This is a genomic window from Mucilaginibacter metallidurans (assembly GCF_003286435.2).
GTDB classification, from domain to species: domain Bacteria; phylum Bacteroidota; class Bacteroidia; order Sphingobacteriales; family Sphingobacteriaceae; genus Mucilaginibacter; species Mucilaginibacter gossypii.
Genome location: NZ_CP043449.1, coordinates 4,027,262 through 4,084,932, shown reverse-complemented (window position 1 = coordinate 4,084,932; position 57,671 = coordinate 4,027,262). Strand labels below are relative to the sequence as shown.

The window sequence follows — 57,671 nt, the reverse complement described above, 5'->3', positions numbered from 1 at the left end:
AAGGTACCGACTCATCGCAATTTGAAATTAACCCGGTTTTAAAAACCTCTGATAATAAAATTTTAGCTGTTGACGCTAAGGTAAACCTTGACGATAACGCGCTTTACCGTCATCCGGATTACGCTGCAATGCGTGATACCGATGAGGAAGATCCAACCGAGGTTGAAGCCAGCAAATCAAACCTTAACTATGTTAAGCTTGATGGTAACGTAGGCTGTATGGTTAATGGCGCCGGCTTAGCTATGGCTACTATGGACATCATTAAAATTGCCGGGGGCGAGCCTGCCAACTTCCTTGACGTAGGCGGTACGGCCAACGCGCAAACTGTAAAAGCTGGTTTCAATATCATTCTTTCAGATCCTAACGTAAAAGCCATCCTGATCAACATCTTCGGTGGTATCGTTCGTTGCGACCGTGTTGCGCAAGGTGTAATTGATGCTTACAAAGAGATCGGTAATATCCCGGTGCCAATTATTGTTCGTTTACAGGGCACAAACGCTGCCGAAGCAAAAGAACTGATCGATAACTCAGGTTTGAAAGTTTACTCGGCAATATTGCTGAAAGAAGCTGCAGACCGTGTTAAAGAGGTTTTAGCGCTTTAATTCTTTTTAGAGATTAGAGGCTGGTAATTAGAGATTAATTGCCAGCCTATAGATAAAAAAAGGAGGCTATATCACACATTGATACAGCCTCATTTTTTATAGGGTAACATGTCCCCTAAAAGACTACAAGTCACTTAAGAGGTCAAGTTTTTTGGCGTTATATTCTTCCTGCGAAATAAGGCCATTATCAAACAAGGTTTTTAGTTTTTTTAGTTTTTCGGTAAGCTCATCAGGCTTTGGTGCGGCAGGCGGAGGTGTTTCCTGTACAACAGGAGTGGGGGCCGCGACTGGTGTGGGTGGTGTTACCGGTGCGGCAGGCGCTGTATAGCCATTTGGTTGAGAAAACGGCTGAGGCGATGCCGGTGATACAAAAGCGCGGGCAGGCGAATTTTCCAGCTGGATAGCACCTGATTCGGCACGTTTTTGTTCCAGGTCGCGCTGACGGCGAGCTTCACGCTCAACTTCCTTACGTTCCTGGGCATACTGGTATAATTTACGGCCCTGAACTTTAGGCAAGTAATCAACAGCCATTTCGGCGCCACCGGTGGTTTTTACGCTGAAAATGGAGCCGATAATTTCTTCCTTGGTATATACGTCAACGATATCTTTCCAAACAAAATCAACAAACTTGATAGATAGCCCCAGGTTAGCCGGGGTAAAAAACAGCACACGTTTGTTGGTAATAGCTATACAATCAGGAAAAAGATTTACCAGCGGCTTTTTCTGAACGGCAATGTAGATAACCTCTTCGCCTGAAGAAAGCAGATCAACAAGGCGTGAATAAACCTTTTCAACTGTTTTAGGGTCCTGTTCCTCGTTTAAAAATTTCTCAATCATATTTTTAGCATTTATGATGCGCGCAAAAATAACAATTATACCTGTTAAAGAGTCAAGAATCAAATGTTAAGAATCAAGTTTTCCTGAAACGTGATTCCTGGCATCTTGATTCTCAAATGGTATTAAGCAATCAACAAATTACATCCGCGGATGTCTGACTGGTCAAACCGGCCCAATACTTCAAAAGAGCCATCAGGGTAAATCCTGCCCAAATCCTGCGTAGCAATAAACGCGCAGGAGTTGATATTGGCCAGGTCAATAACGCTGATGCCGCCTGTTTTACCAGTTTGTAACGTACTGAGCGGATCGTTAGTATCCCGGATGATGATCTTCATCCATGGCGGGCAATTGAAAATGCCGTCGCCTTTGGAGTAAGCTTGTGACAGCAGCTCCGTCATTCCATATTCCGAGTGGATCTGCTTTACACCAAAGCCTTTGCCCAAAATGGCGTGCAGCTCCTCGCGAATCATTTCCTTACGACGGCCTTTCATGCCGCCGGTTTCCATTACAACCAGTTCAGGGAAGTTGACCTGGTAGTTTTCAATAAAATCGAGCAGACCGAAAGTAACACCTATTAAAAGCGTAGGTTTCCTGGCATCCTGCTGTTTTTTAAGTTGATGAAACAGCTCATCATGATTATACAAAAAGAAACCGCTATCCGGGTGATTTGATTGTTTAATCAGGTCATCAACCATGTAAATGAGCGACGAACCTTCGCGCTCCAGGTACGACGGGAGCAGAGCCAGTATAGTGAAATCCCTGATATCACCATAAAAAATATTGAATGCACGCCGAAAGCTTTCCTCATACCAGGTTATATCGGTAACCCGGTGACTGCTGGTGATCATCCCGGTGGTACCTGAACTGGTAAAGGTTACCTCAACGGGCGCATCGGTACTTAATATAGTATGTGACTTAAAAAATTCGATAGGTAAAAATGGGATCTGACTGTAAGATGTAATTGATGCGGTGTCAATTTTCAATCCTTCAATAAACTGGCTGTAAACCGGGTTATGCTGTGCCTGGTAGTTGAAAACCTGCAAGGCAGCGTCGTTAAATTGCTCTTCGGTGCTGATAGAAAATATTTCCTGTTTACCTGGTTTGTCCATTGAGGGCAAAGATAAGGAAAACCAAGATTTGAACCATGATTTGCCTGATTATGGGATTTACATGATATCAGGACGTGACACAGGACTAAAGAAAAAAAGTGTAAACTTTTTTCAGGACGAGACAGACGTGACAATCAAGGTAATCCTTCAATCCTATAAATCAAGGTTCATTCGGATAAACTTCGCAAGTTTCGGGTTGAAAGGCTTTGTTTATCGCGCGAACTTTGATCTATCTAAAAAATAATAATCATGAATACATTTAAAATTGTACCGCTATCAAAATCATTCGTCGAAAAAGTAAGGACAACCATGACCGACGAGTTTGGAAGCGAAGTGGTTGAACAACTGGCTACCGGGCTTGGGCCATGCCGGGTTTCACTTAAGCCCTTTGAACGTAACGTTGATAAACGCCTGTTGCTAAAACATTCGCCTTTTGAAATCGAAAATGCCTATAACCAGCCGGGACCTATTTTTATTCACGCTGAAGATGTGGAGGAATACAGCGACATTTATCGTTTCCCGCCGGAGATTAAGGTTAATAAAAAGAGTTTCCCGCTATCGCTCATAGGTTACAGCAAATTGCAGCAAATGGTTCTAACCCGGCTTGTTGGTGATGCCGATGTTGATGAACTGATTAGCGAAATATTTGCCGAGAATGATAATGTTGAATATTTGCATGCCAGAAATGCCCAGGCATGTTGTTTTATATGCAAAATTGAGCGTGTTTGACTTTCCTATTACATAAAATTAAAAAACAAGTACGTGTTTTGGGGGTTAGTTAAGTATTGAATATATAATTAATAATATTAATCATCCATCCCCATGAAAACATTAAAATTCTTGAGACTCCCGGTATTGTTAGGTCTCTTTTTTGTAATGATATCGGCAAAACCGGCCGATGACAGCAAGCAGACAGAACGCATCCATAATTCGTCAAATGTGTTGAAAGAGTTTGCCAAGATGAAGGAAAGCATCCCGCATCAGCTATTGGAAGAATACGAAGGCATTGTTATCATTCCCAAACTCATCAATGCCGGATTTGGCATTGGCGGTAAACGTGGTAAAGGCGTAGCCATGGTGAAACTGGATAATGGCAAATGGAGTGATCCGGTATTTGTTACCTTAACAGGCGGTAGCTTTGGCTTACAAATCGGCGTACAATCCGTTGATCTGGTGCTGGTGTTCCGCCATAAAGGTGTATTAACCAAAGTCAAAAATGGCGATTTTACTATTGGTGGCGATATTTCCGCAGCAGCCGGTCCTGTTGGCCGCAGTTCGACTGCAAGTACCGATTATAAGCTGCAGGCCGAGGTTTACTCATACTCACGCAGCCGTGGTTTGTTTGCCGGGATAACCATCAATGGCTCAAACCTTGGCATCGATAAGGATTCAAATGCTGCTTATTATGGAGCCAAAGCCACCTCGCAGGATATTTTTGCGCAGGCAAGCAGCAATACCGAGGCGGTTAAAACATTAAAAGAAACATTGGCCGCGTTTTAAAAACAATGCGGTGATAAACAAAAATACCCGGAACCTAGCCGGGTATTTTTGTTTTAATGCTTTTGAAATGCCCGTTTAAGCAGTAGTCCGGACAGTGCCGACATTCCACCCACTAAGCCTCCTAAAATGCCGGTTACAGCTAATATATAACCCCAGCCAGGCAGATGAAATAAGTGGGCTATCCTTGTAGCCATGATATGGTCATTGGGTATGCTTTTAAAGAGAGCCAGTACTATCCACACCATCAAAACCGCTATAAAGGCTTGCCAGAAAGAACTTTTTGCTGTTGTGCCAATAAAAAGAGCCGTTAAAAATGATATGACTGCGACTATCCACCAGGGTAAAAAATATCCGCTGGCAAATGAAAGTATAAGTATGATGAAGAACAACATGGTGCTATTATTTACCCGTTAATGTATAAGTTGATTTAATGCGTGGTGACTGTTCACTTACCGATTGCATGAAAAGCAGTTCTTTTAACTTTCCCTCATTCCAGGTTTTGAACATATCATTATAGAAAAAACTACCGGGATTACCTGATTCGCCGCCGGGAAAAATACCGTAACCTTTTACTTTGGGACCCATTTGCACCACCATACGCCATGATGGGCCATGCCCGTCATGAAGGGCATTAACTGTTGATGCTGTGCCACCCGATTCAAAATTACCCGAACCAAAAGCCGTTTGACGTGAAAGGCTCGCTATCTCCATTTTTTTAAATTTACCCCATTGCCAGTTTGCTCCGGGTTTACCACATCTGTCGGTAATTTCCTTTACCGCAGCTGCAAAAGCTTTATTAACGATATCTGCTGCGGTTTCCTTTGCTGGTGTGCGGATGTCATCAAACCATTTGGAAGTTGGCTCATTAAGCAGTAGCTTTTCTGTGCGATCTACAGAAGGAAAATTGTTTTGCAGGGTTTTATCTGCAAAATCATCCCCCCACACAGCATTGTACAATTGCGACCACCAATTGGTAAACACAGTAGCACCTATTGAATTCGGTGCAAAATTTTTGTCCCACATATTGATTTGATCATAAGCGCTAAGTTGTGTAGCATTAAGTTTAGTTGGGTCGATATATTTAAGCAGGGTTGGTAAAATGTTCTGTGCCCGGATACTGTATACATCTGTTTGGAGTTTACGCATACTATCAACGGTGGCATTAGTCATAACGGCAAGTCTGTCATTAATACGTTTACCGCGTTCATAGGGCGCAAATGACCAGTTGATATAATAAGGATAAGAAGGATCTGTTGATGATTGATTGGCCGAGCTTACAAACCCACGAGCAGGATTTTTAATGGTGGGATCCTGCTCAAATGGTACCCAACCATGCCAGTCGTCGGCAGGGTCGGTCCCATCTAAAATAAATTTCCCCTGGTCTTTGTATTTAAGCGGGTATTTACCGTTTGGGGTTATGGCGATATCGTCTTTACTGGCAAAAACAAAATTTGAAGCAGGGGCGCTGAAAAAGGTAAGCGCCTTGCGGTAATCGTCATAGTTTTTGCCTGTATTAAGCAGGTACATAGCCATCAGTTCATTGGATTGTTCGTGTGCTATCCACCTTAAAGAGTGTCCAACCGGAACAAAATCAGGGCCATCGGCTTTTTGAGTATTGTTTTGATACACAACCGGGCCGTGGTGAGTATAAACTACTGTGTCATAAACCGGTTTTTGACCGAGTACTTCAATTTTTTCAATACGACGGGTAGTTTTATTCCATTTGTTATTGTACCAGTATTCCTCCATTTTGGTATCCCTGAATTTTTCCTGGTACCAGTCCAATACGTCGGCATCAACATTGGTAATACCCCAGCTAATGTTATTGTTAAAACCTAAAATAACACAGGGCGCACCCGGTAATGATACACCATAAACATTCATACCCGGCGCGGAAAGCTGTACCTGGTACCAGATAGAAGGTAGTGTGAGGTTAAGATGCGGGTCATTAGCTAAAATAGGATACCCGCTTGCTGTTTTACTGCCCGCTACCGCCCAGTTATTGCTGCCGATACCTTCAACACGGGGTTTAGTATTTGTACTATCTGCCATACCGGCTAAAAAATTAGCAGATGGTTTGGGAATGGGCAATGTTTTAAAATAATCCCATTTTGTCCCTGTAGGGATGATGGGGTCTTCGTGCATAGGATAATCGGGAAAAAGATCATTTGTAACGGCCGGGCCAAATTTGCGCAGGATATTGGTCATGGCAAATTCGTTTGAGCCGCCGGCCAATGTTTCCGACATCAGCTTAAGCAAAAAGGCGCAGTTGATAGGTTTCCAGTCTTCGGGGGCATAGTTCAGGAGTTTAAACTCTATGGGGTAACTCCTCGGGCTTAGCTGATGGATATAACTGTTGATGCCATCGGTATACGCCAGGATCATGTTGCGCACCACGGGATCGACCATCATTGCCTTTATTGTTTTTTCGGCGCCGTAAACCATTCCCATGCGGCGGTGATAGCGATCAATATCCAGCACTTTGGGGCCAATAACTTCAGCCAGCCTGCCTGCTGCCTGCCGGGTTTGGATATCCATTTGCCAAAGACGGTCGGTTGCGGTCATGTATCCCTGGGCAAAGTACAGGTCGTGCTCGTTCTGTGCGAAAATGTGCGGGATATGATTTTCATCAAATTTAATGGTAACCTTACCCTGTAAGCCTTTAAGTTTCAGGTCGAGCGTTGGCAGAATGTGCTTGCTTTCAGCATTTTGCCAAAAACCATCGGCCGGGCTCAGGAATTTTCCTAACGGTGGAACGACGCTTATTTTAGTTTGCAGTGCCCAGATGAGCAGTAATGTGAAAAAGATGGATATGAATGCTTTAGTAAACTTCATTGTTTGGGTGATGATGCCCCTAAAGTTAACCATTTAGGCTGCATATTCAAGTCTTGGCTTATGCTTGCGGTAATGTTTTTTAGGTTTAGGAGTTTGAAGTGAGTCTGTCTTAGGTTGTTTCTTTTCCCGGCGAAAATCCCAGGGTGGGGTAGGGTTGGCATCCTGCCATAAACCAAGTTTATCTTCACGGGCCTGTTGTTCCAGAGCAGCCAGTTCGGTGTTTTTGGAATAGGCTTTATACTGCCAGGCGTAGCCGTTTTTCACCAGCGCATAATTTATATTAGTGCCATCGATAAGTACCACCTGCGCAACGGTACGGCCATAGCGGTCATGTTCGTTACCAATTAATTTTACCTCTTTACCAAAACACAGATCAGAAGTGAATTTTTTAGCTGCCTGTCCAAACGCCTGCGATTTTTCAGGGCAGTCAATTTCGGCAAGCCTTACGGTAACCTGCTGGTTATCGCCGGTAAGCAAACCCAAAGTATCACCGTCTTTTATCTTCACAACTTTATAAACACCGGCATCGGATTGTTTGGTATTATTGGGATTACAACCGGCAATTATAAGTAATACGAGGACGAGGAGGGCAGAGTACTTTTTAAATATCATATATTAATGTGCGGATTTCAGATATGCAAATATGGGTATCTGAAACAGGATTAAAGGGTTTATCGGATTTGACAGTAAGAAGATTAACCCGGATTAAATGAAAAGCATTAAAGGATTTGACCGGCAAAAATCCCGGAATCCGAAATCTTCTCAAATCTCGGTTCTATTTCGCATGCAGGCTCAACGCGTTTCCGTCAGGATCCTTAACAGTGGCAAAGCGGCCCCATGGGGTTGTGTCAACATTGCCTACTTCAAGGCCTTTGGCTTTAAGGTCTGCTATATCTTTATCCAGGTCGTCGGTTTTAATTACAAGGCCGCGTACACTACCCGCCGGCATTTCCGCGAACCAGTTTACGAGGGTGATGGAAGCAGGTGAGCCGGGAAATGCCATCTGGATCCAGGTTTGTTTTTCAAAGTTAGCTTCAACTAATATTTCAAAACCAATTTTCAGGTAGAACGCTTTGGCTGCCTGCTGGTCGGTTACGGGGATGGAGATAATTTCAATTGCTTTCATATATTTAGCTTTGTTTGATGCTAACGGGTTGGCTTAGCCCTGCATTGATTTTCAAATTTATCTTTTAAAATACACAATTGAAACAAATTACCATCGGCACCATGTCGATGTATGTGTATCGAATCCGACGGGCGCACTGTAATAAAGCCCTTTCAATCTTGTAAATCCAATTAAATCCCGGTTCAGATAAAATTGGAACATTAAAGCATTAACTTTGCTGATTATTAATATAGTCTTAATAATTGCCATTATGAGCAAATTTACCATACCTGATAAAGTGTTGTACGTATGCGTAGGCAGCAAATGCGGAAAACGAGGCGGTAAGGACATGTACAAGATCGCAAAATCGTACATTAAACATCATCACGGGCCCGAAGAGTTGGAGGTAATTGAAACCGAATGCACCGACAGGTGTAAATATGCCCCTGTGTGCAGTATCCAGCCCGGCAACACCTGGTTGAAAGAATATCACCCTAAAGAGGTGTTGAAGTTGATGGATCTGATTGAGTGATGTCTTCCAATGGTGCCGTATCATAAGCCCCGGCTTTGTAGGGTCTGGACAGCGCTATTAAAATTCACTAACTTTGCGCCGAATCAAATTACATTACCGGGCCCATGGAAAATTCAACGATTCCCCGTATGCCATTGGAAACGTTCGCAACGGATAACTACCAGCAACCACTACTCAACGTAGAGCATTACCCGGTTGATTCGCAATACTTTGTCATTCAAAACCGGGACACTTACCCGATTAAGGATTATATACCGCCGCACCGTCGTAAATTTTACAAGATCTTCCATATGACCCGGGGCACCGGAGTTTTGACCATCGGCCTTCACCGCTACGAAATGGGGCGGAATGAGATCGCTTTTCTCCACCCCGACGAGATCATGTCCTGGCAAACCACTTCAGCAGAGACTGGCGGACATTTCTGCCTGATTCATCCCAATTACTTCGGGCTCGAAGCCGACCATGTGCTTCAGTTGTTCCGGCAGTTCCCGAACTTTGAGACTGATAAGGCGGTGATCCAACTGACCGACGAACAGTCGGCCACGATCAACGGTTATTTCGAAACCATGCATCGGGAAGACCGCGGTAACAGCGACGATAAAAAGCAGGCAATTTTATTACAGTTGCAGATGCTGTTGCTCGAAAGCCGGCGCGCTGGCAAGAACCTGATGCGCACGAAGGCTTCGGAAGGTTATAGCTATATCTACCGTTTCTTATCCTTACTGGAATCATCCTTTCAGATACAGGAACGTGACTCTTAAGTTAAGCTTAAAACGGCGGCTGAATTTGCAGACCAACTGCATGTGCACCCCAATTATCTGAATTCCCTTGTTCGTAATCAGACAGGAAAAACCCTGCGGGAACACATACAGGATCGTCTGATCCATGAGGCCAAATCCTTACTCGTGCAAACCGACTGGGGTATCAATGAGATCAGCGATGGTCTGGGCTTCTCCGGCCAGGCCGCCTTTACCTCCTTATTCAAGAAAAAGGCCCTTGTTTCTCCTTCAGAATTCCGCAGAAATGCGGCTGTTTCCACTCATATTTGAAACTCACAAATATTCCTGTGATTCGAATAAGTCCCTTCAAGTCCTTCCTGCGCAATTTTGTACCATACAATTAATGATCAAGAAAATGAAAACACAGAAAGTATGGTTCGTTACAGGAGCCTCAAAAGGATTAGGTTTAAGTTTAGTAAAACGGTTGTTAACTCAAGGCTACAAGGTAGCGGCTACTTCAAGAGAGGCAGAAGCCTTACGTACCGAGGTGGGCTACAGCGGCGATGATTTTCTTCCGCTGCAGGTGAACCTGACCGACAATACCAGTGTAGCTGAAGTAATTACCGCGATAGTTGCCAAATTCGGCACGATCGATGTAGTTGTGAATAACGCCGGTTACGGGCAGCTCGGCACATTGGAGGAACTAACCGACGACGAAGCCCGCAAAAACTTTGACGTTAACGTATTCGGTTCGCTGAATGTAATTCGTAACGTAATGCCGATATTCCGCGCCAGGAAATCAGGTGCGTTCTTTAATATCTCTTCAATAGCCGGTTTCCTGGGCACTTTCCCCGGATGGGGTATATACAACGCCACCAAATTTGCGGTTGCCGGCTTTACCGAAGCGCTTTCGGCTGAAGCAAAATCACTGGGTGTAACTGCCACCATCGTTTATCCCGGCTATTTCAAGACCAATTTTCTGCTGCAAGGCTCATTGCGCACCGCAGCAAAGCCGATCAATGACTATAAAGAAGCCCGCGACCTAGAAGTGATCCACAACGAACAGGTCATCGGCAACCAGCCCGGTGACCCTGAAAATGCGGCTTTAGCCTTCATCGAGGTGGCTGAAATGCAAGAGCGTCCGCTGCACTTATTCCTGGGTTCAGATTCATTGGGTATGGCGCAAAACAAGATCGAAGCCATTCAGAAAGACCTGGCTGCTTTCGAGAGTATCAGCAAATCGACCGATTTTAGAAAATAAGCTCTTTTTCGACCTTATAAAAAACCGGCCAGCAATGGCCGGTTTTTTGGTGTTTGCAGGGTAATGCCGAAGGTATCATATGAAAAGGAAAGAGCCACCAAAACAAAAAAGATCGCATCATTTGATTTACGATACAGCCTCCTTAAAATAAGATGTTAAAACAAATGCCTTTCGTTTATCGAAAGGCATTTCGTGTGGAAACCTCTCCCTCTGGAGCGGGCAGGGTGAGGCTTAAGCCTCACTATCATATTTTATCTGACCAACGTGCTTGTCAATCTGCCATCTGCCGGTACCCTCTTCGCCGATAACTTCGAATAGTTCGAGGGCGCGGCGGGCTTTATATTCTTCTTCGCGTTGTTCTTTCAGGAACCAGTTTAGGAACTCCATAGTAACAAAATCCTGTTCTTTCATGCAGCGCGCATATATGTTTTTGATAGCGTTGGTAACGCTAATTTCCTGGTCGAGGGCGTCTTCAAACACTTCGCGGAATGAATTATATTCCTGTTTAATGCCGGTTACCTCAGGTGATACAGCATTGCCGCCCATATCAAGGATATATTTATAAAATTTTAGCTGGTGTTGACGTTCTTCTTCGGCTTGTTTGAAAAAATATTCTGACGAAAAATCATAACCGTTGCGATTGCACCATGATGCCATGGCCAAATATGCTGACGAAGAAAATGCTTCTTTTTTAACTTGCTGATTTAAAAGCGCTTCGATATCTGATGATATCAGGCTTTTTATGCGGAGTAGGTCTTTCATGGTCTTGATAAATTAATGTTATATGTCTTATCGCAGGATAATTATATACAATAATAATGCTGTAAAGGCATATTAGTTTAATTTAAAGACAATATGAAATTAATCTAAATTGTGTTGATAATTAGTCTAATTACAGTGAGTTGCTGTAAAGGCGGTCATGGATAATGTGGTTGAGTTCCAGCATTACAAAAGTACCTTCTAAAAGATCTTTCAGGCTGATGATCTGAGCCAGTGAAAGTACATAACAATGATCGCAGGCGCAGATGAAAATGATCTCCACGTCGGGATCAGTAGTGGTGTTCAGCAGTTTTTGCTCAATGTCGATAGCATAAACCGCTTTGCGTAATTTTAAGAAATTGCGATGATCAAACCGGGCAACCTTACCGGCGAAATCGATATACCAGCAACGCTCCGCATCGCATTGGTAAACGACACCTGTTTTGGTGCTGAAAACGTCGGTCCATAAAGTTAGTTCGGTGGTCCCAATCATATAATGGTTGCAAATATTGGTATTATTTGTAATCAATCCAAATAAATACAAGAAAAATTTTAACAAATTTGGAGAGGTTTGAGGTAGTAAGAGCTTTAGTTGTATGCGACAAACATTGACCCGCTCAATCGCCGCGGGGCGGCTGCTGCTTTTGTCTTGACACAAAAGTAACCAAGAAGTCAAGTCGGCAGACAGGCTTCTTCGCCGTACTGACCAATCCGCCTTCCTCTCCTTGGCCTTTGCCCTGCAAATCGGTCAGAACCACGGGCTGCAATTATTTTGCCCAGGCCGCGCACACCTCAATGTCAGCAAAAACTTGCTATGCCCCTGCAACCGCACAGGCCACCATTGTTCTGTCGGCTTTCACCCGAAGCTTACCGGCAGACGGAGGAAGATAGGGAGAGTTAGGAAGCAAGACAATGAGAGTCAGGATGAAAGACAAAAGAGAAGAGCTTAATAAGGGAAAAGGCTGTTATAATCTCCCAAACAAAAGTGCGCCGGCCCGACAAAAAAGCGGGCCGGGGAGTATGGCCTGTGGGTGGAAGCATTTTTTTGTCTTGATTTTTTGGTTACTTTTTCATCAAGGAAAAAGTGACTGGCCCCGCCCGGCCAAGAGGGCGACGATGTAAGTTATAAAACCATAAAATTTGTTATCTGCCAATGGGGTACAACGGTAATTAACTTATCTGTAACTTTTTCATACAAGCAATTAATTTTATTATAAATTTGGAACGTGGTTACGGGTTTATCCGAAATCAAACCAATTATCCTTTTATCATTTTTTATATGAGAAAAACCTTACTATCCGCCTTATGCTGCTTGCTGGCTGCTTTGGGTGTAGAGGCACAAACGCCTGCACTTGAGCGTGTTGAGCCCATGTCCTGGTGGGTTGGCATGAGTAATCCCAACCTCCAACTGGTTGTGCATGGCAACAATATTGCCGCCCGTAATGTAGTGCTTGCTTACCCCGGTGTAAAGCTTAAAGCAGTTCATAAAGTTGAAAATCCGAATTATTTATTGATTGATCTGAAAATTTTTTCATCGGCTATTCCGGGAACGTTCCCGATAAAATTTAAGAAAGCAGGCGAAAAAGACCTTACGTATAGTTATACACTTAACAAACGCGACAGATCTGCAGGCAGGGCGCAGGGCGTTACCAGTAAAGATCTGATCTATCTCATTATGCCTGACAGGTTTAGCAATGGCGATGTTGCCAACGACTCATTTGATAACCTACGTGAGCGAGGCATCCACCGCGATTCGATGTTCAGCCGCCATGGGGGTGACCTTCAGGGGATCATGAACCATTTGGATTACCTGAAAAATTTAGGAGTAACTGCAATCTGGCTTACACCCGAAATTGAGAATGACGAGCCAAGCGCTTCGTATCACGGGTATGCCGTTACTGATTATTATAAGATAGATCCACGGTACGGCACTAATGACCTTTACAAAAAGTTTGTGGAAAAATGCCACAGCATGGGGCTTAAGGTTATTAAAGACCTTGTACATAACCATGCCGGTACCGAAGGTTACCTTATACAGGATATGCCAATGAAAAGCTGGGTACACCAATGGCCAGCGTACACCAAATCAAACTTCAGGGATGCGGCTGTGATGGATCCGCACGCCTCGCCAATGGACCGCAAACTGATGCAGGACGGCTGGTTTGACCACCGCATGGCCGATTTAAACCAAAATAATGTTTACGTACAAAACTACCTTACCCAAAACCACATCTGGTGGGTGGAGTATGCGGGTATCGACGGTTTCAGGCTGGATACTTATCCTTATAATGAACCTGTTTATATGGCCAAATGGGCAAAAGATGTAAAAGCCGAATTTCCGAAGCTTTCCATATTTGGCGAAACGCTGGTATGGTCTGCCGCTAACCAGGCATTTTTTACGCAGGGCAATACGGTTAACCGGGGTTTTGATACCCAGCTACCGGGCGTAACCGATGCTGTTTTAAAAGATGCAATTTATGAAGCTATTAATGGTAACGATGGCTGGACAGACGGTGTTGGTCGCTTGTATTCGGTAGTAGCTCAGGACTTTCTATACCAGGATGCCACCCGCAATACCATATTTATGGATAACCACGATATGAGCCGTTTACTATCAATGGTAGGGGAGGATATTACCAAATACAAATCGGCTATGGCTATGCTGCTGACCATGAGGGGCGTGCCGCAAATGTATTATGGCGATGAGATCCTGATGAAAAACTACTCGAACCCCGATGGTCTGGTACGCGAGGACTTCCCGGGCGGCTGGGCCGGCGATAAGGAAAATAAATTTACTGCCGAAGGCCGCAGTAAAAAAGAGAATGACGCTTTTAATTATGTGAGTAAGCTGGCTAATTACCGCAAAAGCACTACTGCTCTGCAAATAGGTAAAATGATGCAGTTTGTGCCCGAAAAAGGTATTTATGTTTATTTTAGGTATGATGCCCAAAAAACGGTAATGATCATGTTCAACAGCAGCGATAAGGAACAGGAAACTACTACAGCACGGTATTTTGAGCGTATTGGCGATGCCAAAAAAGCAAGGAATATACTAACGGATGAAATGATTGGACTGGATAAAGTCACTATACCGGGCAAAACAACTTTAGTGTTAGAATTAATACCCGGTGTTACCCATTAAAATAATATCTTAGGGAACTAATTCCCTGTGTTTTACCAAAAAAATGAATACAATAAAAGCCTGTATTTTTGACCTCGACGGTGTAATAGTCGATACCGCCGTTTACCATTATAAAGCCTGGAAAAGGCTGGCCAATTCGCTTGGCTTTGATTTTACCGAACATCAGAACGAACAGCTGAAGGGCGTAAGCCGTGTACGTTCGCTGCAATTGATCCTGGGCTGGGGCGGCGTTACCAAAACAGAAGCCGAACAGGAGCAGTTGGCTACTCAAAAAAACAACTGGTATATGGAAATGGTAAACCAGATGAAACCCGAAGAGATCCTGCCTGGTGCCAAAGAGTTTTTAACAACCTGCCGTGCGGTAGGTCTTAAAACCGCGCTGGGTTCCGCCAGTAAAAACTCAATGACCATATTGGAGAAAATTGGTATCACCGATATGTTTGATGCGGTGATTGATGGTAACAAAGTAAGTAAAGCCAAACCAGATCCCGAAGTATTTTTGGCGGGTGCACAGGCCCTGGGCGTTTTACCTGAAGAATGCGTGGTTTTTGAAGATGCCATTGCGGGCGTTGAGGCCGCCGTTGCCGGTGATATGAAAGTGGTAGGCATCGGCTCATCCGATGTACTTAAAGGCGCCAACCTGGTTATTAGAGGTTTGGACGAAATGACTTTAGATAAATTGTATAAACTATAGCTCCGGCCAACCCTCCCCTAAAGGGAGAGGGCTTTAAAACGGGCGTTATTAATTAAACTATTAACTATTAAATTCAAGTCTCACCCTTTAGGGAGAGATTTAGAGGGGGCAAATGAAAAACTATATAAAAGCTGATGAGTGGAAGATAATTGAAGAAGGCTTCGATCCTCATTACAATAAAATTTCTGAAAGTATCTTCAGCTTAGGTAATGGCCGCATGGGCCAGCGCGCCAATTTTGAAGAAGCTTACAGCGGCGATACCCTGCAAGGCAACTACGTAGCCGGGGTTTACTATCCTGATAAAACCCGTGTAGGCTGGTGGAAGAATGGTTATCCCGAGTATTTTGCTAAGGTGCTCAATGCCGCCAACTGGGTTGGTATTGATGTGGTAATTGACGGCGAGCAACTTGACCTTGCTAAATGCGAAGTATTCAGTTTCCGCCGGGAACTAAACATGAAAGAAGGTTACCTGAAGCGCGATTTTAGTGCTAAAACAGCATCGGGTAAAGAAGTAAAAGTGGAGGCTATTCGCTTTTGCAGCATGGCCGATGATGAAACATGTGCTATTAAATATACCCTTACGCCGTTAAATTTTAGTGGGGCCATCACCTTAACGCCTTCAATTGATGGAGATGTGGTGAACAAAGATTCCAACTATGATGAAAAGTTTTGGGACGAAGTAAGCAAGGCAACACAAACCGATGGCGGTTACATCGTAATGCGCACCAAAAAAACAGGCTTTGAGGTTGCTACAGGTATGAAGTTTAGTATCCTTCAAAATGCTGAAGTTATTGAATTAGCTACCGAAGCCATCAAAAAGGAAAAATATGTAGCTTCTAAAATTGATCTGCAGGCAAAACAGGGCGAAAGTATTACCATTATCAAATATGCTGCTAACCTTTCATCGCAAAACTACAAACCCGAAGAGTTGGTTGAGCAGTTAAATGCTACATTAAATCGTATCAGCGCCAAAGGTTTTGAAACCATGCTGGCCGAACAAGTTGCTGCCTGGGCCGAAAAATGGAAACACAATGATATCATTATTGATGGCGATGTATCTGCACAACAGGCTATCCGTTTTAATATTTACCAGCTTAACCAAACCTATACCGGTGAGGATGATCGCCTGAATATTGGCCCCAAAGGTTTTACAGGAGAAAAATACGGAGGCTCTACCTATTGGGATACTGAGGCGTACTGTGTGCCTTTTTATCTCTCAACTGCACCACAAAAGGTTACCCGTAATTTGCTGCTTTACCGCTATAAACAATTGGGTAAAGCCATTGAAAACGCGCAATTATTAGGATTTAAAAATGGCGCTGCCCTATATCCAATGGTTACCATGGATGGCACCGAATGCCATAACGAATGGGAGATCACTTTTGAGGAGATCCACCGTAATGGGGCTATTGCTTTTGCTATTTATAACTATGTGCGTTATACCGGCGACGAAGCTTATTTAGGCGATTATGGTTTTGAGGTATTGTTAGGCATAGCCAGGTTTTGGTCGCAAAGGGTTAACTGGTCGGATGATAAGCAGCAGTACGTAATGCTGGGCGTAACCGGGCCAAACGAATACGAGAACAATGTAAACAATAACTGGTACACCAGTACTATTGCAACCTGGTGTATGCAATATACTGTTGATGTTGCTGATAAAATAAAAGCAGCTGATCCGGAAAAATATGCAGCGTTGGTAAGCAAGCTGAACCTGGATGAGGAGACCGAATTTGGCCGTTTCAACGATATCATCCAAAAGATGTATTACCCATACGACGAGAAACGCCAGGTGTTTTTACAACAGGACGGCTACCTGGATAAAGAGCAGATCCTGGTAAAAGATCTGCCCGCGTCAGAGCGTCCTATCAATCAAAAATGGAGCTGGGACAGGATCTTGCGTTCATGCTACATTAAACAGGCTGACGTACTGCAGGGAATTTACTTTTTTGAAGATCAGTACGATATAGATACTATTCGCCGCAACTTTGATTTTTACGAGCCGCGTACTGTACATGAATCATCATTATCACCATGCGTGCATGCTATTTTGGCTGCCAAACTCGGCGATGAAGCCCGTGCTTATGAGTTTTACCTGCGCACGGCTCGCTTAGATCTGGATGATTACAACAACGATACTGATGATGGCTGTCATATCACCTCAATGGCTGGCACCTGGATGGCTGTTGTTGAAGGTTTTGGCGGGATGCGTGTAAGGGATGGCAACCTGGTATTTCAGCCGTTCATTCCCAAAAAATGGTCGTCATTTTCGTTCCACATAGGTTTTCGCGGTGCCTTGCTGAATATTAAAGTGAGCAAAGAAGGTGTGCAGATCAAAAACGCTTCGGATGTGGAAACAACAGTGCTGGTTTATGGTAAAGAGCAATTGGTGAAAGCCAATGATGAACTACTGGTTGAAGCGTAATGAAAGGCAATAAGATTTTTACCTGTTTTATTGCTGCAACAATGTTGCCCGTTATTACGTTGGCACAGGTAAAACCACATCATACAAAAAAACGCATGGAACAAACTACCAACCATAAGCTCATCATATACCAGTTATTGCCCCGCCTGTTTGGCAATACCAACACACTTAATAAAACCAATGGATCTATTGAGGAAAACGGTGTAGGCAAGCTGAACGATATCAACGATAAGGCCCTGCAGGAGATAAAGAAAATGGGCTTTACCTATGTTTGGTACACGGGCGTAATTGAGCACGCTACCATGACTGATTATTCGCAATATGGTATTAAAGCCGATGATCCGGATATAGTGAAGGGCAGGGCAGGTTCACCTTATGCAATTAAAGATTATTACGATATCGATCCCGACCTGGCAGTTGATGTTAAAAACCGTATCGGCGAGTACGAAGCGCTTATCAAACGCAGCCACAACAATGGTTTAAAAGTATTGATGGATTTGGTTCCAAACCACGTAGCCCGTACCTATGGTTCGGACGTTAAACCGGCCGGGGTACGTGATTTTGGTGAGGATGATGAAAAGAGCAAGGCTTTTAGTCCAACTAACGATTTTTACTATATGCCTGGCCAGCCTTTTGTTGTGCCGTCGGGCTATAATCCCGGAGGTGATGAATTCAAAAGTCTGATGAAGGATGGTCATTTTGATGAAAACCCAGCCAAAGCAACCGGTAACGATGTTTTCAGCGCTGCACCCTCAATTAATGATTGGTTCGAGACTATAAAGCTAAACTACGGGGTTGACTATATGGATCATCGCCGTGGTCATTTTGATCCGATTCCGCCGCTTTGGAACAAGGTTTATGATATTCTGCATTACTGGAGCGAAAAAGGTGTGGATGGTTTCCGTTGCGACATGGTTGAGATGGTGCCGATTGAGTTTTGGGGTTGGGTAATCCCTAAGCTTAAAGCTAGGCATCCTGGGATTATTTTCGTTGGCGAAGCTTACGACAAAGGCAAATACAGCGATTATATTAATAAAGGAAAGTTTGATTATCTGTACGATAAGGTAGGCCTGTATGATGCTATCAAACGCCTTACCCGCGATGAGCACAATTCATCAACCTGGGAAATCAACGCTGTTTGGAACCACGATAGCAAAGGCATTGACGAGCACATGCTCCGGTTTATGGAAAACCACGATGAGCAGCGCATCGCTTCAAATGATTTCGCAGGTAACCCATGGTTAGCCGTACCTGGCATGATCGTAACAGCCACTTTAAACACCGGCCCTGTAATGGTTTACTTTGGGCAGGAAGTAGGAGAGCCGGCTATCGGTAATGAAGGGTTTAGTGGTAACGATGGCCGCACTTCCATATTTGATTACTGGGGTGTTCCGCAGCATCAAAAATGGGTTAATAACCACAAGTACGATGGCGCGAAATTATCGGCAGATCAACAAAAGCTTCGTGGCTTTTACTACAACCTGCTTACTGCAGTGCACAATAGTGAAGCTCTTAAATCGGGCGCTTTCTATGAGCTGATGATAGCTAATGAACATCAGCCGGGCTTTGATACCCGTTTGTATATCTACGCCCGCTATACCAATAATCAACGTATATTAGTAATAACCAATTTTAACCGGAGTGAGCGTAAACTAACCGTAAAGCTTCCGGAAGACCTGTTAACAAAATTAAACCAAAGCGGCCATAAACAATTCACCGACCTGCTGAGCGGCGCTAAATTCGATACCGATGATATACGTAATGGTGTTGAAGTAAGCCTACCCGCCATGGGCGGATTGTTGCTGGAGTTTTGATCAGAATTTACTGAATTTTAAAATTGACAGAATGCCTATCATGTTGTGAAAATACCATGGTGTTCCGTGCAGAGGCCTATCTCCCTGAGCTTGTCGACGGGTCGCGTGCAAAGGCCCTGCCCACCATGCTTCGACAGGCCCAGCATGACACCCTGATATTCTGAAAATCCTAAAATTCTGAGAATTCTGATTCTGACATTATAAAACCAATTATGAGTAAACCAACCATCGCGCAAAAGCCACGGTTAAGCTTTTGGCAGATCTTTAACATGAGCTTCGGCTTTTTGGGCATCCAGTTTGGTTTTGCCTTACAAACTGGTAACGCCAGCCGCATCCTCCAAACCTTTGGTGCAGATGTGGAGCATTTGTCGTGGTTTTGGCTGGCCGCGCCTATAACAGGTATGGTTGTTCAGCCTATCATAGGTCATTACAGCGACAGGACCTGGAACCGTCTTGGTCGCCGCCGCCCTTACTTTTTAACAGGCGCTATTTTATCGGGTTTGGCATTATTCTTTATGCCCAACTCATCTATGTTGGCAGCGCTGATCCCGCCGATAGTAGTAGGCGCGGGTATGCTCATGATTATGGATGCCTCGTTTAACGTAGCTATGGAACCCTTCAGAGCTTTGGTGGCTGATAACCTGCCCGATAGTCAGCATACTACCGGTTTTTCTATGCAAACCTGTTTGATAGGTGTAGGCGCTGTAATTGGTTCATGGTTACCTTATGTTTTTGCCGAATGGTTCGGAATAGCCAAAACAGCCGATCAGGGCATTGTGCCTAATAATGTGCTGTATTCATTTTACATTGGTGCTGCGGTTTTAATAGGCGCTATTTTATGGACTGTAGTCCGCACTAAAGAATATCCTCCCGAAGTTTATGCTACCTTTCATGAAAAGGACGAAACAGTATCTGGGCATAATGGTGGTTTGTTGGAGATCTTCTCCGATCTGGTAAACATGCCTAAAACCATGAAACAGCTGGGATTGGTACAGTTCTTTTCCTGGTTTGCACTTTTCTCTATGTGGGTATTTACCACCCCGGCAGTTGTTGATCATGTTTACCACATCCCGGCAGGGGACACTTCTTCGGCAGCCTATAATGATGCCGCCAACTGGGTAAATGTATTGTTTGGTGTATATAATTTAGTATCGGCAGTGTATGCTTTGTTATTACCCCGCATAGTTAAAAAACTGAGCCGAAAAAAAGCGCATGCGTTTTCATTAACTATGGGCGGTTTAGGGTTAATCTCCGTATTCTTTATTCCTGATCCCCGTCTGCTGATCTTGTCAATGATTGGTGTCGGTTTGGCTTGGGGTAGTATCCTTGCTATGCCATATGCTATTCTATCAAGCTCAATACCAGCTAAAAAGATAGGCGTATACATGGGTATTTTTAATTTCTTTATCACTTTTCCGCAAATAGTTAATGGCATTATTGGTGGTCCGATAGTGAAGTATGCATACAGCGGTCATGCCATTTATGCTTTGGTAATGGCCGGTATTTTTATGTTCCTGGGGGCGATAGCCGTTCTTTTTGTTCAGGATGGTAAGAAAATTCAAATAATTGAAGCTGCAAATTGAATAAAAATTAAGGATTTGGCACGGTTAATGGTTTTTCGTTAATTCAATTATTGTATATTGCGTAGTAAGTACACTTTATACATCTTTGCAGAAGCCACTAATTTGTTTGAATGGAAAGTAATACCCCAAATCCGGAGTTGATAACCAGTAAGTTAATTGAAGCAGAAAACTTACTTGAAGAAGAAGAGGAATTTCACCACCTTAATAACCCTGCCGATGGTATTAAGCCGGTTGTAAAAAAATATCTCGGTGTACCCAATCATGCCGATCAGGTGGGGAATAAGTTCTACTTTACTGATGGCGATGCTAAAGTTGAAGTAATAGTTGTTACCGACGAGATTATCCGTGTAAGGCTTGCGCCGCATAGCGTTTTTTTAGATGATTTTTCATATGGGGTACCTAAGCTGCCCACCAAGGCGGCAGGTTTCACTTTGCATGAAGATGATAATGAATTTCGGGTATCTACTTATAAAGTGAATTGCCATATCCGCAAAAAGGATTTCTTTATCTCTTTCTCAGATAGCAGTAACCATGTAACCAGCATCGATGCAGTGCCAATGCATTGGGAAGAGAACGTGCAGGCTGGCGGTTATTATGTGTTTTGCACCAAAACCTGCGCACCCGACGAAAGCTTCTTTGGCTTAGGCGATAAACCAACCGAATTTAACCTACGCGGCAAAAGGCTAAAAAACTGGAACACTGATGCCTACTCATTTCAGTGGAACCAGGACCCTTTGTACCGCAGTATCCCTTTTTACATAAGCGTAAACGAGGGTATAGCACACGGTATCTTTTTTGATAATACATTTAAAGCGCAATTTGACTTTGGCGCCGAAGACAGGACTAAAACAAGTTTTTGGGCTGATGGCGGCGAACTGCAATATTACTATATCCACGGGCCGCACATGATGGACGTGGTAAAAAGCTATCACACCTTAACCGGTACACACCCTATGCCACCGCTTTGGGCGCTGGGTTACCATCAATGCCGCTGGAGCTATTATCCTGAAGCTAAGGTTAGGAAGATAGCTAAAGGTTTCCGCGAAAACCAGATCCCATGTGATGGCATCTACCTGGATATCGATTATATGGATGGTTACCGCTGCTTTACCTGGAACCGTAAGTATTTCCCTGATCCTAAAAAAATGATCAGTGAGCTTGCGGCTGATGGCTTTAAAACCGTGGTAATTATTGACCCGGGGATCCGTGTGGATGACAACTACGAGGTATTCAGAGAGGGTAAGGAGAAGCGATATTTCTGCCGCCGAAGCGATGATTACTTTATGGAGGGCCACGTATGGCCGGGCCGTTGTCAGTTTCCAGATTTTACCAATCCTGAAGTACGCGAATGGTGGGGCGGTTTGTTTGACGAATTGGTTCAAATGGGCGTTGCCGGTGTTTGGAACGATATGAATGAGCCTGCTGTATTTGGTGCCGGTACCTTCCCTGATGATGTGCGTCACCAGTACGATGGTTACCGTGGATCACACCGTAAGGCACATAATATTTATGGCATGCAGATGGTGCGCTCAACCTACGAAGGCTTGCGCAAGATCATGAAAAACAAACGTCCTTTTACCATTACAAGGGCAGGTTACTCGGGTGTACAACGCTTTTCATCGGTGTGGACTGGTGATAACGTAGCCTCATGGGAACATCTTAAGCTGGGTAATATCCAGTGTCAGCGTTTGTCGATATCGGGTATACCGTTTTGTGGTACCGACATTGGCGGTTTTAGTGGTGAACCCGATGGTGAACTGTTTACCCGCTGGATTCAGATGGGTACCTTTTCGCCATTTATGCGTGCACACTCGGCGGGTGATACCAAAGAGCGTGAACCGTGGAGTTTTGGCGAGCCATTCACGGCAATCAACCGTAAGTTTATTGAACTGCGTTACCGCCTGATCCCTTATCTGTACTCAACTTTCTGGGAGCATCACCGCTATGGTTTCCCTATTTTGAGGCCGATAGTGATGCATGAGCAAGACACACAGCTAAACCATTTCCGCCAGGATGAGTTTACTTATGGCGATAAGATATTGGTTTGCCCGGTAATGGAGCCAGGCCAGATCAAGCGTAATGTGTACCTGCCAAAAGGAAAATGGTACAACTTCTGGACTTACGAGGTTGTTGACGGCGGCCAGGAAGTATCAGTAGATACCCCGCTTGAGACTATGCCGGTATTTATAAAAGCCGGTTCGGTGATACCTGAATATCCGGTGATGCAATACGTTGGCCACAAAGAGATTGAAGAAGTAAAGCTGAATATTTACTATACCGATTATGAGGTAAATTCATTCCTGTTTGAAGATTACGGCGAAACCTTTGCTTACGAGCAGGATATTTACCTGGAGAAAAAGTTTGTGGTAAATGGCAGCAGCAAAAATTTAACCATTGATCAGAGCCTGGAAGGTTTGTATACCCCACGCTATGACGGCTATCATTTTAACCTGATAGGTTTGCCGTTTACGCCATCAAAAATAAAAGTAGATGGCAAAGAGGTAAAAGAATTTCAACTAAATGATGATAAAACGGTAGAGTTTAAATACAGTAAAAACTTTAAACATATTGAAATAAGCAAATAGTATTTATATAGCCAAACTACCTCTTCGTAACGCCAGTGCGAGGTATGAAGCAATCGCAAACCATACAGGTCTAACCTGTTAAGATAGATGGATTGCTTAGTACTAAAGCGTTAACGTTTTTTATTTCAAACTTTATTGTTTATTTCCTCCGCGCACCATCGAAAGATAAGAAGTAAAAGCTAACTTTACAGGGAGTTTGCATAAGCATTATGTCAATAAAGCGCTTCGGACGTTATGATGATTTTTCTGTAAGTTGTTCATAAATTAATTAAGTTGTTTTTGAGCATTAGGTAGGTTTTTAATTTCTATTTTGAATTGAATTTTCTTGTCCTTGGATCTGTTCATCCTGCTGAACCTTGCTTTAGTCATACCCTACCTGTTTTGGTGCAATTTTAAAATATCAGTTGTTTTTAGCTTACTGTAACAGCTAATTGCCGTCATGAAGATACTAACTTTACATGACACGGTTTTGCCAGTCCGAAAGGCTGGACCTTACTAATACCTTTAAGTTTTGTGATGCGTGTTCTGTTGTTAAGGATATATAATTGACTAATATATAGCCTGATATGATAAACAGAGGGTGCTAAATACCCTTTAATAACTATCGTCGTAGTGCTTATCTTTATTTTCTGTCATATAAAAATCTATAATCTAAATGTCTTGATTAAAAGTATATTACGATTTTTTATAGAAATAAGTCTGCTATTTATTATTACTAAGTATTACCTTTGAGAAAAATATTAAACTTATACCTTATTGTTTTATGAAAAAAAATCTATTCATTATCTCTTTGATGATGATGCTGTGGTCTTGCAGCAAAAATGCACAATTAGTTCCCGATCAAACAAAAACGTCTCCTGGAAAGTTGACGGCACATGCTGCTGGAGACCAGGCATGGGATGTTTTAGGTTTTGGCTATGATGTAACAGGTGAATATGGGAATTCGGTTTCCACAACATTTCCAATTATTGACGTTGCGAAGCTTTATGCAGCAGATCCTACCAGGGTAGTTAAGAATGTAAGTACAAGTAGGAATTCGACATTTTCATATGGGGATAACGTACAGCATTACTCAAGCGACCTGTCTGCACATTTAAATGCAACTGTTGGCTTTTCTTTATTCAAAGCAAGTATCACTTCTGCTTATTCTGATGTATCCTCTTTTAATTCAAAGTATATTTATGGCAGCTATAATCTTTTATTACAACAGCGTGAGCTAAAGTTTAATGCGCCGACTGTTATACTCCAACAATACTTAACATCAAATTTTAAAACCGATATAGGTATCCTTACTCCAGAACAATTAGTTCGTCAATACGGTGCCTTCTTTTTGACGGATATTATGTTGGGGGCTAAACTACAGATAACCTACCGTTCGCAAACATCAAGTTCTGATAGAAAGACAGCCGCATCCGCAGGTTTAGATCAAAGTTTAGGCAGTTTGTTTTCAATCAATGCTGGCATTAACTCACAGCATTCACAAAGCAGCAGTAACTTTAATCAATATGTGCACTATGTAACTCATGGTGGAGACCCCACTGTTGGAATAACTCCAAATACTATCGTATTTGATCAAAATACCCCACCTATTGATTTTGGAGCCTGGCAAAGTACTACCAATGCGCAAAACGCAGTGCTTATTGATATCCCGAGTTCTGGTTTAATTGGTATTTACGATTTAATTGCCGATCCGGTAAAATCAAAAGCAGTTAAGGATTATATTAATAATGTATTCTTGCCAGGTAATCAAGTACAGGCTGTATTTGATAAAGCACCTCTTTACCGATGCTTTAGTACTGCCAATCAAGATTACATGATTTTAACAAATCCAAGCGAAGTATCTAATTTACCAAGCTGGAAGGTTGAAGGCGTTTTAGGGAATGTTTATACCGATAATACTAAGGGGGGGCTAGTGCCTGTTTTAAGATGGTATCAATACCAGGCAGGATATCACTTTTTTACTTGTAACGTGAATGAGATCCCTTCTCAGGCTAACCAAGAAGGTACGCAGGGATATATCAATCCTACTCAAGTACCGGGGTCAAAACCTTTGTATCGTTATCGCAATAGTAGAGGAGCACACTGTTATTCTGTAGATGTAAATGAACTTGGGCCTAAAAATGGATGGACATTGGACGGTATTATGGGATATATTGAATAATTCATAAAGTATTTTTAAAGGCGTGGTCATTTGACGCGCCTTTTTGTATTTTATCCAAATGCATTTTCAATTTTATCCTTTCTGAAATTTACCCTAAGCCAACAAATACCAGATTGTTTTTGATAGTGAAAAATTACATGGCTTTCGAAATCGGTCATCACTTTTTTGGTATTTTAAAGAATCCAGTCCGATAACTGATCCAAAAACAAATATGATATAGTTAACTGATCGCTCCGGCGGTGCTGATAGTGTCTCCATCTACCACTCCAAAAATAAATCTCCAAAACCCTGCATAATATATTAATCCTGTTATATTTGATTACATATAAACCAAACTCATTCCTGTGATTTGGGTTATCTACTAACACTCTAACAGGTTATCTATATCATGGCCAAAAAAACAACTAAAACCGAGAACCCCTTACCGGATACAAAGCCTGTAAAGGAAAAAAAAGCCGTCACTAAGGTCAAAGCCGATAAAGTAACGCCTGAAACAGGAGCCCCGGAACCTAAAAAAGCAGTTAAAACAAAAAAAGCGGCTGCCGAAAAGCCTGTCGCTGTAGAGAAAGCTGTACCGGTTAAAACAAAATCGATTGCTGCTGAAAAGCCTGCTGCCATTAAAAAAGCTGCGCCTTCTAAGCAGAAAGCGGTGAATGCCGATACCCCGACAGAAATAGCCCCGCAACCTGCAAAGCTTAAAGCGGTTGAACCATACAGCCGTTTTACTGATTTTGATATCAGTTTATTTAAGTCGGGCAAACATTATAAACTGTACGAAAAACTGGGTTCACACGTGGTGGAATATCAGGGTGTTGTTGGGACTTATTTTGCCGTTTGGGCCCCAAACGCACAATACGTAGCGGTAATTGGCAACTTTAACGGCTGGAACCGCGGTTCGCATAGTTTGAATGCCCGCTGGGATTCATCGGGTATTTGGGAAGGTTTTATTCCAAATGTTGGCAATGGCGAAACGTATAAATACTATATCAAATCATCAACCGGCGAAGACCTGGAAAAAAGCGATCCCTTTGCTTTACGCTGGGAACTGCCGCCGCGTACTGCCTCTATAGTTGCCGATACTTTTTATGAGTGGAAGGATCAGGATTGGATGCAGAACCGTCATGAACATAACGCGCTCGACAGGCCATATTCGGTTTACGAAGTGCATTTGGGTTCATGGGCGCGTAATCCCGAAAGTCCGGACGAGTTTTTAACTTACACTCAGCTTGCCGAAAAAATGGTGCCTTATGTAAAGGAAATGGGCTTCACCCATGTGGAGTTTATGCCTATTATGGAACACCCGTATTATCCGAGCTGGGGTTACCAGGTAAGTGGTTATTTTGCAGCGGCATCACGCTACGGTACACCACAACAACTGATGTACCTGATTGAAGAATTTCACAAAGCCGGTATTGGCGTAATCCTGGATTGGGTGCCTTCGCATTTTCCGGGAGATATCCATGCGCTGTATAAATTTGACGGTACACACCTTTATGAGCATGCCGATGCCCGCAAAGGTTTTCACCCCGACTGGAAATCATATATTTTTAACTACGGCCGAAACGAGGTAAGGGCTTTTCTGATCAGCAACGCGCTTTTTTGGCTGGAAAGGTATCATGCCGATGGTTTACGCGTTGACGCGGTGGCCTCAATGCTGTACCTTGATTATTCGCGCAAGCATGGCGAATGGGAAGCTAACAGGTATGGAGGTAACGAAAACCTCGAAGCTATATCATTTCTGAAAGAATTTAACGAAGCTGTTTACAGCCATTTTCCATCGGTACAAACCATAGCTGAAGAATCTACGTCATTTACCGGCGTTAGTCGCCCGGTTTATTTAGGCGGCCTGGGCTTTGGGATGAAATGGATGATGGGCTGGATGCATGATACTATTGATTACTTTCATGAGGATCCTATTCACCGTAAATACCATCATAACGAAATAACTTTTAGTACCATATATGCCTTTACCGAAAACTTTATGCTGCCTTTCTCGCATGATGAGGTTGTGTATGGTAAAGGTAGTATGTTGCGCAAAATGCCCGGCGATGAGTGGAGGCAGTTTGCCAACCTGAGGCTGATGTACGGATATATGTTCACACACCCCGGTTCAAAACTACTCTTTATGGGCGGCGAATTTGGGCAGGGCGATGAATGGGATTTCGGCAAATCGTTACAATGGCATGTGCTGCAGTATCCAAATCACCAGGGTATTAGCGAAACAGTTAAGGCGTTGAACCATTTATACCGTACAGAGCCTGCGCTGTATGAAAAGGCCTTTTCGCACCAGGGCTTTGAATGGGTTGACGGCGGCAATGCCAACGATTCCATACTGGTTTACCGTCGGATGGGACACGACAGTAAAAACGATCTGATGGTCATCCTGAACATGACCCCTGTTGTACGCCGTGATTATCGCATAGGCGTACCTGCTGCTGGTAAGTGGAAAGAGATCTTTAATTCGGATAATGAAAAATACTGGGGCAGCGGCATCATCAATTATGAGCCTGTAAATAGCGACCAGGTAAGCTGGCATGGCAAAAGCCAGTCTATCAAAATTACTATACCGCCGCTTGCGGCTGCGGTATTTAAACTGGTACTTGATGTGCCTGCTAAATATGAATTGAAACGGTAAGCTGGCCTGATAAAATAAACGCGTCATCCCGAACTTGTTTCGGGACCCCACATGCAAGGTATGCGCTTAGTAAATAAGAGCATTAGCCATTTGCGAGGTCTTGAAACAAGTTCAGGATGACGTTGTTAAATTTGTAAATAGCCTATGAACCCCAAATTCAAATATCTTTATCTTATAGGTGGTATAGTTGCCACGATATTGTTTATTGCGCAAATTGTGGCTACCTATCCAAAGCCAAATACAGTTGGGGTAATCCTTGGTGCTCTGCCAGCTTTGGCCTTGTTTTACTTATCGTACAAGGCTTATCATGTTAAAAAGGATAATGAGTTGATGTGAGATAAACTTAGATATTAGAATGCATTTCTATCTTCCTGCAATTACCACGCTTTGCCCATAATAATATCCCTTTTGTTTATTTTGCCCAATAATCTGTAAGGCGGACCAGGTACCTGGTTGATAATTAAGTTACTTAACGATTTTTGCCTGAATATAAAAATCAGGATCAATAGCTAATGAGTCGACAGTAGGAAGATCTTCTAATTTCAGTGACTGCCAGTTCGTTGAGGGGGTAATCCAACATTGATCAATCAATTTGATTTTAACGGGCATGGTAAAACCGTCTATACAATTTGTAAATCTGTATTCGAAGCTTTTTCCATCAATTTTATATTCCAATACAGGGATCTGTGTGGTTCTTAAATATTGGTCAAATATCTTGCTGAGATCTTTTTTGCTGACCTTACTGATATAGTTTTCGATCTGTGCCGAATTTACCGATTGGTGATAAAAGCTTCTGTTAAGTCCTCGTAACACTTCCCTGAATTTATCGTCATTATTGATAATAGCCTGTAACATGTGGATTAAAACCCAACCCTTCAGATAGGCGTCTTCACCTCCGTCTTTAAAAATATTGTCGGGAGAAATTACCGGAGTCTTGTTGCCTATCCGATTGGTAGTCCTGCTCAAAAAGAAATCGTGGGACGCTTTTGGCCCGTAAAGATCGGCGATAACCAATTCCTCCGCATAACCGGCAAAGCCTTCCTGTAACCAGCCGTAGGCAGGATCACTTGCCGTTATATTGTTGCCAAACCATTCGTGCGCTGTTTCATGAACCACCATCCGGTCGGTTTTTTGATCCCAATAAGTTAGCCGTTTGGGATTAAGACCAAAGCGACCCAATCTAAACTTGTTTCCATAGCCGATAGCGCTTTGATGTTCCATTCCTATATACGATGCTTCAACCATCTTAAAGCCGTCGCTGTAAAATGGGTATGGGCCAAACCAGTGCTCAAATGATGTTAAAGTTTTTCGAACTTCGGCAACCAGGTAATCTTTTACCTTTCCCTGGTTATAATCCAGTACCCAAAAATCCAGATCAAGGTTACCGCGTTCGCCGTTAAATTTTTCACTTACATGTTCATATTTTCCTATATAAAAGGTAAGCCCATAATTATTTATAGGATTGTTCACTGCCCAGGTATAGCTTGAGGTGCCATCTGTATTTTTAAGTTGCCGCTGAAGCCTTCCATTTGATACCGCGACTAATGTATCTGGTGTAATTATTGTAACCGAAGCTCCTTTATCTGGTTTATCGCCAATGTAAACCTTACATGGAAACCATGCACTCGCGCCTGGCAATTGACAGGCTACAGCCATCCATGGTCTGCCTACAGAGTCCTTTTGCCATACCAAACCACCATCCCATGGAGGGTTAACTGATTGTTTTGGTTTGCCCGAATAGTAAATCGTAATGTTTTGAACGTTATTTTTTGACCGTTGTAGGGGCTTTACAAACCAAGCGTCGCCGTTTTGTATAAAAGATAACTTTGCGTTTCCCGTTCTGATACTATCTATTTTAAGAGGCGATTGGAGGTCTATTTGCATGAGCGCGGTGTGTTTATTTTTAACAATCTTATATTGAATAATATTGCTACCGCAGATCGTTTGATTATTGTAATCTGGTTTTATGGTCAGATCATAGCGCAGAACATCCCACCAAGCCCGTTCTGGCGTTATCGACCCTTTTAAAGTATCCTGATGCGTTGGTTTGATTGGCCTATCGTTTTGTTGTGCAATTAATTTGCAGGTTAACAAGCTTAGGATTATAAACGTATATGTTTTTTTAGTCATAGATAAGTATCTTGTAGGGCGTGATGTATCGGTGGTTGTTGCCAACCTTGAACCACTAAAATAGTGAATTTTCGCTTGCAGGAGCTTTTATTAAACGTCCCAACGACTTATACCCCCCCACCTTTAATTTTCAATCGCGAATTTCCAAATCACTCTACAACCGCACAGTTACTGTTCGAAAACGAACAGTTTCGTAGATTGTGCTTTTCTTTAATTAATTGATATTCAGTAAATTAACAACAAGGCATATAATTAGCTGAAATTCAGGTATAAACCATTACAATTATGCTTAAAAATTACCTGCTGGTTGCTTTTAGAAACCTTTCAAAAAACAAAGCTTTCTCCGCTATTAATATAATAGGGCTGGCTATTGGTATGGCGGCATGCCTGCTCATTTTGCAATATGTTAGCTTTGAGCTTAGTTTCGATGATTTCCACACCAAAAAAGACCGCGTTTTCCGGATTAATCAGGACAGGTATAACAATGGCAAGTTAAGTACTCAATGGGCCGGCGGGGCTTTTGCACCCGGCACAGCATTTAAAAATGCGCTGCCCGATGTTGAAGAGTACGTAAAAATTGTAGGAGCAGGGCAAACCATAGCCAATTACAGGGATCAGAAAATGGTGATCCGGAATGTTTACTATGTAAGCGATGCATTTTTCAAAACATTTTCTATCCCGCTGATAAACGGCGACGGGAATACCGCACTTAAAGAACCCAACACCGCGGTAATTACCCGACAAATTGCTGACAGGCTTTTTCGTGGCGTAAATCCCGTTGGGCAAACCCTGTATATTAATACAGATAAGCCGCTTAAAATTACCGGCGTAATGGAAAATATGCCTGCCAACACGCATATGAATTTCGATATCATGCAATCCTACGCTACGCTGCTTAAAGAAAATCCGCCTAATAAAGATTTTAATCTCGATAATGCCTGGCTAAGTGACGGCTGCACAACTTATCTGCTGCTTAAACCCGGAGTTGATCCGCGTGCTTTGGAAGCTAAGTTTATCCCTGTAGTGAAAAAAGCTTATGATAAATATCCCGGCACGGGCGAAGGCGGCATTTATACACTTCAGCCGGTAAAGGATATCCACTTGTATTCCAACAGGATGCTGGAGTTTCAGCCCAATGGAGATGGCAAGTCGGTGTACCTGCTTTTGGGCATCGCTATTTTTGTGATCATCATAGCATGGATCAACTATATCAACCTGGCTACTGCCCGAGGCATTGGCCGGGCTAAAGAGGTTGGGGTGCGTAAAACTTTGGGCTCGGCAAAAGCACAGTTGATTACCCAGTTCATGTTGGAGGCCATGATGCTTAACGCCATGGCTATAGGCCTGGCATTGCTTATCATTATGGCCTGTTTGCCTGCATTTGCCAATATTTCCGGCATGCAGATGGGTTTTACGTTATTTGCTAAAGCAACTTTTTGGTTGGCTGTTTTGGGAATCTTTGTGTTGGGCTCATTCTTCAGCGGTTTTTACCCGGCCATTGTATTATCGGCGTTCAGGCCGGTTGAGGTGATGAAAGGCAAAATCTTAGCATCGCCAAGTGGAGTGATATTACGTAAGGCAATGGTGGTATTCCAGTTTGCTGCCTCGATCTTTTTACTGATAGGATCGCTTACAGTGTTCAAGCAACTTAAATACATGCAAAGCCAAAAGTTAGGGGTAAAAATAGATCAAACACTGGTCATTAAAGCTCCGTTGGTTAAGGTAGATTCGTTTTACCGTAGCATGAGCTCATTTAAACACGAATGCCTGACGCAATCTGCCGTTAAAAGTGTAACCGTATCAACCTCAATCCCCGGTGAACCTGTGCAATGGAATGCTGGCGGTATTAAGTTGGTTGGCTCAAATCAAAGTACAAGCAAACAATACCGCATTATCGGTGCCGATTACGATTACCTTAACGCCTACGATATCAAACTGATAGCCGGTCGTAAGTTTTCGAAAGAGTTTGGAGATGAACCACATAAAGTGATATTCACCAAAAAAGGGGTTGAACAGTTAGGCTTTAGCAAACCTGCCGATGCCCTTGGCAAACGCATCGATTTTTGGGGACAGGTTTATGAGATAATAGGAGTGGCCGATAATTTTCACCAGCAATCCTTACATGATGCCTACGATTCCATGATCTTCCGTTGTATCCCTGATGTTCGGGGCCCGGTATCGGTAAAGGTAAGTACAACCAATATGCCGCAAACCATCGCCGACTTAAAGAAAACCTGGGCCAGTTTTTTTCCAGGCGACCAGTTTGATTATTTCTTTTTAGATCAGCATTTTAACGAGCAATACAAAACTGATCAGCGCTTTGGGCAGGTGTTTGGCGTATTTACCGGCATCGCCATTTTTGTGGCCTGTTTAGGTTTATTTGGCCTCGTATCATACACCATTGTACAGCGCACCAAGGAAATTGGCATACGCAAGGTACTGGGAGCTTCAGTAAACAGTATTTTAAGATTGTTGTATAAAGACTTTGCCCTGCTTGTAGTGGTATCGTTTGTGATTTCGGCACCAATAGGCTGGTACGCTATTCATCAATGGCTGCAAACATATGCTTTCAGGATGGATATCAACCCCTTCCTGTTTGTTATTCCATTTTTCCTGGTGTTGCTGGTTGCCTTTGCAACGGTTTCGTTTTTGAGCGTGAAAGCCGCGCTTATGAACCCGGTAAAGAGTTTGAAGACGGAGTAGGAAACAAAAAACACGTCATTATAAGGTACGAAGCAATCGTACGAAAGCATGGTCGCCCTGTATTGCGTGCGATTGCTTCGTCGTTCTTCTTATAATGACATGTTTTTATTTCAGGGCAAGGGGATTTCGGCAGGGGCAAAACATTTACAAGGTACGTTCAGCCAATCCCCAGGGCTGACGTATAAGAAACGGTAAAAATGAGTAGTGTTACCAACAAAATGTTGGTAAAGAGGGAATAAGTTTAAATGTTCGGGGGGGTAAAGCCTTTTAGAGTTTTTTCTTTGTAAAAAGAATATGACAACCTCACTCCAAGATCATTTCAGATGGATACCCGATCCGCGCACGGGCAATAATAAGAAACATAATTTACTGGAAGTAATAATCCTATCGGTATTGGCGGTTGTATGCGGTGCGGAAAGCTGGTACGAAATGGAGGAGTTTGGCAAGGAAAAAGAAGACTTTTTAAAACAGTTGCTACCGCTTGAAAATGGCATACCGAGTCATGATACGATCAATCGCGTTTTTATGATGATCGATGCGGATGTTTTTGAACGCTGTTTCCGCGCCTGGACGGCGGAACTTGGCCAGAGCCTTCAAACAACAGGTACATCTGGCGAAAGGGAACTGATTGCTATCGATGGAAAGAGCGTCTGCAATAGCGCCTGCAAGCATCAGGGATTGGGGGCATTACATTTGGTAAGTGCCTGGTCAGGCCGTAATCAGTTGGTACTTGGGCAACAAAAGGTGGCTGACAAGAGTAATGAGATTAGTGCCATCCCGGCATTACTATCTTTATTGAACATTAAGGGGCAGTAGTCAGCATCGATGCGATGGGCACCCAAAAAGCAATCGCTGAAAAGATTATCGAAAGTCAGGGGGATTATATCCTGGCCCTGAAGCAAAACCATGAAACGTTTTATGACCAGGTAACCAACCAGTTTAACTTCAGGGAAGACAGTTACAGCCAGCATCTGGATAAAGGGCACGGGCGGTCTGAGATCAGAACCTGCAAGGTCATACATGAACTTAACTGGATTGACGAAAAGGAAAATTGGAAAGGAATAAAGAGTATTATCAAAATCACCTCCGAACGCATAATTGGGGACAGCCGTACTACACAAAATCGTTATTACATCTCCAGCCTTCAGGCAGACGCTGCCTATTTTAACAAAGCCATCCGCACACATTGGGGAATAGAAAACCAGTTGCACTGGCAACTGGATGTTGGTTTTGCCGAAGATTATAATACCACACGAAATAGTCAGGCTGCACAAAATCTTGCTGTAGTCAGAAAGATAGCTTTAAATATTCTAAAGGCTGACAAAACCAGCAAAGCCAGCATAAAGGCCAAAAGAAAAATGGCTGGGTGGAATCACAAGTTTCTCCTAACACTTATAGCTAACAAAAATTTCTAATGCGTCGGCCCTGAGCCAATCCCCAAAAGAGAGGGCTGGGGTGAGGTTTTTTCCTATCTTTGCCCCAAAAGCAGACTGAATATGACCGGAAAATCGCCGCAGGAATCATACACCATCATGAACGAACTGGTATTGCCCAATGATACCAATACTTTAAATAACCTGATGGGTGGTCGCCTGCTGCATTGGATGGATATTGCCGCTGCTATTTCGGCACAAAAGCACTGTAACAGGATCGTGGTAACCGCGTCGGTAGATAACGTATCATTCCAGTCGCCGATAAAGTTAGGTGATGTGATCAGCATTGAAGCAAAGGTTACCCGCGCATTCACTACGTCGGTTGAGGTAAGGATGGATGTATGGGCGCAAAACATTCCATCAGGCACTAAAGTAAAAAGTAATGAGGCCTATTATACCTTTGTTGCTTTGGATAAAGATGGCCAAAAGACAACCGTGCCCGAGCTGGTACCTGAAACGGATAAAGAGCGCGCATTGTATGAGGGTGCGCTTCGCCGCCGCCAATTGAGGTTAATATTAGGCGGAAAAATGAACCCCAATGATGCTACTGAACTGAAAGCCTTGTTTTTTGGGGATCAGTTGCCACCCAATCTTGGTGAAGAAATAAAGCAGTAACAAATTTCCAGATGTATCGTCTAAATGGTTTAAACATTAAAACTACTGCCATGCGATATTTTCTGTGCTTTTTACTGCCACCGCTTGCCATACTTACTACTGGCAGGATAGGTGCATTTATATTGAATATATTTTTAACTCTTTTCTTCTGGATCCCGGGCGTGATTCATTCTATCCTGGTAACCAGCGATTATTATGAGGCTAAACGCCACAGGCAACTGATGCGGGCGACAAGGCGTTATCGTTGGTAGCCTTGATTCGCATGATTATGGGATTCCCTGAGGTTTTGATTGAGGTTGTTTAGGACTATTCTACCAAGAAATCCTCAAATCCTAAAAATCATGCTTTAAAATTGTCATATTTGCCACGATGCAAAAGGGTAAGCTATTAATAATTGACGACGAGGAACGCCTCCGCAACCTGTTGGCGCGTATTTTACAACTGGAAGGCCATGAGGTAATTACTGCGGCTACAGCCAAAGAGGGCCTTAAAAAATTACAGCAGGATACTATACATGTGGTATTAAGCGATGTAAAGCTACCTGATATTGATGGCATCACCCTTTCTGAAACCATCAAAAAAAACTATCCCAACACCGAAATCATCGTATTAACGGCTTACGGAACTATCAATGATGGCGTAAAGGCAATAAAAGCCGGTGCGTTTGACTATATCACCAAGGGCGATGATAACGAAAAGATCATCCCGCTGGTAAGCAAGGCCATGGATAAAGCCCTGCTGCAGCAAAAGGTTGCAGAACTGGAAAGCAAGCTGAATGACAAGTTTGGTTTTGACAGGCTTATCGGTAAATCAACGGCTATCAGCGATGTAATTAAGCTTGCCCAAAAGGTTGCCCTTACTGATACAACTGTATTATTATTGGGCGAAACCGGCACAGGTAAGGAGATTTTTGCCGAAGCCATTCACCAGGCCAGTAACCGCAGCGCTAAATCATTTGTGGCTGTAAACTGCAGCGCTTTCACAAAAGAATTATTGGAAAGCGAATTGTTTGGCCATAAAGCAGGCTCATTTACCGGGGCTGTAAAAGATAAAAAAGGACTTTTTGAAGAGGCCAACGGCGGCACTATATTTTTAGATGAAATAGGTGAGCTCGATCACGATCTGCAGGCTAAACTGCTTCGTGTGCTTGAATCGCAGCAGTTTATTAAAATAGGAGATACCAAACCCACCCAGGTTAATGTACGGATTCTGGCAGCTACCAACCGTAATTTGCTCAACGAAATCAATGACGGCCATTTCCGGTCCGATTTATATTATCGTCTTTCTGTATTTCAAATCACGCTGCCAGCCTTACGCGAGCGTAAAAAAGATATCAAACTACTGGCCGAATACTTTATGCAGCATTTTGCCCTTAAAGTAAAAAAGCAGGTAAATACGCTTAGCGACGAGTTTATAGAAAAACTGGAAGCGTATCCATGGCCCGGTAATATCCGTGAGTTAAAAAATATTGTAGAACGTGCGGTGATCCTGACTGATAGCAATGTGCTTGATGAGAGCTTGCTGCCTTATGAAGTTCAGCAGCAACAGGTAAAAAGCGGTGCTCCTATTTCGGCATTTGATCTTTCTTCGGTAGAGAAACTGCATATTCAACGGGTATTAAACCATACCCACGGTAACCGTGCAGAAGCAGCGCACCTGCTGAATATTGGTGTGGCTACCCTGTATAGAAAGCTGAAGGAATATAATCTGGAATGATTTCGGATTTCGGAATTTCGATTTCGGATTTATTGAATAAAAAGTTCTTTCTACGCTGACGCTCGGCTCCAGCCGGGTGTCGACTATCAAGCGGTCTCTGGCCGCCGTACACACGCCGGAGGCATGGAGATATTTGCCACCCATCTGCCGCAGGTTTAGCGATAGCGTAACCTGTGATGCGGTATAATTTAAGCTTTCAGCTTAAATTTGAAGCTGAAAGCTTCAGTTGTGTTTAACCACGGGTTACGCTATGCTAAACCCGCGGCAGCTAACCCCCCCCCCGGCAGCTAAGACCTTCCTCGATTCCACTTTGATAATCACCTATCAAAATGATAGTTCAATTCCCCCTAAATAAATAAAATAATATTTCTGAATATACATAAATAATTAATAGTCAATTATTTATGTATGTTTTAATTTTCTTGGCATCCGCTTGGTAAAGCCCTTTGCAAAAACACATAAAAATGGATGCTTTACTCACAATCGCTTACCTGGCCACATTTGTAGTGGTGTTCTGGATCTTTTTTAAATCTGTAACGTACTTCGAAAAAATCTAAAATCATGGCAGCATTATTCATCGTAGCAATAGCCGTGTTCATTTACATGGTATACGTACTTCTCAAACCCGAAAAATTTTAAAATTAAACTATGAACCCTGAACTAACGGGTGTAATTTTCACCTACCTGCTCACCTTAGCCATCGCCATTCCCCTTGGCCGCTACATAGCTAAGGTATTTAAGGGCGAAAAAACCTGGCTCGATTTCCTCGCCCCGCTTGATCGCTTTATTTTCCGTTTCAGCGGTATCGACACCAAACGCGAAATGAACTGGAAACAGCACCTGCTGGCCCTGCTTACCATTAACAGCGTTTGGCTGATATATGCCTTTGTTTGTTTAATGGCACAAGGTCATTTGCCGCTTAACCCGGACGCTAACCCAGGGCAGTCGCCTGATACAGCTTTCAATACTGCCATCAGCTTTTTGGTAAACTGTAACCTGCAGCATTACTCTGGCGAAAGCGGTGCTACCTACTTTACACAGCATTTTGTATTCATGTTCCTGCACTTTGTATCAGCAGCTACAGGTATTGCCGCGCTGATAGTTGTATTTAGGGCCATGAAGGATAAGGTTACTGATAAGTTGGGCAACTTTTGGGAGTATTTTGTAAAATCAATCACCCGCATATTATTACCTATCTCATTTTTGATAGCTGTGATCTTCGCTTTTAACGGCATGACCACCAGTTATGCAGGTAAGGATACTTTTATCAGTATGCAGGGCGATACTGTTCACGTATCCCGCGGGCCGGTTGCTCCTCTGGTTGCTATTAAACACTTAGGCACAAATGGCGGCGGCTGGTTTGGTGCAAACTCTGCCCACCCTATCGAAAACCCTAATTATTTAACCAATACCGTTGAACTGGTAGCGCAGGTTGCTATCCCTATCGCTTTGGTGTTTGCATTGGGTTTCTATCTCAATAAAAAGAAATTCGCCTACGTAATTTTTGGCGTAATGACGCTGGGTATGCTCATGCTGCTGATCCCGACTATGAATGCCGAGTTGAATGGTAACCCTGCCATTGCAAAAATGGGCATCAGCCAACCAACCGGCGCCATGGAAGGTAAGGAAGTAAGATTTGGTCCGGCTAACTCGGCTTACTGGAGCATCGTGACTACTATTATCTCTACAGGTTCGGTAAACTCCATGCATGACAGCGCTATGCCGGTATCAGGTACTATGATGCTGCTGGGCATGATGGTTAACTGTTTTTATGGTGGTTGCGGGGTTGGTATCCTCAACTTCTACATATTTATCATAGTAGCAGTATTTATTTCAGGATTGATGGTTGGCCGTACTCCTGAGTTTTTAGGTCGTAAGATAGAGGCCAGGGAGATGAAGATAGCTTCGCTGATTGCATTGCTCCACCCTTTCATTATCCTGGTAGGTTTGGCCATATCATCATACTACGTGGTTAATGTTGCCGGCGCCGATTGGGCTGTTAAACCTTCGGCCTGGTTAAATAATCCGGGTACGCATGGTTTCTCGGAGATGTTGTATGAATATACTTCGTCGGCAGCAAACAATGGTTCGGGCTTTGAAGGTTTGGGCGATGGTAATATCTTCTGGAATTATACCACCGGTATCGTGATGATATTGGGCAGGTTCCTGCCGATCATTGGTCCGCTGGCTATTGCCGGATTGTTGGCTAACAAAAAATATATCCCTGAATCGGCCGGTACATTGAAGAGCGATACCTCAACTTTTGGGTTGATGATCTTTGCGGTGATTGTAATTATTGCAGCGCTGTCATTCTTCCCGTCATTGGCTTTAGGCCCAATAGCTGAACATTTTTCATTAAAATAATCATGAACTCAACTCAAAATACATTATTTCAGGGCGATCAGATGAGGGATGCTTTAAAACAATCCTTTATCAAACTAAACCCTCGTGTGCTGTTCCGTAACCCGGTGATGTTTACCGTGGAGATTGGTACAGTTGTAATGCTTGTTGTAAGCATTTTTTCGCTGGCTAACAAAGGGCAGGGCAGTTTTGCCTACAACTTTACAGTATTCATCATATTATTATTAACCGTGCTGTTTGCCAATTTTGCCGAGGCTATTGCCGAAGCCCGTGGTAAAGCTCAGGCCGAAAGCCTGCGCAAAACCCGTGAGGAAACACCTGCACGATTACTGGTTAACGGTAAGGAAGAAAGGGTGATGTCATCACAGTTAAAAAAAGGCAACGTATTCATTTGCGAAGCCGGTGATAATATCCCAACCGATGGCGAAATTATTGAAGGTATCGCTACCATTGATGAATCGGCTATTACCGGCGAATCTGCCCCGGTGATCCGTGAGGCCGGCGGTGACAAATCATCTGTTACCGGTGGTACCAAAGTATTATCCGACAGGATCAAAGTATTGGTAACCACCCAGCCGGGCGAAAGCTTTTTGGATAAGATGATTGCGCTGGTAGAAGGCGCATCCCGCCAGAAGACCCCTAACGAAATTGCCTTAACTATTTTGCTGGCCGGTTTTACGCTGATCTTCGTTATCGTGTGCGTTACCCTGAAGCCATTTGGTGATTATTCAAATACGCCCATCACTATAGCCGCTTTTATATCGTTGTTTGTTTGTTTGATCCCTACAACTATCGGAGGCCTTTTATCGGCCATCGGTATTGCCGGGATGGACAGGGCCTTGCGTGCCAATGTAATCACCAAAAGCGGTAAAGCTGTTGAAACAGCGGGCGACTTAGACACATTATTACTTGATAAAACCGGTACCATAACTATTGGTAACCGTAAAGCAACCAGCTTTTACCCTACTGCCGGTGTAAACGAACAGGACTTTGTAATGGCATGTGTACTAAGTTCACTGGCCGACGAAACCCCCGAAGGGAAGTCGATTGTAGAGCTTGCTGAACAAGGCCCGCAAAAACTAAAAATCTATGCTCCGGCCGATTCGGTGTTTATCAAATTTACTGCCGAAACCCGTTCAAGCGGTTTAGATACCCCCGATGGTTTGCGCATCCGCAAAGGTGCATTTGATTCCATCCGTAACATCGCTTTAAAAGCTGGAAATCCATTCCCTGCCGATGTGGAAGAGAATGTGAAAAAGATTTCTTCAAACGGTGGTACCCCTTTGGTGGTATCGCAAAATGAAAAGATCATGGGTGTGATAGAGCTGCAGGATATCATTAAAACCGGTATTGCCGAACGTTTTGAACGCCTGCGTAAAATGGGTGTTAAAACTGTAATGGTAACCGGAGATAACCCGCTTACCGCCAAATTTATTGCCGAGAAAGCCGGTGTGGATGATTTTATTGCTGAGGCCAAGCCTGAGGACAAAATGAACTACATTAAGAAAGAACAACAGGGCGGTAAACTGGTAGCCATGATGGGCGATGGTACAAACGATGCCCCTGCGCTGGCCCAGGCCGATGTAGGCGTGGCCATGAACAGCGGTACTCAAGCAGCCAAAGAAGCCGGTAACATGGTTGATTTGGATAACGACCCAACCAAGCTGATTGAGATTGTGGAGATAGGTAAACAGCTGTTGATGACTCGTGGTACTTTAACAACTTTCAGTATCGCTAATGACGTGGCTAAATACTTCGCCATTGTTCCGGCTTTGTTTATGGTATCAATGCCTGCCTTAAAAGCGCTGAACATCATGGACCTGCACAGTCCTCAATCGGCTATACTTTCGGCAGTTATATTCAACGCTATTATTATTCCGCTGCTGATTCCGTTGGCTTTGCGCGGTGTTGAATACAAGCCGATAGGTGCAAGCGCTTTGTTACGCCGTAACCTGCTTATTTATGGTTTAGGCGGCATCGTTATACCGTTTATAGGTATTAAATTAATTGATTTAGCTGTTTCGTTATTCATATAAACTAAATGAGCGGGGACGTGGGGTATGGATTTAGGGCGACAGATAAGCTTTAACTACCATCCGTAACAGGCCCCACGTTTCCAAACTCATCTTTTAAAAATTAAATAAAATGAAAACATATTTGTTGCCATCCATCAAGCTTACCTTAATACTTATTGTATTAACAGCAGGCATCTATCCTTTAGCTATAGCCGGTATAGGTAAATTTACCCCGGGCAAAGGCGACGGTGAAACCATTACTTATAAAGGCCGTGTAGTTGGTTATGCCAACATTGGTCAAAAGTTTACTAAAGACGAATATTTCTGGGGCCGTCCATCAGCAGTTGATTACAATGCTGCCGGCTCAGGCGGCTCAAACAAAGGTCCATCAAATCCTGATTACCTGAAACAGGTTGAAGGCAGAATAGATGATTTTCTGAAACACAACCCAGGCGTAACACGCTCACAGATTCCTGCCGAACTGGTTACGGCTTCAGGTAGCGGTTTGGATCCTGATCTTTCACCAGCAGGCGCAAAAGTTCAGGTTGCCCGTGTAGCTAAAGTTCGCGGTTTATCAGTTGATGCCGTAAACAAACTGGTTGATGAGCATACTGAACAACCTTTGTTAGGTTTGTTTGGCCCTGCTAAAGTGAATGTATTGAAGTTGAATGTGGCTTTGGATAGGGTGAAGAAGTAAAAACCAGGCTACCGCAGTTTTAGCGCAGCTCAAATCCTCGCCGGGGTTGGCAATAATTAGCAACGGCGAGGATACAAACACAATTTGGGTTACCAATAAGGAACCCGGAAATTTTAATACCTGCTTAAATGAAATTTTTCCTGCTATTGATATTTTCGATGTTAACCTGTGCTTTTATAGTTAAGGCTCAGGATACGGTCAAAACCACATCCGATGCGCCTTTGGTGGTTTATGGCTCGGTTGATACCTATTTTAAATATGATTTCGCAAACAGGGGATCGCAGATCCCGACGAGTTTTGCAACGGATCATAATTCAATTTCTATCGGGATGATAGATCTGGGTTTAAAGAAAAAGGTTGGCAGGGCCGCTTTTGTAGGCGAGTTATCATTTGGTCCGAGAGGACAAAGCCAGTCGATACCAAACGGATCTGATGGCGATTCGTATCATATTCAAAACTTGTATGTGGCTTATGATGTAACAGATAAATTTGTACTTACTGCCGGATATATGGCTACCTTTATAGGTTATGAAGTGGTGAGCCCAGTTGGCAATTTTAACTACTCAACCTCTTACCTGTTTACCAATGGCCCGTTTCAAAACGCTGGTTTTAAAGCCGCATATTCGTTTTCGGATAAAGTGAACGTGATGGCCGGTGTGTTTAATGATAATTGGAATTATTACCGGTCGTCAAATCAAGTAAACAATTTTGGCGCTCAGCTAATATTAAACCTGGTTAAGGGCTGGACCGCCTACTTAAACGTAATTACCGGAGGGATTGTAGGCACCGAGTTTGATTTAACAACTGCCTATCAAATAACAAACGCGTTTAAGCTGGGCCTGAACGCGGCTGACTTTTCGGCAAACAAAGGTGTTACCGGCGGTTTTTCGGGCGTAGCTTTGTATCCGCAACTGGCAGTTTCAAAATACGTTACACTTGGTTTAAGGGGCGAATATTTTAAGCATAAAACAGGTACTTATACCGCAATTGCAGGGCCGGCAAATGGTAAATCGGTTACAGCGGCAACGCTTACTGCTAACGTTAAAGCAGGCCCGTTAACATTAATACCCGAGGTGAGATTGGATCACGGATCGGTAGAGCAGTTTAAAGCACGCAATGGTGATTTGACAAGGTCCGCATCACAGTTTGTGCTGGCAGCCGTTTATGGGTTTTAGCAGCCATTAAATGCTTAGGTATTACAGCAAATCCAGGCATCGTGACTAAAGCATGTGCAAGTGAGCGGAAAGCCTGACCGGCATGGAACACCATAAAAACTAAAGGAATATTCAAAGGCGACTTATGAATGAGGACACTAAAGAGCAATCTGTAGAGCACTTCCTGGAGCTGATCAAAAAATCGCGCCGCGGAAAGTTCAAGGTTTATATTGGCATGAGCGCCGGTGTTGGGAAAACCTACCGGATGCTGCAGGAGGCCCAAACCCTGCTGCGCAATGGTATCGACGTGAAAATTGGTTACATCGAAACCCACAACCGTAAAGAAACCCATGCCTTGCTGGAAGGTTTGCCTGTAATACCCCGCCGTAAACTGTTTTACAAAGGGAAGGAGCTGGAGGAGATGGACCTGAAAGCTGTGATAAGCCTGCGCCCCGAGGTGGTTATAGTTGACGAGCTTGCCCACACCAACATTGAGGGCAGCAGCAATGAAAAACGATGGCAGGATGTACTGGAGATCCTGAATGCAGGCATTAACGTGATCAGTGCGGTGAATATACAGCACATGGAGAGCCTTAATGAAGAGGTGCAGCGGATAACCGGAGCTACCATCAATGAACGCGTACCCGATAAAGTTTTGCAGTTGGCCGATGAAGTGGTAAACATCGACCTTACCGCCGACGAACTGATAGAACGCCTGAAAGAAGGCAAGATATACGACGAGAAAAAGATCCCGACAGCGCTAAGTAATTTTTTCCAGGTAGAGCGGATTTTGCAGTTGCGTGAGTTGGCCCTGCGCGAGGTGGCCCACCAGGTGGAGCGGAAGATTGATATTGAAGTGCCCAAAACAATTAAGCTGAGGCCCGAGTTGTTTTTGGCTTGCATCAGTACCAATGATGAGTCGGCTAAAGTTATTATCCGTAAAACAGCAAGGTTATCGTCATACTATCGCTCCAAATGGTATTTACTATATGTGCAAACCTCGCGCGAGAGCAGCGATAAGATTAACTTAGCCGCGCAAAGGCACCTTATCAATAATATGAAGCTGGCCACGCAATTGGGCGGTGAAGTGCTGAAGGTAAAAGATGATAATGTGGCCCGTACCATTTGGGAAACGGCCGAAAAATATGATATCACCACGATTTGCATTGGCAAGCCGCGGTTTAAATTTTACCAGCTTATCATGAAAACAGCGGTGTTTACACAGCTACTAAATAAAATGTCGAAAACTGATATTGACCTTGTAATACTTTCATAGCCATGACAATAAAAAATAAACTCCGGGCAGGGATAGGTTTCCTGTTTGTACTGGCAATAATTTGCTGCGGAATGTCGATATATTTCCTAAACCGGTTATCTGCCGATGCAGGAGCCATATTGAAAGATAACTATAAAACAGTAAAGTATATGCAAAATATACTTACCGCTATTGATTCGCGTACCGACAAACTATCGGCCGACCAACAAAAAACGATAAATGACAATTTGGTATTGCAGGAGCACAATATCACTGAGGCAGGTGAGCTGCAACTTACAGATTCCTTGCGGGCTGTTTTTGAGAGTTTAAAGCACGGGAACGATAATAAAATAGCCGAAAGTGACTTACGCAATCGCCTGCACAAGCAGGTGTATGGAATAATGAAGCTCAACATGGATGCTATCGCACGGAAGAATGATATAGCTAATACAACTTCAAAACGAGGGTCGTTGCTGGTGGCATTTTTAGGCGCGTTTTTGTTTTTAGTAGCATTCAGTTTCGCAGTTAATTTCCCGGGATACATTGCCAACCCAATTAAGGAGCTTACCGCCCGCATTAAAGAGGTATCAAACAAAAATTATCACCAGCAAATTCATTTTGAATCGGACGATGAATTTGGCGAACTGGGCCAGGCTTTTAATAACATGACGCGCAAGCTTGATGAATTTGAAAATAGTAACCTGGCCAGCATCCTGTTTGAGAAAAAGCGAATTGAAACTATTATCAACTCCATGCATGATGCCATTATTGGCCTTGATGAAAAAGGTGTTATCATTTTCGCCAACCAGGTGGCCTGCAACCTGATCGGTATGAAAGCCGACCAGCTTAATGGTAAATATGCGCCAGATATTGCTATTGAAAATGATCTGATGCGTAAATTGCTTGTTAATGACCAGGCAAAGCTTCGTATCTTTGCTGATGAGCGCGAAGGTTTTTATTCGCGCGAATCCTTATCGGTAAGCAGCAGGGATAAAGTGATAGGTAAAGTGATTATTCTGAAAAACATTACCGAATATCAGCAACTGGATGAGGCCAAAACCAATTTCATTGCTACCATATCGCACGAGTTGAAAACCCCCATCTCATCTATAAAAATGAGCTTGAAGTTATTGGAAGATGAGCGCATAGGCGAAATAAATGCCGAACAACGCCAGCTGATAGGTAATATTGACGACGATACCCGTCGCCTGTTACTCATCACAGGCGAACTGCTTGACATGGCACAGGTTGAAACCGGCAAGCTACAGCTTAACTTCGGCAGTACGCACCCTCAAAATATTGTGGATTATGCCGTAAAAGCCATTAAGTTTATAGCCGACCAAAAGCATGTGGAAATTAAAGTGAAATGTGATGAAAATTTGCCAAAGGTACATGCCGACCTGGATAAAACTACCTGGGTACTCATCAACCTGCTCTCCAATGCCATAAAATACAGCCACGAAAAATCAACAGTTGAGCTGGTGGTTAAAAAACGTAAGAACGATGAGATAGAGTTTTCGGTAACCGATCATGGTAAGGGGATAGAAGAGCAATATCTGCCCCGTTTATTTGAGCGTTATTTTAAGGTGCCTAATGCTACATCCGAGCAAAGCGGAACGGGTTTAGGCCTTGCCATAGCCAAGGATTTTATTGAGGCACAGGCTGGAAAGATTAGCGTGGACAGCGAAATAGGTTCGGGCAGTACATTTTATTTTACATTAAAACGGGCGATAGCTGCGGCGTAAGCCATCGCCATTTTAACATAATTACCATCCGCCTTTAAACCCTTCGGTTAAGGCGTGTTGGTAATTTTTCATATCAAATGAGTATAGGTACGGCGCCTTATGCGCGCCGCCTTTACGTGGCTCTTCAGATCGGTTCAGGATGCCGAATGCTAAGATCCTGCGTTGAAAGTTACGCCTGTCTAACTTTTTACCTAAAATTGCTTCATACAATTTTTGCAACTCGGGCATGGTGAATTCTCCCGGCATCAGGTTGTAACCTATCGGTTGATAGTTAAGCTGCAGGCGTAAGGCATCTAATGCACTTTTATAAATATTTTCATGGTCGAGTTGCATCTCGGGCATGTCATCCAGGTCGCGCCAGGCACAAAGCTCCGAAAACTGATCGGGGTGGGGTATAACGCCAAAAAAGTCGACCAGCGCATAATAGCCTATAGATATAAACCGGCCTGAAAACCAGTTTTGTTCTTTTGGCAGCATATCGGCATACATATCGTTATGAACTTTTGAACGGTCGGGATCGCCAAATACACGAAACTGCTGTAAAAATATTTTATCTAAACCGGTACGTTCCTGCAAGATCCTTACAGCGGCGTTGTCTATCGGTTCTTCCTTAAGTACAAAACCGCCGGGCAGGTACCACTTCTCTTCGTCATTGGTTTTTAATAGCAGCACTTTCATTTGCCCTTCGTGAAATCCAAATACAACACAATCAATAGAAATGTGGTTTACATAGTTTTTGCGGGCATCCTCGCTGTACTGAATAAGTTGCTGTTTGCTTAACATTTGTGCTATTGTACAAATAAAGTTTGATTTTTTAATTATAATATTTACAATTGTGTACTTAATACACTATGCGGAATGCCATAGCATATCGCTTTAAAAATCATCAAAAATATTTAAGGGTACAATGAAATACCCTGATTATTAGTCATATTTGTTAACCAATTATTTACTACCCATATAACTTAAAAAATGAAGAAGTATTTTTCAAGCCGGCTTGTCATAGCCGTGATGCCATTTTGCGTGGCATTGACACCCTTTAACAAGGTGCTGGCACAGGCTAAAACCGAAGATGCGAAAATGAACGCCTATGTAAAAGGCCTGATGAGTAAAATGACCCTTGATGAAAAAATAGGGCAGCTAAACCTGGTAACCATCGGAGCAGCAACAACAGGATCGGTAGTAAATAAAGGGGTTGAAGAAAATATTAAAAATGGATCAATTGGTGGAGTGTTTGGTGTTTGGGGTACAACGCAAACCCGCCAGATTCAGGATATAGCCGTTAAAAACTCAAGGCTGCACATTCCGCTTATTTTTGGTTTGGACGTGATCCACGGTCACCGTACTATTTTCCCTATCCCATTGGGCATGTCGGCAACGTGGGACATGGGCCTGATCAAACAATCGGCACAAATTGCAGCTAAAGAAGCAACCGGCGAAGGTTTGAACTGGGTGTTTTCGCCAATGGTTGATATTGCCCGCGACCCGCGCTGGGGCCGTATTTCTGAAGGCTCGGGCGAAGATCCATGGTATGGTTCGCAGGTGGCAAAAGCTATGGTGCAGGGTTACCAGGGTACCAGTATGAAAGATGCCGATGCCGTGATGGCCTGCGTTAAACACTTTGCACTTTACGGTGGTGCAGAAGCGGGTCGTGAGTATAACACAGTTGATATGAGCCGCATTAAAATGTACCAGGATTATCTGCCGCCATATAAAGCAGCGGTTGATGCCGGTGCGGGCAGCTTTATGAGTTCATTTAATACAGTTGATGGTGTGCCTGCAACGGTTAACCAATGGTTGTTAACCGATTTGTTAAGAAAACAATGGGGTTTTAAAGGTTTCGTGGTATCTGATTATACCGCAGTAAACGAAGTGACAGATCACGGCCTTGGCGATTTGCAAACGGTATCTGCCCTTGCCCTGAAAGCCGGTTTGGATATGGATATGGTAGGAGAGGGGTTCCTGAAAACATTGAAAAACTCGCTTACACAAAAGAAAATAACCCAGCAGGAAATTGATCTGGCCTGCCGGCGTGTATTGGAAGCTAAGTACAAATTAGGTTTGTTTGATAACCCTTACAAATCAATGGATGCCGATAAAGAAGCTAAAGAAGAGTTATCGACTGCGAACCGCGCTGCTGCACGGGAGATCACTAAACACTCCTTTGTATTGCTAAAGAACGATAATCAGACACTTCCACTTAAAAAAGGCGGCAGTATTGCCCTGGTAGGCCCGTTGGCTGATAATCACCGAGATATGCTGGGCACCTGGGTGATTGCCGGCGAATGGCAAAAATCGGTAAGCGTAATGGAAGGCATTAAAAATGTGGTAGGTAACAATGTTGCCATTAACTATGCCATGGGTGCCAATATAACCGAAGACAGTTTGTTTATTAAAAGGCTGAACTTTGGCCCCGGAATGGTTTCTTTAGATGCTAAGCCGGCCAACGAATTGTTGAAGGAAGCAGTTGATGCCGCCAAAAAATCGGATGTGATTGTGGCTGTGGTTGGCGAATCGCAAAGTATGTCGGGTGAATCGTCAAGCCGTTCGGATATAGATATTCCCGAAAGCCAGAAAAACATGCTGAAGGAACTTTCAAAATTGGGCAAACCAATGGTGATTGTGCTGTTTAACGGTCGTCCGCTTACCTTAACCTGGGAAGATAAACATGCTAACGCGATACTTGACGTTTGGGCGCCCGGCACCGAGGCCGGTAACGCCATCGCCGATGTATTATTTGGCGACTATAATCCGGCCGGTAAATTGACTGCTACATTTCCGCGCAGCGTAGGGCAAATACCTATTTATTATAACCACAAAAACACGGGTAGGCCATACAAAGGCGGTCCTTCAAAATTCAGGTCAAATTACCTTGATATTTCAAACGATCCGCTTTATCCGTTTGGTTACGGCTTAAGCTATACTACCTTTAACTACAGCGCTGTTAGCGTAAACAAAACCAAATTAAAAGGTAATGAAACTTTAACAGCTAATGTTACAGTTACCAATACCGGTAAATATGCAGGCGAAGAAGTAGTACAATTATATATTAGTGACCCTGTGGCAAGCATCAGCCGTTCGGTAAAAGAACTTAAAGGTTATCAAAAAATAAGCCTTCAGCCGGGAGCATCAAAGCAGGTTAGTTTTACTATTACTCCAGAGCAACTGAAGTTTTATAACACGCAGCTTAAGTATGACTGGGAACCAGGCGAATTTGTAGTTGAAATAGGAACCAACTCGGCCGATACGCATAATGCATCGGTTTGGTGGGCTAAATAGTGCCATTTAAAGAGTAATACATTTTTAGCACTTTGTTAAAAATGGTAAAGGTATTTTTTGACGCACGAAAATATCTGAACGGCACCGGTAAGTAAAATTCACCGGTGCCGTTTTGTTTTGGAAAAAATGTGTAAAATGTTGTATAATGGCGTGAAATCGATTGCAATAAATGTAATCTGAACATTTATTGTTTGGAAAGTATTGCTTGGGTAAATGTATATTTAACATTTATTATTGTATAATTAATAATAAATGTTGATCTGACAGTATTTGCAAAGTGTAATGATATTTTAACACTTTGGTAAATTATGGCAGGGAGGGCCCGCACATTAAACTAAGGGCAAAATATTTGAGATAACAGCTCGGTTGCGTTAATATTTATTGTTTCAACAACTTTTTTGCACCAGTTACAGAATAATAGCAACACTTTTACAATACGATATTTTTAAAAAAGTAGGCCATGTGTTAGCAATGTATTAATGAAAGATTCTCAATTTGTAATTTTAATGGATAAATCGACCTATAAATAATTAATTTGTAAATCTACCTATTTTACTTGTGTATACAGTACACACTAATTACATTAGTTCCATAGCCAATATAAATTTCTGTTTTGGCAGAAATCGTTCAAAATCTAATATTATTATAACATTTTAACTTTAATGTTGCTTCATTAGCAGGAGCATAAAAAAGGTGATTACACGGATAAAAAAAGTTAAAAAAAATATACGAGAGAAGTTCATATGATAAAACTTTTACATTTTTTACTTTCCAATACTTCATCTCCCATTAATCTGTTTAACAGAGCTTATCTCACAATCGCTCAGTTCAAACAGGATACCCGCAAGTGTGCAATTTTCTATTTTAAAACTTAGCAATACCAATTATCGACTCAAAAGCTTAAATCAAATATATTAATCAACTAAATCTCAATCTCATGTTTAAAAGTTTACTCCTAAAAGGAAGATACTTGGGTTTGCTGTTATGCTGCCTGGTATCTTCATTGGTAGTTACAGCACAAACAAAGTACAAAGGTAAAGTTATCGGCTCCGACGATAAATTACCTGTTGTTGGCGCTTCCATACGCGTCAAAGGTACAAGCACTGGTACTGTAACTGATGTTAACGGTGATTTCACCTTAACCTTAAGCCCGGGCAATACACTGGTAGTATCTTACATCGGTTATCAAACTACCGAAGTCAAGGTAGGTACCGATGTAAACCTGCGGGTTACACTTCAATCAGGTAGCAGTACACTGAATGAGGTGGTTGTAACCGGTTACGGCTCTCAACGTAAAAAGGACATTACAGGTTCGGTAGCGGTTGTTAACGTGGCGAGTTTAAAAACTGTGCCTTCTGGTAACACAACCTCTTTACTTCAGGGCCAGGCAGCCGGTGTAACAGTTACCAATTCTGGTAACCCGGGTGGGGGAACATCTGTTAATATTCGTGGTATCAGTTCTATTTACAGCACAGCCCCGCTGGTAATTATTGACGGTACACAGGGTAACCTTGATAACGTTAACCCTAACGACATTGAATCAATCCAGGTATTAAAAGATGCTGGTGCTGCGTCCGTTTACGGCGTACGTGGTTCAAACGGTGTAGTTGTAGTAACTACAAAAAAAGGTAAATCTGGTGTTGCCACTATAACTTATGATGGCATGTATGGTACCCAAAGGCCGCTTGCGGATGGTTTTAAACTTGCGGGCACTCAAACTTATATGCAAGCAGTGTATGAATCATTTAAAAATTCAAATGCGCTTACTACAAATACCCAGTTTGATCCAAAGAACACTAAAACCTGGACAATACCTGACTTCATTCAGCCAGCTGGTGCACGTATAGGAGATCCCGGAACTACCGCTGACTGGTATAACCTTAACCCGCTCAACGGTAATCCTCTTGATCCTAATCGTCTGGCTCCAAATGGCATTGATAAATTAGGCGTTAACAATATTACAATGGCCAATAAAGTAGGTACTGATTGGTTTCACGAAATATTTAAACCAGCTCCTATACAAAGCCATAACATTACAGCAAGTGGTGGTAGCGATAAATCAACCTATTTATTTTCATTAGGTTACTATAATCAACAGGGTACCTTGATTGATACTTATATCAAACGTTACTCAACAAGGGTTAACACCAACTTCAACATAGGCAAAAATATCCGCGTAGGCGAAAATGCTTATATCTTTTACAAAAGGAACCCGAACGTAAGTAACAACCAAAATGAAGGCAACGGCATATCATATATTTATCGCGAACCACCTATAATTCCGGTTTACGATATCATGGGCAACTATGCTGGTACCCGTCCGGGATCTTTAGGTAACTCAAGTAACCCGGTTGCTGTACAGGAACGTAAAAAGAACGACAGGAACAATAATTGGGATATTACCGGTAACGTATTTGCTGAGGTTGACTTCCTGAAACATTTTACTGTCCGCACCCAGTTTGGCGGAACCGTAGATAACTACTACTACTACTACTTTACCCCAACCGCGTATGAAAACTCTGAAGGTAATACCACCAACAATTCGTTCACTGAGGTTGCAGGCTACAACAGCTCATACACATGGACTAACCAATTAAGCTACAACCAGCAATTTGGCAAACACAGTATTAAAGCTTTCGTTGCAACTGAAGCTATTACAAATTATGGCCGTGGTATAAGGGCTGGTAACACTACCTACAACTTAAGCTATGATCCTAATTACGTAACTGTTGCAAACGGTACAGGTACCCCAACCAATGGTGTTGACCAACTTTACAACAATACTTTGTATTCACAATTTGGGCAGGTTAATTATAACTACGATGAAAAATACTATTTAAGCGGTATCGTTCGTCATGACGGTTCATCGTTCTTTGCACCTGGACACCAATATGGTACGTTTACATCTATTACAGGTGCATGGCGTATCTCAAAAGAAAACTTCCTGAAAAACGTTAGCTGGTTAAATGACTTTAAAATCAGGGGCGGTTACGGTTCGTTAGGTTCATTATCAGGGGTTAACCAACAACAAAGTAACGCTTACTCGCTGTACGCACAATCAAACGGTAATGCAAACTATGACATCACCGGTACAGGTAATTCAACTGTAACAGGTTTGTATAACTCACAAATTGGTAACCTCGCAACAACCTGGGAAACGGATAAAGTGACCAACGTTGGTTTCGATGCAACATTTATCAATAACAAGTTTACATTATCGGTAGAGTTGTATAAAAAGGATATCTCAGGTTTGTTATTCCCTTCTTCACTTTTTGCTTCTCAGGGTGGTGCATCTGCCCCTTATGTTAACGGTGGTAACATCACTAACAAAGGTATCGACATCGACTTTGGTTATCATGGTGTAGCTGGAAACGGCTTAAAATATGACATCGGTGTAAACTTTAGCCATTACAGCAACAAAATGGTTTCTTTGGGCGGTAACTTAAAGTATAAAGATTATAACAGTTCCGGTTCAACCCGTTTACAAAACTTTGTAAGGTTACAACCAGGTCAGCCGGTAGGCGAGTTCTTCGGTTACAAGGTACAAGGCTTATTCCAAAACCAGGCTGAAGTTGATGCTGCTCCAACGCAGAATGGCAAGGCCCCCGGTACTTTCAGATATGTTGACGTGAACAACGATGGCGTAATCAACGATCAGGACAGAACCTTTATTGGTAATCCTAACCCTAAATTTACAGGAGGGTTAACTTTAGGGGCAAGCTACAAAGGATTCGATTTTAACGCATTCTTTTATGGTACTTATGGAAATAAAGTTGTTAACTATATTAAATACTGGACTTATTTTCCTCAAGTATTCAATGGTAACGTAAGTGCCGACATTTTAGGTCCTAATGTTTGGCGTGAAGGTGCTGATAACAGCCATGCAACAGTGCCCCAGTTAAGCAGAAATGCAAGTACAAGTACTTCTGGTGTATTCAATTCATTCTATGTTGAAAATGGATCGTATTTAAGGCTTAAATCATTGACATTAGGTTATACTATCCCTCAGTCGAAAATTAAAAGTTTAGGTATCAATAGAATAAGAGTATATTTATTAGCTAATAACTTATTCACTATTACAAAATACAAAGGTTTAGATCCCGAGCTTCAAAATTCGAACTTACAGGATAACACCAGCTTCGGAATTGATTTCGGTAACTATCCTGCAAATCAGAAAATTTATAACGTTGGTGTAAACGCAACATTCTAATACTAATAGTTATATTATCATAAAAGTTATGAAAAAATTAAACATAAAAGTAATTATACCATTAGCCGTATTGTTAGTGTGTATGGTTTACGCCTGTCAGAAGGATATTTTGAACAGGCCTATACAACGCTCGTTAAGCCCAAACATCGTAGCTAATAAAACAGGTGTTGAGAGTTTGCTTATAGGCACTTATTCATTGCTTGATGGTGTAGGTGGACGCGGTGGCGGTATTAACGCGGCCGGTTCTAACTGGTTATTTGGTAGTGTGGCTGCCGGAGATGCCTATAAAGGCTCTGAACCATCAGACGGCGGTAACGATGCGTTGCCGGTGGGTAACTTTACATTAGCAACCTCAAATCCGTATATCACTTCAAAGTATACATTATGCTTTGATGGTGTGGCCCGTGCAAATGACGTTTTGCGTACGCTTGCTCTTGCAAAGGATATCGGTGCTGACGATGTTAAAAGGATAACTGGCGAAGCTAAGTTTTTGAGAGCTTTTTACTATATGGAGCTTAAAAAAATGTATAACATGATTCCTTATGTTGACGAAACTGCCACCAATTACAACCTGCCTAATGACAAGGATATATGGCCAAATATAGAGGCCGATTTACAGGCTGGTATAGATAATATTCCGGTTTCACAAGCTCAAAAAGGCCGTGCTAACAAATGGGTTGCAGTTGCATATTTGGCAAAAGCAAAAATGTTTCAACATAAATATGCAGAAGCTAAGGCGTTGTATGATAATTTAATACCCAATGGTGTAAAAGGTGATGGTAGCAAGTTTGCGTTAAACGTGAACTTTCAAAGGAACTTTAGTCCGCAGGCTGCCCAAAAAAATAGCCCCGAATCAGTTTTTGCGGCACAGGCTTCGGTAAATGATAACTCGGGTGGTAACAATGGTAATACCGGTGATGAGCTTAACTTTCCGTATACCGGAGGCCCTGGCGCTTGCTGCGGCTGGTTTAATCCATCTCAATCACTGGCTAACTCATTTAAAACGGATGCCAGTGGTTTGCCATTGTTTACTACTTTTAATGATGGTCAATTAGTTAGTGGAAAGACTAATCCATATACCGGTACTGTAGATCCTCGTATTGATATCACCATGGGCCGCCCAAATATTCCGTATCTTGATTGGGGTAATCCCCCGGCTGCCTGGATCCGTGACCCTACAGATGGTGTATTTAACCCGCGTAAAAACGTTTACTCGTCTGCCGAAAAAGGTACCAATTCAAGTACCGAAAACTATTGGGCAGCTAACGAGGTTACTTCAAATAACGTAAACCTGATGCGTTGGAGTGACGTACTTTTAATGGCTGCTGAAGCCGAAGTTGAGGTTGGAGATGTTGGTAAAGCTTTGGACTATGTGAACCTGGTTCGTAACCGCGCTGCCGGCAGTTCATGGTGGGTTTACAAAAACTCTGCTTATGACCCTTCAAAATCTGAGTATACAGTAAAAACTACCCCTGCTGATAATTACCTGATTAAGCCTTATCCTGCCGGTGCATTTGCCGATAAAAATTATGCTCGTAAAGCTATCCACTTTGAGCGTAAACTTGAATTGGCTATGGAAGGTCAGCGTTTCTTCGACCTACAGCGCTGGGATCAGGGCACTGGAAGCATGGCGGATGAGATTAATGCTTTTTTTGCATATGACATCAACATCAATTTGCAGTTAAAAGGAGCTCATTTCACTAAAGGCAAAAACGAGTACTATCCGATTCCACAGAGTGAGATTGACTTATCTGCATCAACCGGAAAAGGTGTGCTGAAACAAAACCCTGGTTATTAATTAACCATTGATTTTAAATATTTAACTTTAGGTGGAGATAATTATCTCCACCTTTTTTTATAGTTTACTAACCAATAATGAAGTACACCCTTTCCCTTATATGCCTGATTGCCGTTTTACTTAGTGCTTGTAAAAAAGCCACACTTTTTGAACAGGTTCCTTCTTCGCACTCTGGTATTACCTTCAATAATAAAATTGTTGAAAATGATGCCATAAACCCGCTTACCAAACTTAATCTATACAATGGCGGCGGTGTGGGCATAGGCGATTTTAATAATGATGGCTTGAAGGATATTTACTTTGTTGCCAATACCACATCAAACAAACTTTACCTTAACAAAGGTGATATGAAGTTTGATGATGTTACATCAACTGCAGGGGTTGGCGGCAGCGGCGGATGGGGCAGGGGAGTGGCCGTTGTTGATATTAACAATGACGGCCTTATGGATATTTATGTATGTTATACTTTACTCGATGATTCGGTTAAGCGCACTAACCTGCTTTATGTAAACCAGGGGATAGGTAAGGACGGTGTACCGCGCTTCAAAGAAATGGCTAAAGCGTACGGCCTTAATGTAAAACTTCACTCAACCATGGCCTCGTTTTTTGATTATGATAACGATGGCGACCTGGATATGTACCTCACCGTTAATGAGGCTGTTGCCGGCGATAATCAAAGTACTTTCAGGCCGATAATTACCAATGGAAGTCACCGAAGTACCGGGCAGCTTTACCGCTGCGACTGGGATCCGGCGCTAAAACACCCGGTTTATACCAATGTATCAAAACAGGCTGGCATTGGTACCGAAGGCTACGGCCATGCTGCTACCATAGTAGATATTAACCGCGACGGCTGGAAAGACATTTACGTAACCAACGACTTCTTAACCGATAACATTTTATACATCAATAACGGCGACGGCACTTTTACCGATAAAGTGAAGGAGTATTTTAAGCACACCGCCTTCAGCTCTATGGGGCAGGATATTGAGGATGTGAACAATGATGGACTTGCGGATGTTTTTGAGGTTGATATGAACCCTGAGGATAACTATCGGAAAAAGATGTTCATGCCGCCTAATAATTACCAGATTTTTCAAAACTTTGACAGGTATAAATATCAGTACCAGTACACCCGTAATACTTTACAATTAAACAACGGCCCGCGAATTGGCGGCAATGATTCCATTGGCGATCCTTCATTCAGCGATGTGGCTTTTTTAAGCGGCGTTGGGCAAACAGACTGGAGCTGGGGACCTATGATAACCGATTTTGACAATGATGGCTACCGCGATATCGTGATAACCAATGGCTATCCGCGCGATGTAACCGATCATGATTTTATAACTTTCAGGCAAATGGCCTATTCGGTAGCGTCAACCCAACAGGTGCTTGACCAAATCCCGATTGTGAAAATACCTAACTATGCTTTCCGTAACACCAACGGAGTGCAATTTGAGGATGTAACCCAAAGCTGGGGGCTTGGTGCTCCCTCGTTTTCAAACGGATGTGCCTATGCCGATCTGGATAATGACGGCGCAATGGATATGGTGATCAACAATATTAATGATGAAGCCATGGTGTACAGAAACACCTCCCGTAATAAAGCAACAAAAAGTAGTAACTACTTACATATACAGTTTCACGGCGGTACTAAAAACCTGAACGGTCTTGGTGCTTTTGCCGATATTTATTACGATCACGGCAAACATCAATATTATGAAAATACACCTTACCGTGGTTATTTATCAACCATACAGGATATCGCCCACTTTGGCCTGGGTAACGTACCTCAACTCGATTCGGTGGTGATCCGCTGGGATAACGGAAAAAAGCAGGTGCTTACCAATGTTAAAACTAATCAAACACTCCAGGTTAAAATTGGCGATGCTAAACTTGATTATACCAATAAACAGCCCTCTGTTGATAATACCGCATTGTTCAAAGAGGTCACTCAATCGGCAGGAATAACCTATAAACATAATGATCAGGATTATATCGATTTTAATGTTCAGAAACTGCTTCCGCATAAATTGTCGGAATATACGCCGGCTATAGCGGTTGGCGATGTAGATGGCAATGGTTTTGACGATATGGTAGTTGGGGGTACTACAAAGTATCCCGCTCAATTATTATTGCAGCAGGCCAATGGCAAATTTATTCAGCGCGATTTAGTGCCTCAGCCTAAAACTATAGTCCCGGTTGGAAATCCCAACGATATGGCACATATGATATCCCCTGTAAGAGTGAAGGACGAAGGCATGC

42 protein-coding genes and 1 pseudogene (2 of these 43 running past the window's edge) are annotated in these 57,671 nt (G+C 42.9%); 33 read left to right on the top strand and 10 right to left on the bottom strand.

Features of this window, described 5'->3' with window-relative positions; translation table 11 throughout:
- Nucleotides 1-602, top strand: the 3' portion of a protein-coding gene (gene sucC, locus DIU38_RS17570; protein WP_112658139.1) for an ADP-forming succinate--CoA ligase subunit beta. 592 nt of this gene lie to the left of the window's left edge; the window shows 602 of its 1,194 coding nt (coding positions 593-1,194); its start codon lies off the left edge, out of view; its stop codon occupies nt 600-602.
- Nucleotides 603-725: 123 nt separating this feature from the next.
- Here the strand turns inward: sucC and DIU38_RS17565 are convergent, their stop codons facing one another.
- Both DIU38_RS17565 and DIU38_RS17560 read right to left on the bottom strand, forming a co-directional pair.
- Nucleotides 726-1,439 (bottom strand): PH domain-containing protein, encoded by a 714-nt coding sequence (locus DIU38_RS17565; RefSeq protein ID WP_112658087.1) that lies wholly within the window; start codon nt 1,437-1,439, stop codon nt 726-728.
- 122 nt (nt 1,440-1,561) lie between these two features.
- A complete protein-coding gene (locus tag DIU38_RS17560) occupies nt 1,562-2,548 on the bottom strand; it encodes a LuxE/PaaK family acyltransferase (RefSeq protein ID WP_112658089.1) in 987 nt (328 codons plus the stop codon).
- 249 nt (nt 2,549-2,797) lie between these two features.
- Here DIU38_RS17560 and DIU38_RS17555 point away from each other — a divergent pair, with 249 nt between their 5' ends.
- Nucleotides 2,798-3,277 carry a DUF1203 domain-containing protein gene (locus tag DIU38_RS17555; RefSeq protein ID WP_112658093.1) on the top strand — a complete coding sequence of 160 codons (480 nt, stop codon included), beginning with the start codon at nt 2,798-2,800 and terminating at the stop codon, nt 3,275-3,277.
- Between the two features lie 93 nt (nt 3,278-3,370).
- Nucleotides 3,371-4,048, top strand: coding sequence for a lipid-binding SYLF domain-containing protein (locus tag DIU38_RS17550; RefSeq protein ID WP_176844367.1), 678 nt, complete (start codon nt 3,371-3,373; stop codon nt 4,046-4,048).
- Nucleotides 4,049-4,101: 53 nt separating this feature from the next.
- Here DIU38_RS17550 and DIU38_RS33140 read toward each other — a convergent pair whose 3' ends face one another.
- Nucleotides 4,102-4,242: a hypothetical protein gene (locus tag DIU38_RS33140; RefSeq protein ID WP_167516217.1), complete on the bottom strand. Its 141-nt coding sequence runs from the start codon at nt 4,240-4,242 to the stop codon at nt 4,102-4,104.
- Between DIU38_RS33140 and DIU38_RS17545 the strand changes: the two genes are divergently transcribed.
- Nucleotides 4,241-4,462, top strand: coding sequence for a hypothetical protein (locus DIU38_RS17545; protein WP_112658095.1), 222 nt, complete (start codon nt 4,241-4,243; stop codon nt 4,460-4,462). The two genes, DIU38_RS33140 and DIU38_RS17545, sit on opposite strands and share 2 nt — an antisense overlap.
- Here the strand turns inward: DIU38_RS17545 and DIU38_RS17540 are convergent.
- The 3 genes from DIU38_RS17540 to DIU38_RS17530 form a co-directional block, all read right to left on the bottom strand.
- Nucleotides 4,448-6,883: a penicillin acylase family protein gene (locus DIU38_RS17540; RefSeq protein ID WP_112658141.1), complete on the bottom strand. Its 2,436-nt coding sequence runs from the start codon at nt 6,881-6,883 to the stop codon at nt 4,448-4,450. The genes DIU38_RS17545 and DIU38_RS17540 overlap by 15 nt on opposite strands.
- A 33-nt stretch (nt 6,884-6,916) precedes the next feature.
- Entirely contained in the window at nt 6,917-7,495 is a 579-nt protein-coding gene (locus tag DIU38_RS17535) for a thermonuclease family protein (protein ID WP_112658097.1), read from the bottom strand.
- Nucleotides 7,496-7,658: 163 nt separating this feature from the next.
- Nucleotides 7,659-8,009, bottom strand: coding sequence for a VOC family protein (locus tag DIU38_RS17530; protein ID WP_112658099.1), 351 nt, complete (start codon nt 8,007-8,009; stop codon nt 7,659-7,661).
- Between the two features lie 250 nt (nt 8,010-8,259).
- Here DIU38_RS17530 and DIU38_RS17525 point away from each other — a divergent pair, with 250 nt between their 5' ends.
- From DIU38_RS17525 to DIU38_RS17515, 4 genes are all read left to right on the top strand, one after another.
- Complete coding sequence (locus DIU38_RS17525; RefSeq protein WP_091163031.1) at nt 8,260-8,520, top strand: (2Fe-2S) ferredoxin domain-containing protein; 261 nt, start codon at nt 8,260-8,262, stop codon at nt 8,518-8,520.
- Between the two features lie 104 nt (nt 8,521-8,624).
- On the top strand, nt 8,625-9,281 hold the full coding sequence (locus DIU38_RS17520) for a cupin domain-containing protein (RefSeq protein WP_243770725.1): 657 nt from the start codon (nt 8,625-8,627) through the stop codon (nt 9,279-9,281).
- Between the two features lie 42 nt (nt 9,282-9,323).
- Nucleotides 9,324-9,569: a helix-turn-helix domain-containing protein gene (locus DIU38_RS34115; RefSeq protein WP_243770726.1), complete on the top strand. Its 246-nt coding sequence runs from the start codon at nt 9,324-9,326 to the stop codon at nt 9,567-9,569.
- A gap of 85 nt (nt 9,570-9,654) precedes the next feature.
- Nucleotides 9,655-10,500: an SDR family NAD(P)-dependent oxidoreductase gene (locus DIU38_RS17515; protein WP_112658143.1), complete on the top strand. Its 846-nt coding sequence runs from the start codon at nt 9,655-9,657 to the stop codon at nt 10,498-10,500.
- A 231-nt stretch (nt 10,501-10,731) separates the two neighbouring features.
- Here the strand turns inward: DIU38_RS17515 and DIU38_RS17510 are convergent, their stop codons facing one another.
- Nucleotides 10,732-11,262, bottom strand: a complete 531-nt coding sequence (locus DIU38_RS17510; RefSeq protein ID WP_112658101.1) for a ferritin — start codon at nt 11,260-11,262, stop codon at nt 10,732-10,734.
- A 130-nt stretch (nt 11,263-11,392) separates the two neighbouring features.
- The gene (locus tag DIU38_RS17505) at nt 11,393-11,752 is read right to left on the bottom strand and encodes a hypothetical protein (protein WP_112658103.1); all 360 of its coding nucleotides are present in this window, start codon (nt 11,750-11,752) and stop codon (nt 11,393-11,395) included.
- Between the two features lie 786 nt (nt 11,753-12,538).
- On the opposite strand from DIU38_RS17505, the gene DIU38_RS17500 reads away from it, so the two are divergent.
- The 9 genes from DIU38_RS17500 to DIU38_RS17460 all read left to right on the top strand — a co-directional run bounded on the left by DIU38_RS17500 (nt 12,539) and on the right by DIU38_RS17460 (nt 28,631).
- Nucleotides 12,539-14,401 carry a glycoside hydrolase family 13 protein gene (locus tag DIU38_RS17500; protein WP_112658145.1) on the top strand — a complete coding sequence of 621 codons (1,863 nt, stop codon included), beginning with the start codon at nt 12,539-12,541 and terminating at the stop codon, nt 14,399-14,401.
- Between the two features lie 43 nt (nt 14,402-14,444).
- On the top strand, nt 14,445-15,095 hold the full coding sequence (pgmB, locus tag DIU38_RS17495) for a beta-phosphoglucomutase (RefSeq protein WP_112658107.1): 651 nt from the start codon (nt 14,445-14,447) through the stop codon (nt 15,093-15,095).
- Between the two features lie 112 nt (nt 15,096-15,207).
- Nucleotides 15,208-17,517 carry a glycoside hydrolase family 65 protein gene (locus tag DIU38_RS17490; RefSeq protein ID WP_112658109.1) on the top strand — a complete coding sequence of 770 codons (2,310 nt, stop codon included), beginning with the start codon at nt 15,208-15,210 and terminating at the stop codon, nt 17,515-17,517.
- The gene (locus DIU38_RS17485; RefSeq protein ID WP_243770915.1) at nt 17,517-19,331 is read left to right on the top strand and encodes an alpha-amylase family glycosyl hydrolase; all 1,815 of its coding nucleotides are present in this window, start codon (nt 17,517-17,519) and stop codon (nt 19,329-19,331) included. The genes DIU38_RS17490 and DIU38_RS17485 overlap by 1 nt, the downstream gene beginning before the upstream one ends.
- Nucleotides 19,332-19,543: 212 nt before the next feature.
- Nucleotides 19,544-20,914 carry an MFS transporter gene (locus DIU38_RS17480; RefSeq protein WP_112658111.1) on the top strand — a complete coding sequence of 457 codons (1,371 nt, stop codon included), beginning with the start codon at nt 19,544-19,546 and terminating at the stop codon, nt 20,912-20,914.
- A gap of 110 nt (nt 20,915-21,024) precedes the next feature.
- Nucleotides 21,025-23,499, top strand: coding sequence for a TIM-barrel domain-containing protein (locus DIU38_RS17475; protein ID WP_091163038.1), 2,475 nt, complete (start codon nt 21,025-21,027; stop codon nt 23,497-23,499).
- Between the two features lie 763 nt (nt 23,500-24,262).
- A complete protein-coding gene (locus tag DIU38_RS17470; RefSeq protein ID WP_112658113.1) occupies nt 24,263-25,660 on the top strand; it encodes an MAC/perforin domain-containing protein in 1,398 nt (465 codons plus the stop codon).
- A gap of 388 nt (nt 25,661-26,048) precedes the next feature.
- A complete protein-coding gene (gene glgB, locus DIU38_RS17465; RefSeq protein WP_112658115.1) occupies nt 26,049-28,295 on the top strand; it encodes a 1,4-alpha-glucan branching protein GlgB in 2,247 nt (748 codons plus the stop codon).
- Nucleotides 28,296-28,439: 144 nt separating this feature from the next.
- Complete coding sequence (locus tag DIU38_RS17460) at nt 28,440-28,631, top strand: hypothetical protein (RefSeq protein ID WP_112658117.1); 192 nt, start codon at nt 28,440-28,442, stop codon at nt 28,629-28,631.
- Nucleotides 28,632-28,760: 129 nt separating this feature from the next.
- Here DIU38_RS17460 and DIU38_RS17455 read toward each other — a convergent pair whose 3' ends face one another.
- Nucleotides 28,761-30,425, bottom strand: a complete 1,665-nt coding sequence (locus tag DIU38_RS17455; RefSeq protein ID WP_112658119.1) for a M1 family metallopeptidase — start codon at nt 30,423-30,425, stop codon at nt 28,761-28,763.
- Nucleotides 30,426-30,710: 285 nt separating this feature from the next.
- On the opposite strand from DIU38_RS17455, the gene DIU38_RS17450 reads away from it, so the two are divergent.
- The 12 genes and pseudogenes from DIU38_RS17450 (at nt 30,711) to DIU38_RS17390 (ending at nt 46,119) form a co-directional block, all read left to right on the top strand.
- A complete protein-coding gene (locus DIU38_RS17450; RefSeq protein WP_112658121.1) occupies nt 30,711-33,128 on the top strand; it encodes an ABC transporter permease in 2,418 nt (805 codons plus the stop codon).
- 294 nt (nt 33,129-33,422) lie between these two features.
- Nucleotides 33,423-34,543 (top strand): annotated as a pseudogene (locus DIU38_RS34910) (ISAs1 family transposase).
- An 81-nt stretch (nt 34,544-34,624) separates the two neighbouring features.
- Nucleotides 34,625-35,176, top strand: a complete 552-nt coding sequence (locus DIU38_RS17435) for an acyl-CoA thioesterase (protein ID WP_090532037.1) — start codon at nt 34,625-34,627, stop codon at nt 35,174-35,176.
- A 50-nt stretch (nt 35,177-35,226) separates the two neighbouring features.
- Nucleotides 35,227-35,427 carry a YqaE/Pmp3 family membrane protein gene (locus DIU38_RS17430; RefSeq protein WP_090531506.1) on the top strand — a complete coding sequence of 67 codons (201 nt, stop codon included), beginning with the start codon at nt 35,227-35,229 and terminating at the stop codon, nt 35,425-35,427.
- A gap of 118 nt (nt 35,428-35,545) precedes the next feature.
- Nucleotides 35,546-36,892 (top strand): sigma-54-dependent transcriptional regulator, encoded by a 1,347-nt coding sequence (locus DIU38_RS17425; protein ID WP_112652208.1) that lies wholly within the window; start codon nt 35,546-35,548, stop codon nt 36,890-36,892.
- A 561-nt stretch (nt 36,893-37,453) separates the two neighbouring features.
- Entirely contained in the window at nt 37,454-37,531 is a 78-nt protein-coding gene (gene kdpF / locus DIU38_RS34905; protein WP_083879072.1) for a K(+)-transporting ATPase subunit F, read from the top strand.
- A 9-nt stretch (nt 37,532-37,540) separates the two neighbouring features.
- Nucleotides 37,541-39,256, top strand: coding sequence for a potassium-transporting ATPase subunit KdpA (kdpA, locus tag DIU38_RS17415; RefSeq protein ID WP_112652209.1), 1,716 nt, complete (start codon nt 37,541-37,543; stop codon nt 39,254-39,256).
- Between the two features lie 2 nt (nt 39,257-39,258).
- Nucleotides 39,259-41,289: a potassium-transporting ATPase subunit KdpB gene (gene kdpB, locus DIU38_RS17410; RefSeq protein ID WP_112652210.1), complete on the top strand. Its 2,031-nt coding sequence runs from the start codon at nt 39,259-39,261 to the stop codon at nt 41,287-41,289.
- Between the two features lie 109 nt (nt 41,290-41,398).
- Entirely contained in the window at nt 41,399-41,965 is a 567-nt protein-coding gene (locus DIU38_RS17405; RefSeq protein WP_112652211.1) for a K(+)-transporting ATPase subunit C, read from the top strand.
- Nucleotides 41,966-42,093: 128 nt separating this feature from the next.
- Entirely contained in the window at nt 42,094-43,140 is a 1,047-nt protein-coding gene (locus DIU38_RS17400) for a porin (RefSeq protein WP_112652212.1), read from the top strand.
- A gap of 124 nt (nt 43,141-43,264) precedes the next feature.
- Complete coding sequence (locus DIU38_RS17395; protein WP_112652213.1) at nt 43,265-44,395, top strand: sensor protein KdpD; 1,131 nt, start codon at nt 43,265-43,267, stop codon at nt 44,393-44,395.
- Nucleotides 44,396-44,397: 2 nt separating this feature from the next.
- Complete coding sequence (locus tag DIU38_RS17390) at nt 44,398-46,119, top strand: HAMP domain-containing sensor histidine kinase (protein ID WP_112652214.1); 1,722 nt, start codon at nt 44,398-44,400, stop codon at nt 46,117-46,119.
- A gap of 21 nt (nt 46,120-46,140) precedes the next feature.
- Here the strand turns inward: DIU38_RS17390 and DIU38_RS17385 are convergent, their stop codons facing one another.
- Nucleotides 46,141-46,902 (bottom strand): NUDIX hydrolase, encoded by a 762-nt coding sequence (locus DIU38_RS17385; protein WP_112652215.1) that lies wholly within the window; start codon nt 46,900-46,902, stop codon nt 46,141-46,143.
- A 189-nt stretch (nt 46,903-47,091) separates the two neighbouring features.
- Between DIU38_RS17385 and bglX the strand changes: the two genes are divergently transcribed.
- The 4 genes from bglX to DIU38_RS17365 form a co-directional block, all read left to right on the top strand.
- A complete protein-coding gene (bglX, locus tag DIU38_RS17380) occupies nt 47,092-49,398 on the top strand; it encodes a beta-glucosidase BglX (protein ID WP_208057789.1) in 2,307 nt (768 codons plus the stop codon).
- 937 nt (nt 49,399-50,335) lie between these two features.
- Nucleotides 50,336-53,608: a SusC/RagA family TonB-linked outer membrane protein gene (locus DIU38_RS17375; protein WP_112652217.1), complete on the top strand. Its 3,273-nt coding sequence runs from the start codon at nt 50,336-50,338 to the stop codon at nt 53,606-53,608.
- Between the two features lie 28 nt (nt 53,609-53,636).
- Nucleotides 53,637-55,406, top strand: a complete 1,770-nt coding sequence (locus DIU38_RS17370) for a RagB/SusD family nutrient uptake outer membrane protein (protein WP_112652218.1) — start codon at nt 53,637-53,639, stop codon at nt 55,404-55,406.
- Nucleotides 55,407-55,483: 77 nt separating this feature from the next.
- On the top strand, nt 55,484-57,671 hold the 5' portion of the coding sequence (locus DIU38_RS17365) for a VCBS repeat-containing protein (RefSeq protein WP_112652219.1). 1,427 nt of this gene lie beyond the right edge of the window; the window shows 2,188 of its 3,615 coding nt (coding positions 1-2,188); its start codon is at nt 55,484-55,486; the stop codon falls past the right edge of the window.

Excerpts from the sequence above, each read along its gene's own strand:
- DIU38_RS17375 (WP_112652217.1), top strand. The coding sequence starts at position 50,336 with ATGTTTAAAAGTTTACTCCTAAAAGGAAGATACTTGGGTTTGCTGTTA.
- DIU38_RS17530 (WP_112658099.1), bottom strand. The coding sequence starts at position 8,009 with ATGAAAGCAATTGAAATTATCTCCATCCCCGTAACCGACCAGCAGGCA.
- DIU38_RS17565 (WP_112658087.1), bottom strand. The coding sequence starts at position 1,439 with ATGATTGAGAAATTTTTAAACGAGGAACAGGACCCTAAAACAGTTGAA.
- DIU38_RS17405 (WP_112652211.1), top strand. The coding sequence starts at position 41,399 with ATGAAAACATATTTGTTGCCATCCATCAAGCTTACCTTAATACTTATT.
- DIU38_RS17385 (WP_112652215.1), bottom strand. The coding sequence starts at position 46,902 with ATGTTAAGCAAACAGCAACTTATTCAGTACAGCGAGGATGCCCGCAAA.
- DIU38_RS17510 (WP_112658101.1), bottom strand. The coding sequence starts at position 11,262 with ATGAAAGACCTACTCCGCATAAAAAGCCTGATATCATCAGATATCGAA.
- DIU38_RS17455 (WP_112658119.1), bottom strand. The coding sequence starts at position 30,425 with ATGACTAAAAAAACATATACGTTTATAATCCTAAGCTTGTTAACCTGC.
- DIU38_RS17555 (WP_112658093.1), top strand. The coding sequence starts at position 2,798 with ATGAATACATTTAAAATTGTACCGCTATCAAAATCATTCGTCGAAAAA.
- DIU38_RS17545 (WP_112658095.1), top strand. The coding sequence starts at position 4,241 with ATGATATGGTCATTGGGTATGCTTTTAAAGAGAGCCAGTACTATCCAC.
- DIU38_RS17480 (WP_112658111.1), top strand. The coding sequence starts at position 19,544 with ATGAGTAAACCAACCATCGCGCAAAAGCCACGGTTAAGCTTTTGGCAG.
- DIU38_RS17560 (WP_112658089.1), bottom strand. The coding sequence starts at position 2,548 with ATGGACAAACCAGGTAAACAGGAAATATTTTCTATCAGCACCGAAGAG.
- DIU38_RS17435 (WP_090532037.1), top strand. The coding sequence starts at position 34,625 with ATGACCGGAAAATCGCCGCAGGAATCATACACCATCATGAACGAACTG.
- DIU38_RS17485 (WP_243770915.1), top strand. The coding sequence starts at position 17,517 with ATGAAAGGCAATAAGATTTTTACCTGTTTTATTGCTGCAACAATGTTG.
- DIU38_RS33140 (WP_167516217.1), bottom strand. The coding sequence starts at position 4,242 with ATGGCTACAAGGATAGCCCACTTATTTCATCTGCCTGGCTGGGGTTAT.
- DIU38_RS17450 (WP_112658121.1), top strand. The coding sequence starts at position 30,711 with ATGCTTAAAAATTACCTGCTGGTTGCTTTTAGAAACCTTTCAAAAAAC.
- DIU38_RS17395 (WP_112652213.1), top strand. The coding sequence starts at position 43,265 with ATGAATGAGGACACTAAAGAGCAATCTGTAGAGCACTTCCTGGAGCTG.
- DIU38_RS17475 (WP_091163038.1), top strand. The coding sequence starts at position 21,025 with ATGGAAAGTAATACCCCAAATCCGGAGTTGATAACCAGTAAGTTAATT.
- kdpA (WP_112652209.1), top strand. The coding sequence starts at position 37,541 with ATGAACCCTGAACTAACGGGTGTAATTTTCACCTACCTGCTCACCTTA.
- DIU38_RS17370 (WP_112652218.1), top strand. The coding sequence starts at position 53,637 with ATGAAAAAATTAAACATAAAAGTAATTATACCATTAGCCGTATTGTTA.
- DIU38_RS17505 (WP_112658103.1), bottom strand. The coding sequence starts at position 11,752 with ATGATTGGGACCACCGAACTAACTTTATGGACCGACGTTTTCAGCACC.
- DIU38_RS17425 (WP_112652208.1), top strand. The coding sequence starts at position 35,546 with ATGCAAAAGGGTAAGCTATTAATAATTGACGACGAGGAACGCCTCCGC.
- bglX (WP_208057789.1), top strand. The coding sequence starts at position 47,092 with ATGAAGAAGTATTTTTCAAGCCGGCTTGTCATAGCCGTGATGCCATTT.
- DIU38_RS17515 (WP_112658143.1), top strand. The coding sequence starts at position 9,655 with ATGAAAACACAGAAAGTATGGTTCGTTACAGGAGCCTCAAAAGGATTA.
- DIU38_RS17430 (WP_090531506.1), top strand. The coding sequence starts at position 35,227 with ATGCGATATTTTCTGTGCTTTTTACTGCCACCGCTTGCCATACTTACT.
- DIU38_RS17520 (WP_243770725.1), top strand. The coding sequence starts at position 8,625 with ATGGAAAATTCAACGATTCCCCGTATGCCATTGGAAACGTTCGCAACG.
- DIU38_RS17535 (WP_112658097.1), bottom strand. The coding sequence starts at position 7,495 with ATGATATTTAAAAAGTACTCTGCCCTCCTCGTCCTCGTATTACTTATA.
- DIU38_RS17490 (WP_112658109.1), top strand. The coding sequence starts at position 15,208 with ATGAAAAACTATATAAAAGCTGATGAGTGGAAGATAATTGAAGAAGGC.
- DIU38_RS17460 (WP_112658117.1), top strand. The coding sequence starts at position 28,440 with ATGAACCCCAAATTCAAATATCTTTATCTTATAGGTGGTATAGTTGCC.
- kdpB (WP_112652210.1), top strand. The coding sequence starts at position 39,259 with ATGAACTCAACTCAAAATACATTATTTCAGGGCGATCAGATGAGGGAT.
- glgB (WP_112658115.1), top strand. The coding sequence starts at position 26,049 with ATGGCCAAAAAAACAACTAAAACCGAGAACCCCTTACCGGATACAAAG.
- DIU38_RS17390 (WP_112652214.1), top strand. The coding sequence starts at position 44,398 with ATGACAATAAAAAATAAACTCCGGGCAGGGATAGGTTTCCTGTTTGTA.
- DIU38_RS17550 (WP_176844367.1), top strand. The coding sequence starts at position 3,371 with ATGAAAACATTAAAATTCTTGAGACTCCCGGTATTGTTAGGTCTCTTT.
- DIU38_RS17540 (WP_112658141.1), bottom strand. The coding sequence starts at position 6,883 with ATGAAGTTTACTAAAGCATTCATATCCATCTTTTTCACATTACTGCTC.
- DIU38_RS17470 (WP_112658113.1), top strand. The coding sequence starts at position 24,263 with ATGAAAAAAAATCTATTCATTATCTCTTTGATGATGATGCTGTGGTCT.
- kdpF (WP_083879072.1), top strand. The coding sequence starts at position 37,454 with ATGGCAGCATTATTCATCGTAGCAATAGCCGTGTTCATTTACATGGTA.
- DIU38_RS17400 (WP_112652212.1), top strand. The coding sequence starts at position 42,094 with ATGAAATTTTTCCTGCTATTGATATTTTCGATGTTAACCTGTGCTTTT.
- DIU38_RS17500 (WP_112658145.1), top strand. The coding sequence starts at position 12,539 with ATGAGAAAAACCTTACTATCCGCCTTATGCTGCTTGCTGGCTGCTTTG.
- DIU38_RS17525 (WP_091163031.1), top strand. The coding sequence starts at position 8,260 with ATGAGCAAATTTACCATACCTGATAAAGTGTTGTACGTATGCGTAGGC.
- pgmB (WP_112658107.1), top strand. The coding sequence starts at position 14,445 with ATGAATACAATAAAAGCCTGTATTTTTGACCTCGACGGTGTAATAGTC.